Origin of the sequence: Acidisoma silvae (genome assembly GCF_020618775.1) — a bacterium.
In the GTDB taxonomy this organism is placed as follows: Bacteria; Pseudomonadota; Alphaproteobacteria; order Acetobacterales; family Acetobacteraceae; genus Acidisoma; species Acidisoma silvae.
The window spans coordinates 1-57,084 of record NZ_JAESVB010000006.1; the positions used below are offsets into that span (position 1 = coordinate 1).

General features: G+C 64.3%; 52 protein-coding genes (1 of these 52 only partly in view). 31 read left to right on the top strand and 21 right to left on the bottom strand.

The genetic code is table 11. From position 1 onward, the window contains the following. The 11 genes from ASILVAE211_RS14235 to thiD form a co-directional block, all read left to right on the top strand. On the top strand, positions 1-724 hold a 724-nt coding region (locus ASILVAE211_RS14235; protein WP_227322003.1), incomplete at its 5' end, for a hypothetical protein. A gap of 19 nt (positions 725-743) precedes the next feature. After that, positions 744-2,132, top strand: a complete 1,389-nt coding sequence (gene tolB, locus ASILVAE211_RS14240) for a Tol-Pal system beta propeller repeat protein TolB (RefSeq protein WP_406566066.1) — start codon at positions 744-746, stop codon at positions 2,130-2,132. A 291-nt stretch (positions 2,133-2,423) separates the two neighbouring features. After that, on the top strand, positions 2,424-2,933 hold the full coding sequence (gene pal, locus ASILVAE211_RS14245; RefSeq protein WP_227322004.1) for a peptidoglycan-associated lipoprotein Pal: 510 nt from the start codon (positions 2,424-2,426) through the stop codon (positions 2,931-2,933). Positions 2,934-3,152: 219 nt separating this feature from the next. Next, on the top strand, positions 3,153-4,034 hold the full coding sequence (locus ASILVAE211_RS14250; protein WP_227322005.1) for a tetratricopeptide repeat protein: 882 nt from the start codon (positions 3,153-3,155) through the stop codon (positions 4,032-4,034). Next, positions 4,028-5,344, top strand: a complete 1,317-nt coding sequence (gene tilS, locus ASILVAE211_RS14255; protein ID WP_227322006.1) for a tRNA lysidine(34) synthetase TilS — start codon at positions 4,028-4,030, stop codon at positions 5,342-5,344. Before ASILVAE211_RS14250 ends, tilS begins: the two co-directional genes overlap by 7 nt. A 232-nt stretch (positions 5,345-5,576) precedes the next feature. Next, positions 5,577-7,517: an ATP-dependent zinc metalloprotease FtsH gene (gene ftsH, locus ASILVAE211_RS14260; RefSeq protein WP_227322007.1), complete on the top strand. Its 1,941-nt coding sequence runs from the start codon at positions 5,577-5,579 to the stop codon at positions 7,515-7,517. Positions 7,518-7,585: 68 nt separating this feature from the next. Beyond that, complete coding sequence (gene folP / locus ASILVAE211_RS14265; protein ID WP_227322008.1) at positions 7,586-8,419, top strand: dihydropteroate synthase; 834 nt, start codon at positions 7,586-7,588, stop codon at positions 8,417-8,419. A 44-nt stretch (positions 8,420-8,463) separates the two neighbouring features. After that, entirely contained in the window at positions 8,464-8,715 is a 252-nt protein-coding gene (locus ASILVAE211_RS14270; protein ID WP_227322009.1) for a type II toxin-antitoxin system Phd/YefM family antitoxin, read from the top strand. Between the two features lie 5 nt (positions 8,716-8,720). Then, positions 8,721-9,134, top strand: coding sequence for a type II toxin-antitoxin system VapC family toxin (locus ASILVAE211_RS14275; RefSeq protein ID WP_227322010.1), 414 nt, complete (start codon positions 8,721-8,723; stop codon positions 9,132-9,134). Between the two features lie 82 nt (positions 9,135-9,216). Then, positions 9,217-10,614 carry a phosphoglucosamine mutase gene (gene glmM / locus ASILVAE211_RS14280; protein WP_227322011.1) on the top strand — a complete coding sequence of 466 codons (1,398 nt, stop codon included), beginning with the start codon at positions 9,217-9,219 and terminating at the stop codon, positions 10,612-10,614. Next, positions 10,614-11,456, top strand: a complete 843-nt coding sequence (gene thiD / locus ASILVAE211_RS14285) for a bifunctional hydroxymethylpyrimidine kinase/phosphomethylpyrimidine kinase (protein ID WP_227322012.1) — start codon at positions 10,614-10,616, stop codon at positions 11,454-11,456. Before glmM ends, thiD begins: the two co-directional genes overlap by 1 nt. Here thiD and ASILVAE211_RS14290 read toward each other — a convergent pair. The 4 genes from ASILVAE211_RS14290 to ASILVAE211_RS14305 are packed head-to-tail and all read right to left on the bottom strand — an operon-like array spanning position 11,443 to position 13,541. Further along, complete coding sequence (locus ASILVAE211_RS14290) at positions 11,443-11,862, bottom strand: DUF6314 family protein (protein WP_319799580.1); 420 nt, start codon at positions 11,860-11,862, stop codon at positions 11,443-11,445. The genes thiD and ASILVAE211_RS14290 overlap by 14 nt on opposite strands. Next, a complete protein-coding gene (locus tag ASILVAE211_RS14295) occupies positions 11,850-12,281 on the bottom strand; it encodes a DUF29 domain-containing protein (RefSeq protein ID WP_227322013.1) in 432 nt (143 codons plus the stop codon). Before ASILVAE211_RS14295 ends, ASILVAE211_RS14290 begins: the two co-directional genes overlap by 13 nt. Before the next feature lie 35 nt (positions 12,282-12,316). Further along, positions 12,317-12,961 carry an NrsF family protein gene (locus tag ASILVAE211_RS14300; RefSeq protein WP_227322014.1) on the bottom strand — a complete coding sequence of 215 codons (645 nt, stop codon included), beginning with the start codon at positions 12,959-12,961 and terminating at the stop codon, positions 12,317-12,319. Then, positions 12,954-13,541 carry a sigma-70 family RNA polymerase sigma factor gene (locus tag ASILVAE211_RS14305; protein ID WP_227322015.1) on the bottom strand — a complete coding sequence of 196 codons (588 nt, stop codon included), beginning with the start codon at positions 13,539-13,541 and terminating at the stop codon, positions 12,954-12,956. Before ASILVAE211_RS14305 ends, ASILVAE211_RS14300 begins: the two co-directional genes overlap by 8 nt. Positions 13,542-13,752: 211 nt before the next feature. Between ASILVAE211_RS14305 and ASILVAE211_RS14310 the strand changes: the two genes are divergently transcribed. From ASILVAE211_RS14310 to bcsD, 10 genes are all read left to right on the top strand, one after another. Then, the gene (locus ASILVAE211_RS14310; RefSeq protein ID WP_227322016.1) at positions 13,753-14,937 is read left to right on the top strand and encodes a phosphoserine transaminase; all 1,185 of its coding nucleotides are present in this window, start codon (positions 13,753-13,755) and stop codon (positions 14,935-14,937) included. A 5-nt stretch (positions 14,938-14,942) separates the two neighbouring features. Next, the gene (gene serA, locus ASILVAE211_RS14315; protein WP_227322017.1) at positions 14,943-16,529 is read left to right on the top strand and encodes a phosphoglycerate dehydrogenase; all 1,587 of its coding nucleotides are present in this window, start codon (positions 14,943-14,945) and stop codon (positions 16,527-16,529) included. Between the two features lie 39 nt (positions 16,530-16,568). Beyond that, positions 16,569-16,712 carry a hypothetical protein gene (locus tag ASILVAE211_RS14320; RefSeq protein ID WP_227322018.1) on the top strand — a complete coding sequence of 48 codons (144 nt, stop codon included), beginning with the start codon at positions 16,569-16,571 and terminating at the stop codon, positions 16,710-16,712. 149 nt (positions 16,713-16,861) lie between these two features. Next, positions 16,862-17,905 (top strand): NAD(P)-dependent alcohol dehydrogenase, encoded by a 1,044-nt coding sequence (locus ASILVAE211_RS14325; protein ID WP_227322019.1) that lies wholly within the window; start codon positions 16,862-16,864, stop codon positions 17,903-17,905. Between the two features lie 293 nt (positions 17,906-18,198). Further along, positions 18,199-19,266, top strand: a complete 1,068-nt coding sequence (locus ASILVAE211_RS14330) for a glycosyl hydrolase family 8 (RefSeq protein WP_227322020.1) — start codon at positions 18,199-18,201, stop codon at positions 19,264-19,266. 20 nt (positions 19,267-19,286) lie between these two features. Then, positions 19,287-20,342, top strand: a complete 1,056-nt coding sequence (locus ASILVAE211_RS14335; protein WP_227322021.1) for a hypothetical protein — start codon at positions 19,287-19,289, stop codon at positions 20,340-20,342. A 58-nt stretch (positions 20,343-20,400) separates the two neighbouring features. Further along, entirely contained in the window at positions 20,401-21,243 is an 843-nt protein-coding gene (locus ASILVAE211_RS14340) for a cellulose synthase operon protein YhjQ/BcsQ (RefSeq protein ID WP_227322022.1), read from the top strand. A 32-nt stretch (positions 21,244-21,275) separates the two neighbouring features. Continuing rightward, entirely contained in the window at positions 21,276-25,817 is a 4,542-nt protein-coding gene (bcsA, locus tag ASILVAE211_RS14345) for a UDP-forming cellulose synthase catalytic subunit (protein WP_227322023.1), read from the top strand. Then, a complete protein-coding gene (locus ASILVAE211_RS14350) occupies positions 25,814-29,704 on the top strand; it encodes a cellulose biosynthesis protein BcsC (protein WP_227322024.1) in 3,891 nt (1,296 codons plus the stop codon). Before bcsA ends, ASILVAE211_RS14350 begins: the two co-directional genes overlap by 4 nt. Positions 29,705-29,731: 27 nt before the next feature. Continuing rightward, the gene (gene bcsD, locus ASILVAE211_RS14355) at positions 29,732-30,241 is read left to right on the top strand and encodes a cellulose biosynthesis protein BcsD (RefSeq protein WP_227322025.1); all 510 of its coding nucleotides are present in this window, start codon (positions 29,732-29,734) and stop codon (positions 30,239-30,241) included. A gap of 13 nt (positions 30,242-30,254) precedes the next feature. Here bcsD and ASILVAE211_RS14360 read toward each other — a convergent pair whose 3' ends face one another. Further along, positions 30,255-31,187 carry a hypothetical protein gene (locus ASILVAE211_RS14360; protein WP_227322026.1) on the bottom strand — a complete coding sequence of 311 codons (933 nt, stop codon included), beginning with the start codon at positions 31,185-31,187 and terminating at the stop codon, positions 30,255-30,257. Positions 31,188-31,489: 302 nt separating this feature from the next. Here ASILVAE211_RS14360 and ASILVAE211_RS14365 point away from each other — a divergent pair, with 302 nt between their 5' ends. Then, the gene (locus tag ASILVAE211_RS14365; RefSeq protein WP_227322027.1) at positions 31,490-32,875 is read left to right on the top strand and encodes a hypothetical protein; all 1,386 of its coding nucleotides are present in this window, start codon (positions 31,490-31,492) and stop codon (positions 32,873-32,875) included. 168 nt (positions 32,876-33,043) lie between these two features. Here ASILVAE211_RS14365 and ASILVAE211_RS14370 read toward each other — a convergent pair whose 3' ends face one another. The 3 genes from ASILVAE211_RS14370 to ASILVAE211_RS14380 form a co-directional block, all read right to left on the bottom strand. After that, entirely contained in the window at positions 33,044-34,015 is a 972-nt protein-coding gene (locus ASILVAE211_RS14370) for a glycosyltransferase family 2 protein (RefSeq protein WP_227322028.1), read from the bottom strand. Between the two features lie 87 nt (positions 34,016-34,102). Next, on the bottom strand, positions 34,103-35,059 hold the full coding sequence (locus ASILVAE211_RS14375; RefSeq protein ID WP_227322029.1) for an acetyl-CoA carboxylase carboxyltransferase subunit alpha: 957 nt from the start codon (positions 35,057-35,059) through the stop codon (positions 34,103-34,105). Positions 35,060-35,184: 125 nt separating this feature from the next. Then, positions 35,185-35,634 carry a hypothetical protein gene (locus tag ASILVAE211_RS14380; protein ID WP_227322030.1) on the bottom strand — a complete coding sequence of 150 codons (450 nt, stop codon included), beginning with the start codon at positions 35,632-35,634 and terminating at the stop codon, positions 35,185-35,187. A gap of 337 nt (positions 35,635-35,971) precedes the next feature. On the opposite strand from ASILVAE211_RS14380, the gene ASILVAE211_RS26340 reads away from it, so the two are divergent. From ASILVAE211_RS26340 to bfr, 3 genes are all read left to right on the top strand, one after another. Then, the gene (locus ASILVAE211_RS26340) at positions 35,972-37,564 is read left to right on the top strand and encodes a transglycosylase SLT domain-containing protein (RefSeq protein WP_406566068.1); all 1,593 of its coding nucleotides are present in this window, start codon (positions 35,972-35,974) and stop codon (positions 37,562-37,564) included. Between the two features lie 182 nt (positions 37,565-37,746). Then, a complete protein-coding gene (locus tag ASILVAE211_RS14395; protein WP_227322031.1) occupies positions 37,747-37,935 on the top strand; it encodes a (2Fe-2S)-binding protein in 189 nt (62 codons plus the stop codon). Between the two features lie 140 nt (positions 37,936-38,075). Continuing rightward, a complete protein-coding gene (gene bfr, locus ASILVAE211_RS14400) occupies positions 38,076-38,561 on the top strand; it encodes a bacterioferritin (RefSeq protein WP_227322032.1) in 486 nt (161 codons plus the stop codon). A 77-nt stretch (positions 38,562-38,638) separates the two neighbouring features. Here the strand turns inward: bfr and ASILVAE211_RS14405 are convergent, their stop codons facing one another. Then, positions 38,639-39,478, bottom strand: a complete 840-nt coding sequence (locus ASILVAE211_RS14405) for an alpha/beta fold hydrolase (protein ID WP_227322230.1) — start codon at positions 39,476-39,478, stop codon at positions 38,639-38,641. Positions 39,479-39,815: 337 nt separating this feature from the next. Here ASILVAE211_RS14405 and ASILVAE211_RS14410 point away from each other — a divergent pair, with 337 nt between their 5' ends. Both ASILVAE211_RS14410 and ASILVAE211_RS14415 read left to right on the top strand, forming a co-directional pair. Continuing rightward, entirely contained in the window at positions 39,816-40,265 is a 450-nt protein-coding gene (locus tag ASILVAE211_RS14410; protein WP_227322033.1) for a MarR family winged helix-turn-helix transcriptional regulator, read from the top strand. Beyond that, complete coding sequence (locus ASILVAE211_RS14415; protein WP_227322034.1) at positions 40,266-40,484, top strand: type II toxin-antitoxin system CcdA family antitoxin; 219 nt, start codon at positions 40,266-40,268, stop codon at positions 40,482-40,484. It begins immediately after the preceding gene. Between the two features lie 84 nt (positions 40,485-40,568). On the opposite strand, the gene ASILVAE211_RS14420 is transcribed toward ASILVAE211_RS14415, so the two are convergent. From ASILVAE211_RS14420 to ASILVAE211_RS14460, 9 genes are all read right to left on the bottom strand, one after another. Further along, positions 40,569-41,672, bottom strand: coding sequence for a class II histone deacetylase (locus ASILVAE211_RS14420; protein ID WP_227322035.1), 1,104 nt, complete (start codon positions 41,670-41,672; stop codon positions 40,569-40,571). Further along, positions 41,672-43,279 carry a GMC family oxidoreductase gene (locus tag ASILVAE211_RS14425; RefSeq protein ID WP_227322036.1) on the bottom strand — a complete coding sequence of 536 codons (1,608 nt, stop codon included), beginning with the start codon at positions 43,277-43,279 and terminating at the stop codon, positions 41,672-41,674. Before ASILVAE211_RS14425 ends, ASILVAE211_RS14420 begins: the two co-directional genes overlap by 1 nt. Further along, on the bottom strand, positions 43,276-43,509 hold the full coding sequence (locus tag ASILVAE211_RS14430) for a hypothetical protein (protein WP_227322037.1): 234 nt from the start codon (positions 43,507-43,509) through the stop codon (positions 43,276-43,278). The genes ASILVAE211_RS14425 and ASILVAE211_RS14430 overlap by 4 nt, the downstream gene beginning before the upstream one ends. A 31-nt stretch (positions 43,510-43,540) precedes the next feature. Continuing rightward, positions 43,541-45,058 (bottom strand): sodium:solute symporter family protein, encoded by a 1,518-nt coding sequence (locus ASILVAE211_RS14435; RefSeq protein WP_227322038.1) that lies wholly within the window; start codon positions 45,056-45,058, stop codon positions 43,541-43,543. 242 nt (positions 45,059-45,300) lie between these two features. Next, on the bottom strand, positions 45,301-46,002 hold the full coding sequence (locus ASILVAE211_RS14440) for an ABC transporter ATP-binding protein (protein WP_227322039.1): 702 nt from the start codon (positions 46,000-46,002) through the stop codon (positions 45,301-45,303). Continuing rightward, positions 46,002-46,721 carry an ATP-binding cassette domain-containing protein gene (locus ASILVAE211_RS14445; protein WP_227322040.1) on the bottom strand — a complete coding sequence of 240 codons (720 nt, stop codon included), beginning with the start codon at positions 46,719-46,721 and terminating at the stop codon, positions 46,002-46,004. Before ASILVAE211_RS14445 ends, ASILVAE211_RS14440 begins: the two co-directional genes overlap by 1 nt. Continuing rightward, the gene (locus ASILVAE211_RS14450) at positions 46,718-47,782 is read right to left on the bottom strand and encodes a branched-chain amino acid ABC transporter permease (RefSeq protein ID WP_227322041.1); all 1,065 of its coding nucleotides are present in this window, start codon (positions 47,780-47,782) and stop codon (positions 46,718-46,720) included. Before ASILVAE211_RS14450 ends, ASILVAE211_RS14445 begins: the two co-directional genes overlap by 4 nt. 11 nt (positions 47,783-47,793) lie before the next feature. Then, the gene (locus ASILVAE211_RS14455; protein ID WP_227322042.1) at positions 47,794-48,660 is read right to left on the bottom strand and encodes a branched-chain amino acid ABC transporter permease; all 867 of its coding nucleotides are present in this window, start codon (positions 48,658-48,660) and stop codon (positions 47,794-47,796) included. 89 nt (positions 48,661-48,749) lie between these two features. Next, positions 48,750-49,997, bottom strand: coding sequence for an urea ABC transporter substrate-binding protein (locus ASILVAE211_RS14460; protein WP_227322043.1), 1,248 nt, complete (start codon positions 49,995-49,997; stop codon positions 48,750-48,752). Positions 49,998-50,439: 442 nt separating this feature from the next. Here ASILVAE211_RS14460 and ASILVAE211_RS14465 point away from each other — a divergent pair, with 442 nt between their 5' ends. Beyond that, positions 50,440-50,754 (top strand): cupin domain-containing protein, encoded by a 315-nt coding sequence (locus ASILVAE211_RS14465; protein ID WP_227322044.1) that lies wholly within the window; start codon positions 50,440-50,442, stop codon positions 50,752-50,754. 40 nt (positions 50,755-50,794) lie between these two features. After that, positions 50,795-52,309 (top strand): amidase, encoded by a 1,515-nt coding sequence (locus ASILVAE211_RS14470; RefSeq protein WP_227322045.1) that lies wholly within the window; start codon positions 50,795-50,797, stop codon positions 52,307-52,309. 51 nt (positions 52,310-52,360) lie between these two features. On the opposite strand, the gene ASILVAE211_RS14475 is transcribed toward ASILVAE211_RS14470, so the two are convergent. From ASILVAE211_RS14475 to ASILVAE211_RS14485, 3 genes are all read right to left on the bottom strand, one after another. Further along, positions 52,361-53,386 (bottom strand): asparaginase, encoded by a 1,026-nt coding sequence (locus ASILVAE211_RS14475; RefSeq protein WP_227322046.1) that lies wholly within the window; start codon positions 53,384-53,386, stop codon positions 52,361-52,363. 33 nt (positions 53,387-53,419) lie between these two features. Then, a complete protein-coding gene (locus tag ASILVAE211_RS14480) occupies positions 53,420-54,121 on the bottom strand; it encodes a M48 family metallopeptidase (RefSeq protein ID WP_227322047.1) in 702 nt (233 codons plus the stop codon). Between the two features lie 103 nt (positions 54,122-54,224). After that, positions 54,225-55,637, bottom strand: a complete 1,413-nt coding sequence (locus tag ASILVAE211_RS14485; RefSeq protein WP_227322048.1) for a nitronate monooxygenase — start codon at positions 55,635-55,637, stop codon at positions 54,225-54,227. 145 nt (positions 55,638-55,782) lie between these two features. Here ASILVAE211_RS14485 and ASILVAE211_RS14490 point away from each other — a divergent pair, with 145 nt between their 5' ends. Then, positions 55,783-56,766, top strand: coding sequence for a pseudouridine-5'-phosphate glycosidase (locus tag ASILVAE211_RS14490; protein WP_227322049.1), 984 nt, complete (start codon positions 55,783-55,785; stop codon positions 56,764-56,766). Positions 56,767-56,809: 43 nt separating this feature from the next. Continuing rightward, on the top strand, positions 56,810-57,084 hold the 5' portion of the coding sequence (locus ASILVAE211_RS14495) for an N-formylglutamate amidohydrolase (RefSeq protein WP_227322050.1). It continues 571 nt past the right edge of the window; the window shows 275 of its 846 coding nt (coding positions 1-275); its start codon is at positions 56,810-56,812; the stop codon falls past the right edge of the window.

Below are 57,084 nucleotides of genomic sequence, written 5' to 3' on the forward strand. Positions count from 1 at the left end.
GCCCCCGCCTGCGCCGACCCCGCCGCAACCGCAATCGACGCCCAAGGCTCAGCCGACGCCGAAGCCGCCCAAGCCGACGCCCGCGAAGCCGCAGCCGACGCCCAAGCCCGAGCAGACGCAGACGCCGCCGACCAAGACCGAAACGCCGGCCAAGCCCTCGCCGGAGCAGACGGCCGACGCGACGCCCGCTTTGCCCATGCCGCCGCCCCCGGCCCCGCCTGCGCCCCCCGCGCCGGTAAGCCCGACGACGCAGCCGCATCCGACGCAGAACCCGGCGGCGATGAGCCAGTCCGTGCTCAATACGCTGGACAAGCTGCGGTCGATGAACATGAACCAGAAGACGCCGACCTCTCGCTACAATCCGCAGCAGGGTGGCGCGCCGGATGCCGGCGGGGCGCGCAACAGCGATGCCACGTCATCGCTGACGGCGGCCCAGCGCGGCGCTATCGGCGACAAGGTCCGCGCCTGCTGGACCATCGATAGCGGCGCCGAAGGCGTGCAGAGCCTGAGCGTGATCCTCAAGGTCACGACGGACGGCACCGGCACGCCGCGCCTGGCCTCGGTCGCGCCGTCCGATCAGGGTCGTGTGAACGGCAATCCGGTGCTGCAGGCTTTCGCCGAGCGTGCGGTCCGCGCCGTGCTCGACTATCACTGCTCACCCTTGCCATTGCCGCCTTCGCTCTTAGGTTCGGCCCATACCTTCACCTTTCGGTTCAGTCCGTGACAGGGAAGCAGGAACAAGAATGACCTCGTCCAACCATCTCCTTGGTGAAACCGATGATGCCGCGCCGACGGTGCCCGGACTGATCCGGCGCATCACGCGCCGTGGCATGATCGGCACGACACTGGCGACCGCGCTGGCCGCCCCGGCTTTCGCACAGAGCGCCCCGGCGGCCGCCCCGGCCGGCGGCGACGCCGCCGGCACCGCCGTGATCGACGTCAACCGTGCCCGTACGGCACCGATTCCGATCGCCATTCCGCCCTTCGCCGGCGGCACCAGCCAGGGCGACCTGGTCAGCGTGATTTCCGCCGATCTCAATAATTGCGGCCTGTTCCGCGTCGTCGACGCCTCGGGCGTGGCGGCGACGGCTCCGGGCGGCGCGCCCGATTTCGGCGCCTGGAAAGGCACCGGCGCTCAGGCGCTGGTGACAGGCAGCGTGACGCAGAGCGGCGACCAGCTGCGCGTCGAATTCCGTCTCTGGGACATCCTGCCCGGCACGCAGCTACAGGGCACGGCCTATACGACCTCGGCCTCCAACTGGCGCCGCATCGCGCATATCATCGCGGACGTCATCTATCAGCGCCTGCTGGGCGAGAAGGGCTATTTCGACACCCGCATCGCCTATATCTCGACCACCGGCCCGAACAACAATCCGACCAAGCGCCTGGCGATCATGGATCAGGACGGGGCCAATAACCGTTTCCTGACGGATGGCAGCTGGACGGCGCTGGGGCCGCGCTTCAGCCCGACGCGCGATCAGCTCGCCTTCATCAGCTATGTGAACAAGATCGTGCGCGTCTATCTGTTCGATCTGGGCAGCGGCACGCGGTCCCTGATCGGCAATTTCCGCACCATGACCTTCTCGCCGCGCTTCGCGCCGGACGGCAACAGCATCATCATGTCGCTGTATCAGAATGGCGGCGCCAATATCATCACCTGCTCCCTCTCGGGCGGGAATGTGCGGACACTGACCAGTTCCGGCGCGATCGACGCCAATCCGTGCTACAGCCCGGACGGCAGCCAGATCGTTTTTGAATCGGATCGTGGTGGCGATCAGCAACTTTACGTGATGGGCGCTGACGGTTCCAACGTCCGCCGCATCAGTTTCGGTGCCGGCCGCTACGCCGACCCGGTCTGGTCGCCGCGCGGCGACCTTATCGCCTTCACCCGCCTGGGCAGCAATTTTGCCGTGGGCGTGATGGCGCCGGACGGCTCCGGCGAGCGTACCTTGTCGGAAAGTTTCGATGTGGAAAGCCCGACTTTCTGCCCGAATGGCCGTGTCATCATGTTCCAGCGCGGCGCGGGCGCCAGTTCGCGTCTGGTCTCGATCGACATTACCGGATTCAACGAACAGCCGGTGCAGACGCCGACCAGCGCGTCCGACCCGGCCTGGTCGCCGCTACTGTCATAGACCCGGCGGTATCAATCGCCTGCCGGATCGTTGATAAGAGTTTGATTATTCGCTCAGATCGCGTCGCCTCAGCGGCGCGATCGAAAGTTTTCGCTTCCAAACCTGTGGCATTTTATTCACGTAGGGCTGCATTTCCAAGAATGACGCCTACATTGCTTGACCGTAAGCCATTGGTCACTGTAAGCGCCGCTTAGCCTGATTATTCCTAGCTTTCAGGTTGATTCTTCCGGTTGATTTTTTCGCACCGCGTCGGTTTCTGTCAACACGAACCCCAGTAGGGACACGATCCAAATGAACATCAAGATGCTCGGCGCCTTCGCTGCCGTTGCTTTGCTTGCTGCTTGCGCCAAGCCGGCCGCCACGGCGATGTCGACCGGTGCGGGCCAGACCGTCACCTCCGGCCCGGCCCCGGGCAGCGAAGAAGACCTGGTCGCGAATGTCGGCGACCGCGTGTTCTACGGCTTCAACAAGACCAGCCTGTCCTCCGATGCGACCGCCACCCTGTCGCACCAGGCCGGCTGGCTGCAGAAGTTCCCGCAGGTTTCCGTGCTGGTTGCCGGTAACTGCGATCCCCGCGGCACCGAAGAATACAACCTGGCGCTCGGCCAGCGCCGCGCTGACGCCGCTCGCGACTTCCTGGTCGCCCAGGGCGTCGACGGTTCGCGCATCCAGACCATCTCCTACGGCAAGGATCGCCCGACGGCTCAGGGCGATGACGATGCGTCCTACCAGCAGAACCGTAATGCCATCACCTCCGTGCAGGGCCACAACCCGCAGGAAGGCACCGGCGCTTCCTCCTAAACTCGAAACGTCGGGTGGCGTTCTCGCCACCCTCATTCGAGCGGAAACGCAAAAATGGCGGACAGCGCAAGCTGCCCGCCATTTTTTATGCCGCCGTTTCGCGTTTTGCTGATGCACGCCTGCCCGGATGACAATCTTTTGGTAAGCCTGTCATCATGACGCGCGGAAACCCTGGTGGTAGAAGCGTTGCTGGCGTCGCCCTCGGAGATTTGTCACCCTATGAAGAAGTCCTTGCTGGCCGGGTTCTGTGCAAGTGCCCTATGCCTCCTCTTCCAGCCGCAGTTTGCCCATGCGCAAAGTGATTCCGTCAGCAGCCGCGAAGGCATCGCGCTGCAGAACCAGATTTCATCGGTCCAGAATCAGGTTCAGCAGATGCAGGCGACCCTGCAGCAGGTGCAGGCGAATGGCAGCGGCGGTGGCGGCGGTTCATCGGCCCCGGCCGATAATGGCGGCGGCGGTCCGCTGACCAGCCAGTTGCTGCAACGCGTCAGCACGCTTGAGGATGAAGTCCGCAGCCTGACGGGCCAGCTTCAGCAGTTGCAGAACCAGGTGAACACGCAGAACCAGCAGCTCAACAAGCAGATCGGCGACATCACATTCCAGATGCAGAATGGCGGTGCGGCACCGGCTGCGGGCGCTGGCGGCAATGGCGGCGGCAGCGCTGCCCCGGCCACCCCCCCGCCGCCCAGCGCGCCGGCCCCCGGCCCGGTTGCCGCGGCGACGCCCGAGGATCTGATCAGCCAGGGCAATATCGCGCTCCATGACGGCAAGTATCAGACCTCCGAAGGAATCGCGCGCGAAGTGCTGGCCAAGCATCGCACCAGCCCGCGCGCCTATGACGCGCAATATCTGCTGGCGCAGTCGCTTCAGGGCCAGGGGCGCTTCCAGGAAGCGGCGCTCGCTTTCGACGACGCCTATAATATGAACCATAAGGGCAAGAAGGCGCCGAACGCGCTGCTCGGCCTGTCCATGACGCTGGCTTCGATCAAGCAGAAAGCGGCAGCCTGCGACACGCTGTCGACGCTGCATGCGCAATTCCCGAAGCCCCCGGCCTATCTGGTGGGCCCGATTGCGGCCCAGCATAAAAGGCTCGGTTGCTGACGCAGGCCGCGCCTGATCGCCTGACCCCGCAGCCGGTTTCGGCTGCGGAATTTTCCTCTCTGCTCGGGCGGCTCGGTCCCTTCGGCCGCCGCCCTTGTCTGGGCCTTGCGGTCTCCGGCGGGGCCGACAGTCTGGCACTCGCGATGCTGGCCCAGGAATGGGCGCAAGCGGAGGGTGGCCAGACACAGGCCTTCATCGTCGACCACGGCCTTCGCAGCGAAGCGCGGACAGAAGCCGAAGGCGCCGCCACGACTCTGCAATCGCTGGGCATTTCGGCACGCATTCTCCCCTTGTGCGATCTGGCCCCCGGGCCGGGCATTTCCGACCGCGCCCGCGCCGCCCGCTATCACGCCCTGGCGGAAGCCTGCCGCGCGGCCGGGATCATTCATCTTCTGCTCGGCCACCATGCCGCCGACCAGGCCGAGACGCTGCTGATGCGCGCCCTGCGCGGCAGCGGCGATGCCGGGCTGGCGGGCATGGCCGCCGTCACAGAAACCGACGGCCTGCGGCTGGTGCGGCCATTGCTGACGATGCCCTCGGGCCGGTTGCGCGCGACCCTGCGCGCGGCAGGACTGCCCTGGGCTGAAGATCCGACCAATGCCGATCCGCATTACATGCGCGCCCGTCTGCGCGGATTGCGCGCCGATGCCGCCGGCACCGGCCCCGCAACGCGCGCCCTGACGGATGCGGCAACAGACTATGGCCACCGCCGTGCCTTGGCCGACCGGGTGGCGGCGACCTTCCTGGCCCGGCATGCCGCCATCCGGCCGGAAGGCTTTCTGCGCATCGCAAGCGACGGACCCTGGCCCGCTGAGGCGCTGTCCGGCGCGACCCGCATGGTAACGGGCGCGGCCTATCCACCGGACCTGGCGGTCATCAGCCGCATCGCGGCCGATCCGGCAGGGCAGATCGGCCGGGGGCTGGTTTTCGGTGGTGCCAGGCTTGTCCCCGCCGGCCGGCTGGGCGCGGGCTTTGTGCTGTGCCGCGAGGAAGTCGCCATGGCCGCGCCCGTCCCGGCATCGCCCGGCAACCTCTGGGACGGGCGATTTCGCCTGCCCCGGGACGAGTCCGGATGGCCGCAGACGCAGATCGCAGCCCTCGGCGACGACGCGACCCGCTTCCGCCGCGTGTCGGACCTGCCGGCAGCGGTGCTGCGCACGCTCGGTTGCTTTCGCGATGCCGCGACTGGCCGCCTGCTGTCCGTCCCGGCCTTGTCCTGGGCCGCCGAGGGCGAAACCAGCGGGCGGCGGCTGATATTCAGCCCGGCCGTTGCGGCTGCGGGCGCCCCTTTTGGCGTCGTGGATGGGTAAACTTGCCTCCCACCCCCCGAAAAGATGATCATATCCACCATGCCGCGTCAGATAGGGGCTGCGCTCAGGCGAAAGACTTCCTATCTTTAAGGTGACAAGGCGGAATATTATGGGTTGAGGTCTCGCCTTGGGTGGAAGGCCTTCCGATGCTAAAACCTGTTTTCGCTCCATGCTGAGGGAAACGGGCCGGCTCGGGCAATGCCGCTATGCCGGTTAGGAACTGGATGACGTAATGAGCAATTTCGGTCGCAACCTTGCTTTGTGGGTGATCATCGCACTGCTACTTGTGGTGCTCTTCAGCCTGTTCCAACCGGGTGGTCTGAGAGGTACGAACACGTCCTCCAACGTCACCCAGATGGCCTATTCCGAATTTTTGAGCCAGGTGAAGCAGGGTGACGTCAAAGACGTCGTCATTCAGGACCGCAATATCAGCGGCGACCTGAAGGACGGACGCGCTTTCGAAACCTACACGCCTGACGATCCCACCTTGGTTCAGACGCTGACCGACAAGAATGTCGAGATCGTCGCCAAGCCGGCTGACGGCGACAGCAACCCGCTGCTGCACTACCTGCTGTCCTGGTTCCCGATGCTGCTCTTCGTCGGCGTGTGGATCTTCTTCCTGCGCCAGATGCAGTCCGGCGGCGGCCGCGCCATGGGCTTTGGCAAGTCCCGCGCCCGGCTGCTGACCGAGAAGCAGGGCCGCGTCACCTTCGAAGACGTGGCCGGCATCGAGGAAGCCAAGACCGAACTCGGCGAGGTCGTGGAATTCCTGAAAGATCCGCAGAAGTTCCAGCGCCTGGGTGGCAAGATCCCCAAGGGCGTGCTGCTGGTCGGCCCGCCCGGCACGGGTAAGACGCTGCTGGCGCGCGCCATCGCCGGTGAGGCGAATGTGCCTTTCTTCACGATCTCGGGCTCCGACTTCGTGGAAATGTTCGTCGGCGTCGGCGCCAGCCGCGTGCGCGACATGTTCGAACAGGGCAAGAAGAACGCGCCCTGCATCATCTTCATCGACGAAATCGACGCCGTCGGCCGCCATCGCGGTGCCGGCCTCGGCGGCGGCAATGACGAGCGTGAGCAGACGCTGAACCAGCTTCTGGTCGAAATGGACGGTTTCGAAAGCAATGAGGGCGTGATCCTGATTGCCGCCACCAACCGTCCGGACGTGCTGGACGCCGCTCTGCTGCGCCCCGGCCGCTTCGACCGTCAGGTTGTGGTGCCGAACCCGGACGTGAATGGCCGCGAACGCATCCTGCGCGTGCATATGCGCAAAGTGCCGCTGGCCGCTGACGTCGATCCCAAGACCATCGCGCGCGGCACGCCGGGCTTCTCCGGTGCCGATCTGGCGAATCTCGTCAATGAAGGCGCCCTGCTCGCGGCCCGCCGCAGCAAGCGCGTCGTCTCCATGACCGAGTTCGAGGATGCAAAGGACAAGGTGATGATGGGCGCCGAGCGCCGGTCGCTGGTCATGAGCGAAGACGAAAAGAAGATGACCGCCTATCACGAGGCCGGTCATGCGCTCTGCGCCATGCTGGAGCCGGAATGTGACCCGGTCCACAAGGCCACCATCATTCCGCGCGGCCGTGCGCTGGGTCTGGTGATGAGCCTGCCGGAAGGCGACCGCTACTCCAAGAGCAAGTCCAAGCTGCTGGGCGAACTGACCATGGCCATGGGCGGCCGTGCGGCGGAGGAGATCATCTTCGGCGCGGACAAGGTGTCCAACGGCGCTTCGGGCGACATCAAGATGGCGACCGACCAGTCCCGCCGGATGATCACCGAATGGGGCATGAGCGATAAGCTGGGCATGATCGCCTATGGCGACAATGGCCAGGAGGTTTTCCTCGGCCATTCCGTGACGCAGCATAAGAACGTGTCCGAGGCGACGGCACGCGAGATCGACACCGAGATCAAGTCGATCATCGACGCCGCCTATGCCAAGGCAAAGTCGCTTCTGTCTGAGAATGTCGCGGCCCTGCATGCCATCGCCCGCGCCCTGCTCGAATTCGAAACGCTTTCGGGCGACGAAATTCGCGGCATGCTGCGTGGCGAGCCGATCGTGCGCAAGCCGGTGGATGACGTCGTGCCGCCGGAGAATCGCCGGGCTTCGGTGCCGGCCGCCGGACGTCCGGTGCCGCCGATCACCGGTGGTATCGGGCCGACCCCGAACCCGGCCTGAGCCAGCCTTCTCGCCTGATCTGCCAGAACCCCCGGTCCAAAAGGCCGGGGGTTTTGCTATTGGGGGGCATGGAACAGCATCCGATCCGGCACTGGGCCGGTCTCAGCCTCGACAGGCCCCTGGTCATGGGCATTCTCAACGTCACGCCCGATAGTTTCAGCGATGGCGGCCGGCATTTTCACGATGACGCGGCGATGGCCGCCGGTCTGGCCATGCTGGAGGCGGGCGCGGATATTCTGGATATCGGCGGGGAAAGCACCCGCCCCGGTGCGCTGGTCGTAGACCCTGCCGAAGAAGCACGCCGCATCGTGCCGGTCATCCGCGCCCTGGCCGAGCGTGGCGCCGTCATTTCGGTCGATACGCGCAATGCCGGCACCATGGCGGCGGCGCTCGATGCCGGGGCTCGCATCGTCAATGACGTAACCGCGTTGACCCACGATCCGGATTCGCTTTCGCTGGTGGTGGCGCGGCAGGCCCCGACGGTGCTGATGCATATGCGCGGCACGCCCGAGACGATGAACGGCCTCAATCGCTATGGCGATATCGGCCAGGATGTCGCGGCTGAACTCGGCGCGCAGATCGCGGCTGCCATCGAAGCCGGCCTGCCGGCGCAGGCGATCGTGACGGACCCCGGCTTCGGCTTCGCCAAGGTGGCCGAGCAGAATATCGACCTCATGCGCAATCTGGCACCGCTGCGCGGCCTCGGCTTCCCCATGCTGATCGGCCTGTCGCGCAAAGGCTTCATCGGCCAGCTCTCGGGTGAGCCGGTCGCGATCAAACGGCTGGGCGGGTCACTGGCAGCGGCCTTGTTTGCCCTGACGCAAGGGGCCGCGATCCTGCGCGTGCATGACGTGCCGGAAACGGTCCAGGCCGTGCGCGTGTGGCGGGGATTCGCGAATTAGCCCCAAAACGACCTGCGACATGCTATAATTGTCTGATCGAGGGCATGACGATGGACAGCTTCGCCGAAATTACGGGCAGCGAACAAATTCAGGACCTGCTGACCCGCGTCGAGCAGGGTGAAGCGGTTACCATAACGCGCGACGGCAAGCCGGTTGCACGCCTTGTCCCTCTGCCGCCTCCCTTTGATCGGGACAAGGCAAAGGCCGCCGCGGATGGACTGCGCGAGATGAGTAAAGGGGTGCGGCTGAATGGGCTCACCATTCGCGAGCTTATCGATGAAGGCCGCCGCTACTAGCGGTAATGACATTCGTTCTCGATAACTCTGTCGCTCTTGCCTGGTGTTTCGAGGACGAGCAGACCCCTGCTGTCATGAAACTTCTGGACAGGGTTCTTTTGTCCGGTTGCTACGCGCCAGCGCTCTGGCCAGTGGAAGCGGTCAATAGCTTGCTGATGGCTGAGCGCAGACAACGCATAACGCCTTCTTATCGTGCTCAATCTCTTCTCCGTCTCGCGGCACTTCCTGTCGTGATCGACTATGCGGAGAGGGGATCATTCACGACACTCGATACCTTGGCTCGTCAATATAAGCTCACGGCCTATGATGCCTCCTATCTGGCCCTCGCACTGGGGCTGAATGTCCCCCTTGCGACACGCGACAAAGCACTGATCGCCGCCGCAAGATCCGCAGGCGTTCCCCTCCTCGAAACCCTCTGATACCAGCCCTGAATTGCCTGTCCGCCAGCGCATCGCTACACCAAGCGCGCTTGAGACTGTTTGACACGAGGCGGATAAACCCATGAGCAACCGCACCGAGAGCCCGAAGGCGGCTCCCGCCCGCGCCCTGTTCGGCACGGATGGCATTCGCGGCCGCGCCAATTCCCACCCCATGACGGTGGAGACCGCCATGCGGCTGGGCCAGGCGGCCGGGCTGATGTTCACCCGCGGCAGCTATCGCCATCAGGTTCTGATCGGCAAGGACACGCGTCTGTCGGGCTATATGATCGAACAGGCGCTGACCGCCGGGTTCCTGTCCGCCGGCATGGATGTGGTGCTCGCCGGCCCTTTGCCGACGCCCGCCATCGCGCTGCTGACGCGCAGCCTGCGCGCCGATCTGGGCGTCATGATCTCAGCCTCCCACAATCCTTTCGAAGATAACGGCATCAAGCTCTTCGGTCCGGACGGCGTGAAACTGTCGGATGCGCATGAGGCCGAGATAGAGGCGGAGATGAAGGCCGACCTGGCCAGCCAGCTCGCCAAGCCGGATGAACTCGGCCGCGCCCGCCGCCTGAATGACGCCGCCGGCCGCTATATCGAGGGCGTGAAGGGCACCTTCCCCAAGGGCCTGCGCCTGGACGGGTTGAAGATCGTGCTGGATTGCGCCAATGGCGCCGCCTATCGCGTGGCCCCCACCGCGCTGTGGGAACTGGGCGCCCAGGTCATTCCGCTGGGCGTCTCTCCGGACGGGTTCAATATCAACAAGGGCTGCGGCTCGACCGCGCCGGATCATCTCTGTGCGGCCGTCGTTGAGCACGGCGCCGATATCGGCATCGCGCTGGACGGCGATGCCGACCGGCTCATCCTATCCGACGAGCATGGCGAAATCATCGATGGCGACCAGATCCTGGCGCTGATCGCCGGCTTTTGGGCCAAGACGGACCGGCTTCAGGGCAGCGGCATCGTCGCCACCGTCATGTCCAATCTCGGGCTACAGAAATATCTCCGGAATTTGGGATTGGACCTGCATCGCACGCAGGTAGGTGACCGCTACGTGGCGGAGCGCATGCGCGCGCTCGGCATCAATCTGGGTGGCGAGCAGTCCGGCCATGTCATCCTGTCCGATTTCTCGACGACGGGAGATGGGCTGGTCGCGGCCTTGCAGGTGCTGGCCGTGCTGGTGCGCCAGGGCAAGCCAGCCTCGGAAGTCTGCCGGGTCTTCCAGCCCTCGCCGCAATTGCTGCGCAATGTCCGCTTCGCCGGCCCCTCGCCCCTGCTCGACGCGCGCGTCAAAGCCGCGATCGTCGAGGCCGAGGCCGCCATCGGACCAGAAGGGCGGCTGCTGATCCGCCCCAGCGGCACCGAGCCGCTGATCCGCGTCATGGCCGAGGCCGATGACCGCGACCTGATCGGGCGGATTGTGGGCGAGTTGTGCGAGGTCATTGCCGCCGTCGCCCGCGCCCCGGAGACCACCGCCTGATGGCTTCGTCGAAAGGCCGCGTCCTCGTCATCGCCGGGTCCGACAGCGGCGGCGGCGCCGGCATTCAGGCCGATATCAAATCCGTCATGGCCTTGGGCGGCTTTGCGACCACGGCGCTGACGGCGCTGACGGCGCAGAACACGCTGGGTGTCATGGACGTATTGCCGGTGCCGCCCGCGTTTCTGACCGCCCAGATCGACGCCGTGATGAGCGATATCGGCGCGGATGCGATCAAGACCGGCATGCTGCCGGATAGTGCGACTATCCTGGCCGTCGCGGATTTCATCGGCAGGCTGTCACCGCGCCTGCCCTTCGTCATGGACCCGGTGATGGTCGCGACCAGCGGCGACCGGCTGCAATCGGAAGACGCGCTGACCGCCTTGAAATCCCGCCTGCTGCCGCTGGCGACCGTGATTACACCCAATATCCCCGAAGCCGAATTGCTGCTGGGCCGCAGGATTTCGGACGAGGGCGCCCAGCGCGAGGCGGCACAGGCACTGCTCGCGACCGGCGCGGCGGCTGTTCTGGTGAAGGGCGGCCATCTGACCGGTGCGACGGTCACGGACTTGCTGGCGACGCGTGACGGTACCATTGCCATTACCGGCGAACGGATCAATTCCACCAGCACCCACGGCACCGGCTGCACGCTGGCCAGCGCCATCGCGACCGGTCTTGCCCAGGGCATGGGATTGGAAGACGCCGTGCGCCGCGCCTGCGCCTATGTCGCCGCCGCCATCCGCAAAGCACCGGGCCTGGGCCGAGGCCACGGCCCGCTGGCCCATAATGTCACGATCGATCCGGCCCGCATCGCCGCCCTACAGGATCGCTTCATCGCCGCGTGAAGAGTGAGGCAATGACAAGATCCTTGCGTGGCCCCGTGATGCGCCAGGACAGGCGCCAGCGATCCGGCGCCTCTATCCGGTAGCGCCCGCGATAGAGATCCGGCGCGCAGTCATGAGACGTGCAGGCAATGCCGCCATCATCCAAACGCGCCTCATGAAAGAACCTGCCGTCATCGAAGAAGACGCGAAAACGATCGGACGCAACTATTTCGAAACGATAATCGCGTGCCGCGTCCATCGCGACATCGCCCAGCACCAACCTGCCGCTTTCGGAAAAGCCTATGCCGCCGCCGTCTGCGACGAAGCGTGCCGATCCAGCCAACCTGCCGATCGTGCGCGCCTTACGGTCCTGAATCCGGCGGCGAAGGATCCAGTCCCCCGCGAAGAGAGCGGTCAGGCTGGCCAGAAGTCAGGGTCCATGATCTGCGCGAAACTCCAGGGGCAAGCGGGTGGGAAGGTGCTCTCGTCGAGGTTGGCCTCGCCGACCGCTTCCAGAATCGCATCGCCATAGGCTTCCGTTAGCGCCTCTGGCAGCATGGACTTCAGGCTAGGATTGTCTTTCAGATGCCGGACCAGCTGCCTGCGGTTGTTCATGATCGTGACGCGCCAGCTTTTGCCACGCCGGTCGGGCTGATACTGCCACTTGAGCAGATGCTGAAGCAGAAGGATCAGGCGGTTGATCAGTTCGCGCTTTTCGCTCCGGCCCATGCTTTCGATTTCCTCGGCGATATTGGCGATATCGGCCTCGTTCAGCCGCCCGGCGCGCAGCAGCGCGGCCTGCTCATTCGCCCAGGCGTAGAAATCATGATCGTAGGTTTCGCTCATCGCGCCTCTCCTCCAGGCTTCCGACTGCACGCATCTTAACGGAACAACCAGCGCGCGCACAGGCGATTGAGACCGACGATGATGGCGACCGCCCCCAGATGCCCCACCAGATCGGGCAGCGAGCCGTCATAGGCATGGAAGAAATTGAGCAGGGTCACCGCGGCGCCCGCTGCCGCCAGGCCGGCCAAAGCCGCCGTCAAATTGGGTCGCACGGGAAAGGTCCGGCGCAGCAGCAGAGCCAGCAGCGCCGATAGCGGCAGCGACACCAAAAGGATGAACCCGAAACTATATTCGCCGCCCAGCATGCGGGCATCCTGCCATCCCGGCAGGCTCCAGATATGGGCGAAGCCCATGCCGCATTCGACGACCCACCAGGCGAGCGCAGGCATGGGCAGCAAGGCCCAGCGCGGGCTGCGCCCCGGCATGCCGGTCATGAAAGCGGCGATCACAGCCAGGACCGCCGTCACGGCCGAACTGAGCGCCGCCAACCACATGTACGGCGCCAGCATCAGATGCGCCATCATCGCATGCAGATCCGCCCGCACGGCGAAGACATCGGCAAAAACCGCAACCAGCACCAGCCAAAGCAGTACCAGGCGCGCCGGGCGCACGCGGCGCACGGGCTTCAGGTCGCGGCTGAGCTTATCGATTAATTGCTGATGCGAAAGGGGTTCAGACATCGTCACCCTCCTCCGCCGCATCCTTCACGCCCATGCGCTGCCTCAGGGATTTCAGCGCACGATGCAGATTGACCTTGAGCGCCGTTTTAGATCGGCCGGTCGCGGCCGATGCCTCTTCCAGCGATTCGCCGGCCAGCCCCAATCGCTCGGCGGCCTGGCGCTGACCGGCGGGCAGGTCTGCCACGGTGCGGCGCAGGGCCTGGGCGCGGTCATCGGCATCCAGCACGCTTTCCGCCTGCTGCTGATCTGACGCGAAATTTTCATAAGCGATCGGGTCATGCACCTCCCGCGCGGCATGCCGGCCCGAGCGTCGCAGCAGGTCGATCGCGCGGCGATCCGAAATGGCCCGCAACCAAGGCAAAAACGGCCTGGCCGGATCATAGGTCGCACGCGCCCGATGTAGGGTGATCAAAACCTCCTGTACCACGTCCTCGACCTGATCGGCGCTGACGCCACGCCGGCGGGCGACCGCCGTGATGACGGGCACTGCATCGCGCAAGACCTGCCGGTAGGCGGACGCGTCACCGCGCTGGGCCGCTGCCATCAGCAGGCCCAGATCATCTCCAATCGGTTCAACCATAAAGCGGTGTCACCTGCGGTGCTGCCATCCTCATATTCAACCGGCAACCTAAACGCTGGTGCTGTGCTCTCCTAGCCTCGCCTGTCACAGAATATTCGTGGCAACCCTGCCCCCGGTTACGGTGATTGCGAAATTGGCGGCAATCCTCTACACGCGTCGGCGGGTCACGCCCCCCCACCGGGGCGCTTCTCTTCTGAAAGGGAGAGCCAAAATGGCACTCGTCACGAAGCCGGACATCCGTCCGAACAATCCCAATTTCTCATCTGGCCCTTGCGCCAAGCGACCCGGCTTTACGCTGGACGCGCTGAGCGGCGCGATGCTCGGCCGCAGCCACCGCGCCAAAGAGCCGAAGGCGCGCCTGGCGGAGGTCATTACCCTCTCCCGCGATATCCTCGGCATGCCCGAAGGCTGGAAGCTCGGCATTGTGCCGGCATCCGACACCGGCGCCGTGGAAATGGCCCTCTGGTCCATGCTCGGCGCCCGCCCGGTCGACGTTCTCGCCCATGAAAGCTTCTCCGAAGGCTGGGCGACCGATGTCATTAAGCAGTTGAAGCTGGCGGACGCCCGCGTGCTGGGCGCCGAATATGGCAAGCTGCCGGACCTCGCGGCCGTCAACCCAGCGCATGACGTGGTTCTGGCCTGGAACGGCACCACCTCCGGCGTGCGCTATGCGAATGGCGATTTCATCGCGGCCGACCGCGAAGGCCTGGTCATCTGCGACGCGACCTCGGCCGCCTTCGCCATGGACCTGCCCTGGGACAAGCTCGATGTCGTGACCTGGTCCTGGCAGAAGGTTTTGGGTGGTGAAGCTGCCCATGGCATGCTGGCTCTGTCCCCGCGTGCCGTGGAGCGCCTGACCACCTTCAAGCCGGACCGGCCGCTGCCCAAGATCTTCCGCCTCACCAGCGGCGGCAAGCTGATCGAAGGCGTCTTCATCGGCGAGACCATCAATACGCCCTCCATGCTTTGCGTCGAAGATGCGCTGGACGGCCTGCGCTGGGCGCAGTCGGTCGGCGGCCTGCCGGGTCTGATCGCCCGTTCGGAAGCCAATCTCGCCGCCATGGCCGCCTGGGTCGCCCAAAGCGATTGGGCCAGCTTCCTGGCGGAAGATGCAGCCATCCGATCCTCGACCTCGATCTGCCTCTCCATCACTGCCCCCTGGTTCGCCGCATTGAGCGCCGAAACCCAGGCCAAGGCCGCGAAGAAGCTGGCCTCCCTGCTCGAAAAGGAAGGGGCCGCGCTCGACATCGCCTCCTACCGCGACGCGCCGCCGGGCCTGCGCATCTGGGGCGGTGCGACCGTGGAGACTGCCGATATCGAAGCCCTTCTTCCCTGGCTCGACTGGGCGCATGCCCAGGTTGAGGCCGAGTTCGCGACCATCACGGCGGCGGAGTAATCGCAATGCCCAAAGTTCTGATTTCCGATAAGCTTTCGCCCGCAGCCATCGAAATCTTCCGCACGCGCGGGGTCGAGACGGATGTGAAGACCGGCCTCAGCCCGGCCGAATTGCGCGCCATCATCGGCGCGTATGATGGTCTGGCGATCCGTTCCGCCAGCAAGGTGACGAAGGAACTGCTGGAAGCGGCGCCGAACCTGAAGGTCGTCGGCCGCGCCGGCATCGGCGTCGACAATGTCGACATCAAGGCCGCGACCGCGCATGGCGTCGTCGTCATGAACACGCCCTTCGGCAATGCCATCACCACCGCCGAACATGCTATCGCCATGATGTTCGCCCTCGCCCGCCAGCTGCCGGAGGCGTCCGCCTCCACCCGCGCCGGCAAGTGGGAAAAGAACCGCTTCATGGGCGTGGAGCTGACGGCCAAGACGCTCGGCATCATCGGCTGCGGCAATATCGGTTCCATCGTCGCCGACCGCGCCGTCGGGCTGAAGATGAAGGTCATCGCCTTCGATCCCTTCCTGTCCGACAAGCGCGCCGTCGAACTCGGTGTCGAGAAGGTGGAACTGCCCGAGCTTTTCGCCCGCGCCGATTTCATCACCCTGCATACGCCGCTGGTGGACGGCACGCGCTACATCATCAACGCGGCAGCCATTGCCACGATGAAACAGGGCGTGCGCATCATCAATTGCGCCCGTGGCGGGCTGGTCGAAGAAGCCGCCCTGCTGGAAGGCCTGCAATCCGGCAAGGTGGCCGGCGCCGCGCTCGATGTGTTCGAGGTTGAGCCCGCGAAGGAAAACCCGCTTTTCGCGCTCGAAAACGTGGTCTGCACGCCGCATCTGGGTGCCTCCACCGCCGAAGCGCAGGAAAATGTGGCGCTGCAGGTGGCCGAGCAGATGAGCGACTATCTGCTGACAGGCGCTGTCTCCAACGCCATCAACGTGCCGGCCATCTCGGCCGAGGATGCGCCGCGCGTGCGCCCCTATATGGAACTCGCCCGCCGCCTGGGTGAATTCGCCGGCCAGCTGACACAGGCCAAGGACGGCGTCATCACCCATGTGACGATCGAGTATGAGGGCGCGGTCGCTCAGCTCAACCACAAGCCGCTGACCGCCGCAGCGCTCGCCGGGCTGATGGCGCCGATGATCACGGGCGCCAATATGGTCAATGCCCCGGTGCTCGCGCGTGAGCGCGGCATCGAGGTGACCGAGACCGTGCACGACCGCGCCAGCGAGTATCAGACGCTCATCCGCCTGACCATTGCGACCAAGACCAATACCCGCTCGGTCGCCGGCACGCTCTTCGCCGGGTCCAAAGCCCGCCTGGTCGAGATCAAGGGCATTCCGGTGGAAGCGGATTTCAGCCGCCACATGCTGTACGTGACGAACCAGGACAAGCCGGGCTTTATCGGCCGCTTCGGCGCGACCCTGTCCGACGCCGGCATCAATATCGCGACCTTCCACCTCGGCCGTGCGGCGGCCGGTGGGGACGCGATCTGCCTCGTCTCGCTTGACGAGCCCTTGCCGGAAACGGTGCTGGACGCGGTGCGGGCGCTGCCTTTGGTGGTGCAGGCAACGCCGGTCACCTTCTAAAAGACGGGCTAGGAACGAAAAAAAACGGAGCCAGACCGCATGGGTGATAACGGCAATATCCTGGCCTTGATTGTCCTGGTCATTGTTGCCGTCATCATCCTGGGCGGCTGGCTCGCCTTTCCGACGATCAGCCATTTCATGCAGACTCAGGACTGCGTGGCCGCCGGCCACATGAACTGCTGACAATCGTCACGCGCGGGACGGGTGCCGCCCCTTCCCAAACGCGCTGCATTATGGTTGATTGAAAGCGGAGGAGCACTCTCGTTTATTTTGAGTGCTCCCTTTCCATGACATCCAGTCACCCATAATCAATTGATCGGTAAGGACGCATCATGCTGCAATGTGTCGGCTATGGTGCCACCGCGGCCTCCGCGCCCGTGGCCCCTATTTCCTTCAACCGCCGCGACCCAGGCGCGGAAGACGTTGTCATCAAGATCGCCTTTTGCGGCGTCTGCCATTCCGACCTGCATCAGGTCCGCAACGAATGGCGCAACACCGTCTATCCCTGCATTCCCGGCCATGAAATCGTCGGCCATGTCGAAAGCGTCGGCGCCGGCGTCACGCGCTTCAAGGTCGGTGACGCGGTCGGTGTGGGCTGTCTCGTCGGTTCCTGCCGCACCTGCTCGGCCTGCCAGAAGGGCTTCGAGAACTATTGCGAGAACGGCTTCAACGGCACCTATAACGGTGTCGATCCCATCATCGGCGGCCCCACCTTCGGCGGCTATTCCGACAAAATCGTCGTCGACCAGCATTTCGTGCTGACCATCCCCGAAGGCATGGATCTGGCCGCAGCAGCCCCGCTGCTATGCGCCGGCATCACCACCTATTCGCCGCTGCGGCATTGGAAAGTCGGGCCGGGCCATAAGGTCGGCATCGTCGGTCTTGGCGGTCTCGGCCATATGGGCCTCAAGATCGCCCATGCCATGGGTGCCCGCGTCGTGCTGTTCACGACCTCGGCCGGCAAGGCGGAAGACGCGAAGAAGCTCGGCGCGGACGAAGTCGTCATCTCCAAAAACGCGGATGAGATGGCGAAACACACCGACAGTTTCGATTTCATCCTCGATACCGTCGCGGCCGATCATCCGATCGACGCCTATCTCGGCCTGCTGAAGCTCGACGGCACATTGTGCCAGGTCGGCGCTCCGGAAAATCCGCTGTCGGTTTCGGCCTTTAGCGTTATCTGGCGTCGCCGCAGCTTTGCCGGCTCATTGATTGGTGGCATTCCCGAGACCCAGGAAATGCTGGATTTCTGTGCCGAGCATGGGCTGACGGCCGATATCGAGATGATCAAGATGGACGAAATCGAGGGCGCTTATGCCCGGATGCTGAAAAGCGACGTCAAATACCGCTTTGTCGTCGACATGGCATCCCTTTAACTTAAAGACTAATCTCTAAGGTTTAGGTCTCTACAAGGGCTTGCTCATCCCCAACCATTCCGGGTAGCGCCCTGCCCCGGGAACAGGCTCACCGCTCAGTGCATATAAGCTTTGCGGTAAGCCCTTATAATGGCCATACTTCCTAGTGAGTATGGCCGGGGATTGAATTGGGGATGACTGAGCTGAAACGGATCTCTGGCCGGCCAGGAATTGCATTCCGCAATCCCTGGCCGTCAGCTCTAATGCTCCCGGCGCCGGATTCTTACCGCCAGATTTTAGCGTCCTGGTGACTGATGCCTCTGTCACGCCGTCACATTCTGGGCTGCGGCGCAGCCGGTGCGGTCTTTGCCTTGGCCCCAAGCCATAGGGCCGCGGCAGCGCGCGCCAATTTCCCGATCAACGACCCTGACTGGATTTCGTTCAAAAGCCGCTTCGTGACGGCTGACGGACGCGTGGTCGATACCGGCAATAACGGCATCTCGCATTCCGAGGGGCAAAGCTACGGCATGCTCTTCGCGCTGACCTTCGGCGATCAGGCAAGCTTCGACCTCATCAAAGGCTGGACCGCGAAGAATCTGTCGCGGCCGACGGACGCGCTGCATATCTGGCGCTACCAGCCCAACCAGAAAAATCCGACGCCGGACGACAATAACGCGACCGACGGCGATCTGGTCATTGCCATGGCCCTGAGCCGCGCGGCGACCCTTTGGGGGCGCGCCGATGATGGCAATCAGGCGCGCGCCATTGCCCAGGCGATCCGGCAGAAGCTGATCGTCAATGCCGGCACCCGGCTGGTGCTGCTGCCCGGCGTAAATGGTTTTCAGCGCAAATCCGAAATCATCGTCAATCTCTCCTACAACAACTTCGTCGCCTTCCGGGAACTCGCGGTCATTGACCCCTCGCCGCTGTGGCAGGTGCTGGGCCTGGATGCCTTGTCCCTGATTGAGGCCGCACGCTTCGGTCGCTGGCAATTGCCGCCGGATTGGCTTGCCGTGCCACTGCACGGCGGCACCGCAACGATTGCGTCCGGCTGGCCGCCGCTCTGCTCCTATGATGCGATCCGCGTGCCGCTGAATCTGGTCTGGGGGCAGAATTTGCCATCTGCCGTCGCCGCGTCTTTCGAGGATTTCTGGGCGACCGGCGCCCACTATCAGCCGGCCTGGGCCAATCTCAAGACCAATGCGGTATCCACCTACGCCGCCGCCGGCGGACTCGTTGCGGTTCGCGATATAACCGGCGCTACTTCGCCCCAATTAGGGCTTCCCGTTCTGCCGCAAGTACAGCAATGCACCGACTATTATTCCTCGGCGCTGGCTTTGCTGTCCCGCATCGCATGGGCCGAGGGTTACGGCGGTGGCTAACATCAAAGGTGCTTTAGGCAATGACTAGGTCTCAAGCTGATGTGGACAAGGTGATGGCGGCTTTCGGCGCGGCGCCGATCCGCTACCGGGCCAGCCAGGAACGCGCCGTGACCGGAAATGAAAGCGCGTCGCGCGCTTTCGAGACGGCGATCCTGCGGCCGTCGAAAAGCGAACCCCAATTGAAGACCGAAAACCCAGCCCCGGGCGAAGGCGGCCATGTGCGCGAGATTTTTCCGCTGCTGTCGCGCGCAGTGCCTTCGGTGGGAGATGTCTCGGTCGACTCGGTAAAGCGCCCGGGCGACGAATTGCCCGCCCCGCCCGAGCCCGAGGTCGTCATGTCACCCTTCGACCAGGCGCTGGCGGAACAGGCCGCGCTGAGAGCGACTGCACAACCGGCCAGCCCCGAATTGCCATCCGCACCCGCCTATGCCGCACCGCAGCCGCCCGCACCGCAGCCGCCACCGCCTCAGCCGGCCGCGCCCCTGCCGCCATTGCGGAGCCACGCGGACCTGATCCAGCGCTTGTCCCCGCAACCGCCCGCGCCTCAGCCGGCCGCGCCTCAGCCGGGGGCGCCTCAGCCGGCCGCGCCCGTCTACACCCAGCAACCGCCTCCGCCGCAGCAAGCGGCACCCGTCTATGCGCAGCAGCCACCGGCGCCATTGCCACCGGCACCCGCCTATGCTCCGCCGCCGCCTCAACCGGCTGCCGTTCAGCAGAGCTATGCTCCCGGATATCCGCCGCCGCACGCCTATTACCCGGCACAGCAGCCGCCGATGGCCCCTGGCTATCCGCCCGGATATCCGCCGCCGGCCTATGCGCCCGGATATCCTTATCCGCCACCGGGCGCGGGCTATCCGCCGCCTTACGCGTCGCCTTATCCGCCCCAACCGGCGCCTTATGCGCCTCCGGGATATCCGCCGGCCTACCCGCCAGCGCCCTATCCCTATCCGCCGCCGGGCGCATTGCCCTATGGCGCAGCGCCGGCAGCGGCACCTGTCCAACCGCCGGCCGCCGCCGAACCGGTTAATCTCGCCGAGGTCTTCGCGGCCCTGCAACGTGCGCGCGGTGGCCAGTGATGACACATCCGCCTCGACCTGGCCTTGACCTCTCGTTTCATTCTGACGGTCTGCACGCATGCCGCTGATTGTTTTCGCATCTCCCAAAGGCGGCGTCGGCAAGACGACCCTGGCCGCCAATACCGCGCATGAATTCGCACGCGCGGGCTACCGCGTGGTCGCGCTCGACCTCGATACACAGAATGCGCTCGGCATGCATTTCGGCGCTGACCCCTATGAGCGCGCCGGCTTCATCACGTCTCTGACGACCGCGCCTGACCCAAGGCGGGCCTGGCAGATGCATTTGCAGATGACGCCGTCCGGCATCGCCCTGCTGCCCCACGGCCATTCGACCTTCCAGCAGAGTTTTGCGATCAACGCCGATCTGATCGCGCAGCCGGCTTTGCTGCTGGCACCGCTGCGCGACATCCTGGCTGACCCCGAGGTCGTCATCATCGTCGATACGCCGCCCGGTCCGGGTGTTGCATCCTCGGTCGTCGCGACGCTTGCCGATTTCATGGTCGTCGTTCTGCTGTCCGACGCCGCTTCCATCGTGCAGCTGCCCAAGATCGACGGACGCGGCATGTATCGCAGCGCCGCCGGAAAACCTTTTCCCATCGACCGCACCGGGTTCATCGTCAACCAGATCGATATGCGCAGCCGACTGTCCCGCGCCGCCGCCGAGGCCGCCGAGCGCCATCTGGGCAGCCGCCTGCTCGGCCGCGTCTATCGCGACGAGCATGTGCCCGAGGCGCTGGCCCGTCAGGCGTCGGTCAACGGCTATGCGCCGGGCAGCAAGGCGGCCCAGGATATCGCCGCTATCGCCAAGAAGATCGTGGACATGATGGCGCAAGGCCCCCGCAGCGATGTCCCATCCGAGGATGGCGAACCCGCGCCAGCCCCGACCTCGACCCAATCCTGATGAGCGCTTCAGAAGCCGGCGGAAGAACGCGGATGTCCGATCTCTTCAACAACAAGATCAGCGGTATCGTTTGCCTGGTGGTGGGCATCGCCATGCTGGCCTCCATCGCGACAGTGCCGCTGACGGTGGGCCAGCAGGCGGCCGTTGGCGTCGCCACGGCCGTTCTGTTCCTGGTCGCCAATCGCTTCAGCGACAAGCGCGTGACGCTGTTCCTGTCGATCCTGTCTCTCGCCATGTCGGCGCGCTATATCTACTGGCGCGCGACCGAGACGCTGACCTTTCAGACGACGACGCAATTGCTGCTCGGCTCGCTGCTCGTCATCGCGGAATTCTACGCGGTCGTCGTGCTCGTGCTGGGGTATATCCAGACCGCCTGGCCGCTGAGCCGCAAGCCCGTGCCCTTGCCGGACAACCCCGAGGAATGGCCGACGGTCGACGTCTATATTCCGACCTACAACGAATCCATGGACGTTGTCCGCGCAACAGTTTTGGCCTGCGCCGCGCTGGATTATCCGACGGACAAGTTCCGCGTCTATATCCTGGACGACGGCAAGCGTGATGAATTCCGCCGCTTCGCCGCCGAGGCCGGTGTCGGCTATCTCATCCGCCCGAACAACAAGCACGCCAAGGCCGGCAATCTTAACCACGCCATGACGGTCACGAAGGGTGAGTTCATCACCATCTTCGACTGCGACCATATTCCCGTGCGCGCCTTCCTACAGCTGACGGTCGGCTGGCTGGTGAGGGAAAAGAACCTGGCCATGGTGCAGACGCCGCACCATTTCTACTCGCCTGATCCTTTCCAGCGGAATCTGGCCGCCGGCCAGCGCGTGCCGCCCGAAGGCAACCTGTTCTACGGCCTGCTACAGGACGGCAACGACTATTGGGACGCGACCTTCTTCTGCGGCTCCTGCGCCGTCATCCGTCGCGCGGCGATTGAATCCATCGGCGGCTTCGCGACCGAGACAGTGACCGAAGACGCCCATACCATGCTGAAGCTGCATCGCCGCGGCTGGAGTTCCGGCTATCAGAAGATCCCCCTGGCGGCCGGTCTCGCGACCGAGCGTCTGATCCTGCATATCGGCCAGCGTATCCGCTGGGCGCGCGGCATGATGCAGATTTTCCGCCTCGATAATCCGCTGATGGGGCCGGGCCTGCAACTCGGCCAGCGGCTTTGCTACATGAATGCGATGGTGCATTTCTTCTTCGGCATTCCGCGCCTGATCTTCCTGGTCTCGCCGCTCGCCTATCTGCTGCTGTTCCAGAACATGATCGCGGCGTCGCCCTTCGCGATCGCCGCCTATGCGATCCCGCATATCTTCCACTCGGTGGCGACGGCCTCGCGCATCCAGCGCAACTGGCGCCATTCCTTCTGGAGCGAAATCTACGAGACGGTGCTGGCGCTGTTCCTGGTGCGCGTCACCATCGTCACCATGCTCAACCCCCGGGCCGGCAAGTTCAACGTGACCGACAAGGGCGGCACGCTGAACCAGGGGTTCTTCGACCTGCGCGCCGTCTATCCGAATATCATCTGCGCCTTCGTGGTCTTTCTGGGCATCCTGCGCGGCGTCTACAGCATGATCTTCTGGAAGACGACGACGCTGGAATTTCAGGCGCTTCTGCTCAACACCGTCTGGGCCACGATCAGCCTGCTGATCCTGCTTGCGGCCCTCGCCGTCGGGCGTGAGCGCCAGCAGCTGCGCGCCCGCGCCCGCGTGCGCGTCGACCTGCCGGCGATCGTGCATCTGTCCGACGGGCGCGTCTTCACCGGCCGCGTGCAGAACCTGTCGCAAAGCGGCGCGCGCACACTTGTGACGCGTCCCGAGGAAATGCCCGATGATCAGGAAATTCTCCTCGAAATTCCGCTACCCAGCGGGTCCGCCCTTATCCCGTCCCGCTATCTCCGCTGGAACGAAAAAGAAATGCTTCTGAATTTTGAGCCGAAGACTTTGGCTGACGAATCGGCCATCATTCAAAGCGTCTTCGGTCGTGCGGATGCCTGGGTGGAGTGGACCGACTTCCCCAAGGACCGGCCGCTGGTCAGCCTTTGGAACGTGCTGCATTCGATCGGCGGACTGTTCCGTCCGCCTGAGAAGGTGCAAGCCACGCCGCAGGAAAAGGCGCAGATCGAGGCTGCCATCCGCAGCGGCCTTGCTCGCGCCAATATGGGCATGACGGGCGATGCGCCCGCCCCGGCGGCAGCCGCCTCCAAGACCGCTGCCGCTGCCGGCGTCGTACTGCTGCTTCTGGCGCTGACGCCCTTCGCCGCCCATGCGCAGACGACCACCATCCGGCCCCTGCCCACGGCCGCCGCAACGGGGGACGGCGTGCCGCTGCCCAATATCAGCGTGCCCAATCCGGCTGCCACGCCCTCGCCCTCGCCCGCCGCCACGGCGCCGGCCGCCCAGCCGGCAGCGGCAGCCCCTGCCGCCGCCATTCCGACGGGCAGCGTCGACACCCAGACCTTCACGCTGAAACAGCTCGGGGCGAGCGGCCAGCTGGCCTTGCGCGGCACCAGTTCGCTGCAAGGCGTACAGTTCGGCGTGCGCAGCGACGAGGTCGTAACCGGCGCCACCCTGAACCTGTCGGGTGCCATGTCCCCGGCATTGATCCCGGCGCTGAGCAACATCACCGTCACGTTGAACGATCAATATGTCGGCACCATTCCGGTCGCGCAGCATCAAAGCAATTTCACCCTGTCGCTGCCGATCAACCCCGTGTTCTTCCAGGGCGCGAATTCGCTGAATTTCCGGCTGACCGGCGCCTATACGCAGCAGTGCAACGATCTGCTGAGCGGCCTCATCTGGGGTACGGTCTACAACAATTCGACGATCACGCTGACCGTGCAGCATCTGCCGCCGCAGCGCGACCTGGGCCAGCTGCCCTTGCCCTTCTTCGACCAGCATGACAACAGCATGTTGATGCTGCCCTTCGTCCTGCCGGGCCAGCCCGACGACGCCACCTTGCAGGCCGCCGGCATCGTCGCCTCCTGGTTCGGTCAGCAGGCGGATTTCCGCAGCGCCAGCTTCCCCGTCTCCACCACCCCGCCCAGCGGCAATGCCGTCATGGTCGTGGTCGGCAACAATAACAACCTGCCCGGCCTGCCGCCCATTACCGGGCCCAGCGTCTCGCTGATCCCTAACCCCACCGATCCGCTGGGTACGCTGCTGGTGATCGCCGGCCGTGACGGGTCTGAAGCCGTGCAGGCGGCGACGGCTCTGGCACTCGGCTACCGCACCATGGGCGGCACGACGGTGCAGGTGACGCCGCCGGACGTGCCGCCGCGCCAGCCCTATGATGCCCCAGCCTGGCTTTCCACCAACAAGCCGATACGGCTGGGCCAGATCACCGACAGCCATAACCTCAACGGCACCGGCTATGACACGCTGGTTCAGGTGAGCTTCCGCGTGCCGCCGGATCTCTACACCTGGCGCGATCGCGGCTTCCCGCTCAATGTCGCCTTCCGGGCGCCACCCGCGCCAATCGAAAACCTTGCGCTTTCACGCCTGGATATCGGCATCAACGGCATCTACCTGCACTCGATCCCGCTGGCGCAGGCGGAAACCGGCGCCTGGTGGCGCGACTGGCTGCCCGTGATCGGCGCCACCGGTCCGTTCCACACGGTCTATGTGCCGCCCTATGACGTCTTCGGCGCCAACGCGCTGCAATTCTTCTTCGACACGCGACCGCTGAACCGTGGCGCCTGCGTGGCTGCTCCGGCCGATCCGACGCTCGGCATCGATCCCAATTCCACCATCAGCCTCGGCCGCGCCTATCATTTCGCGGCTATGCCCAATCTTGCCTTTTTCGTCAGCGCCGGCTTCCCCTTCACCCAGATGGCCGATCTGTCGAACACCGCCGTGATGGTGCCGGATACGCCGTCCACCGGCGAACTGAGCGCCTATCTGCGCCTGATGGGCCGCTTCGGCTATTGGACGGGCTACCCGACGCTGCGCGCGACGGTGGTGCGGCCGGAGGAAGAGGCCTCGATGCATGACAAGGACATCGTCGCCATCGGCACGATCGCCCATCTCGGCAGCCTGACCGACGTCATGCAGAACATGCCGCTGTCGCTCGACAACGGACAGATGACGCTGAAGCTGAACGACAGCCCGCTCGGCACGATTTACCAGCTGTTCGGGGGTGGTCACCGCAACGATCAGCAGCGCGCGGCCGCGACTCTGTCCGCCGCGACCAACCAGGACACGGCCATCGTCGCCAGCGGGCGCTCGCCCTTCGGGTCCGGCCACCACACCGTCGTGGCCCTGCTGGCCGGCACGCCGCAGGGGCTGGACACGATCATGACCGGCTTCACCGACCCGACGCTGAACCCGCTCATTCAGGGCGATTTCAGCATCCTGTCGGGCGGCCAGGTGACATCCTACCGCCTCCAGCCGACCTATACCGTGGGCTCGATCCCCTTCTGGATGTGGCCGAGCTATATGCTGCGTAACCAGCCGCTGATGATCGTCATCGTCATGATCATCGGCTGCGTGCTGCTGACGCTGGCGTTGCACGCCACGCTGCGCCGCCGCGCCGCCGTCCGCCTCAAGGCGCTGGGGGAAGATCAATGATCCCTCGCCTGCACATGTCCTTGTCGCGTTTTCACGGGGTCTCGCTGATCGCCCTGGCGGCCGCCATGCTGCCAGCGGCGGCCTTCGCCCAGACACAGCCGGTGCCGTTGCAACCGCAAGCGCAAGCGCAGCCGGCTCCGGCTCCGGCACCGGAAACGGTTGCGCAGCAGCAAGCCCAGCAGCAGGCCCAGCAGGCCGCGGCCCAGGGGGCTGCCGCCCCGGCTTCGACCGGCAATCCGGCGCTGGACGTGCTGCTGAAGCAGGCAGCCTATTGGCGCGACCAAAACAACCCGACCCGCGCCATGGATGCCGCCCAGCGCGCCCTGCAACTCTCGCCCAATAACCCGCAGGCGCTGGCCATCGTCGCCGAGGTCCAGGCCAGCCAGGGCAATGACGCCCAGGCCAAGCAGACGCTTGAGACCCTTCAGCACAGCAGCCCCAATGCCTCGGAAATCTACAAGGTGCAGCAGGCGGTGCGCGTCGGCGCCATCAGTCCCGATGCGCTCAACAACGCGCGCCAGCTGGCCCAGCAGGGCAATGCGCAGCAGGCCGTGCAAGCCTATCAATCCGTCTTCGGCACGGGCGCGCCGCCGGATTCCCTTGCCGTCGAATATTACCAGACGCTGGGTGCCACGCAGAACGGCTATACCGGCTCGGTGCAGGGTCTAGCGGATGCCGCGCGGCGCAACCCGAACGACCTGCGTGCCCAGTTGGCCTATGCCCAGGCACTGACCTATCGCCAGGATACGCGCCAACAGGGCATCGACCGCCTGCAAGCGCTGACGGCCATTCCGTCTATCAGCGCCCAGGCGCAGAACAGCTGGCATCAGGCCCTGGCCTGGCTGCCGCAGGATCCCAGTTCGGCCCCCGCCATCAAGGCCTATCAGGCGCGCTACCCGAATGACGATTCGACCCAGACCCTGCTGGCCAATGCGCTGAAGCCGCCGGCCGAGGCGCCCGGCGCCCAGGCGTCGCGCGAAGGCTACGACGCCTATCATCGCGGCGATCTGGCCCAGGCGCAGACGCTGTTTCAGACCGCGCTGAACACCGACCCGAAGGATGCCGGCGCCACGGCGGGCCTCGGCCTGGTGCTGCTGCGCCAGGGCAAGACCGCCGACGCGACGACGATGATCAACCGCGCCATCGCGCTGGACCCGAAACAGGGTCCGGGATTGCGCGCGGCCCTGGCCGGGTCGCAGACGGGGGCGGCCTTCGCCAGCGCCCAGGCCGCCAGCCGCCGCGGCGACCTGCCGGCGGCGGAAGCGCAATATCGCCGTCTTCTGGCCCAGCAGCCGGACAATAACGGAATCAAGATGGCGCTGGCCGGCGTGCTGTCGCGCGAAGGCAATCAGTCGGACGCCAATGCCCTGCTGGCCGAGGTGGAGCAGAGCGGCGGCAACCTGTCTCAGCAGGCGCGCGCGCAATTGCTGGCCCAGCAGGCCGCCAATATGCCGGACGCCGCCGGCAAGATCGCGCTGTATCGCTCGGCCGTCGACGCGGCCCCCTCCGACCCTTGGCTGCGCCTCAATCTGGCCCGCGCCCTGGCGGCCAACGGCCAGGCCGGCGAGGCGCAGACGGTGATGGCGGCGGTGACCGACGTCTCCCGCCCGTCGAGCGCCGCCGTGCAGGCCGGCATCATCTTCGCCAATGAGCAGAACGACCCGGCCGAAGCCGCGCGGCTGGTGCAGATGGTGCCGCGCCGCCAGCGCACGCCCGAAATGCAGGCCGTGCTCGATCAGGCCCAGGTGCAGGGCCAGATCGCGGCTGCCGTCGCCATGGCCCCGGCCGACCCCATGAGCGCGCGGCAGCAATTGCTGCTTCTGGCCGCCAAGCCGGACCCGACGGGCGCGCGGGGGCTGGCCATCGCCAAGGCCTTCGTGTCTCTCTCCGATCCCAGCGACGCGCTGGCCGCCATCCAGACCGCTGCCGCCACCAATCCCAATGCCGGGGCCGCCGCGCGGCTGAACTGGGCGCAGGGGCTGCTGGCCGCCGGCAACCCGGGTGCCGCCGCCACCCTGCTCGCCGCCATCTCCCCCGATCAGCTGACGCCGGACCAGCAGCAGAGCCTGCAAGGTTTGCAGAACGGCATCGCCATCCGCAGTTCGGACAATCTCAATACTGCCGGCCGCACGGCGGATGCCTATGACCAACTGGCCCCGGCGCTGTCCCGCACCCCGAACGACCCGGCGCTCAACAGCGCGCTGGCCCGGCTGTATCAGACTGCCGACCAGCCGCAGAAGGCGCTGGCCATCAACCAGCGCATCCTGGCGATCGACCCCAACAACGCGGACGCCCGCCAGGGGGCGGTCGCCGCCGCCATCCAGACCGGCGATTACAGCCTTGCGTCCCGCATGGTCACCGACAATATGGCGCAGAACCCGAACGATCCGCAGAACTGGATCCTGGCCGCCGATATCGCGCAGGCGCGCGGATTGCAGGCCGATGCGCTGCATGACCTGCGGCAGGCGCGCGCGCTGCGCGAACAGCAGCTGGGCTATGCCAGCGTCCCCGGCGGCGCCAATCCCAGCTTCATGCTGGCGTCCAACGGCAATGCGGCGATGGCGCTGGGTGCGGTCTCCACCAATCCCTTCCGCAACGGGCCTGACAGCAGCAGCATGGACAGTGCTGCGACCGTGCCGACCGGCGTCCTGGCGGGCAGTGGCCTGGTGACAGGCGGCAGCACGCTGGCCAGTGCGCAGTCCAGCCTGGCGCCCTCGGCCAGTACCGCCTCGGGCAACGACCCGATGATCGCCGATCTCGATACCCGTATCGAGACGATCAAGACGAATATCGCGCCCTATATCGGTGCCAGCACAACCTTGCAGCTGCGCTCGGGCAGCGCCGGCACCAGCCAGCTCGCCAATTTCGGCGTGCCCATCGAGGCCAGCTTCTCGCCGGGTGGTGTCGGCCGGGTGACAATGACGGCGACGCCGACCTATCTTTCCGCCGGATCGGTCGGTTCAGCGATCTATGATCAGGACCAGTTCGGTGCCGCGCTTTTCAATTCCAGCGCCGGAATCCCCGCTATCGGCCAGCAGACCGCGACCGGTCTTGGCCTTGACCTGAGCTACAAATATGACTGGCTGTCCGCCGATATCGGCTCCACGCCGATCGGCTTCAAGATCAGCAATATTATCGGCGGCGTTGAACTGGCACCGCAGATCACCAACCAGCTTACCTTCCGCGCGACGGGTGAGCGCCGGGCGGTGGCGGATAGCCTGCTTTCCTATGCCGGCACCAGCGATCCGCTGACTGGCACGACCTGGGGCGGCGTCACCCGCACCCGCGTGCATGGCCAGTTGGAGTTCAATCCTGGTCTCGCCAGCTTCTATGCCGGCGGCGGTTATGACTGGCTGAACGGCCAGAACGTCATGAGCAATAGCGAGATCGAACTCGGCGCGGGCGGCAGCTACCCGGTCTATAAGACGCCGGCCGATGAAGTGCGCGTCGGGCTTGACCTCATCTATTTCGGCTATTCCAAGAACGAGGATCACTTCACCCTGGGCTATGGCGGCTATTTCAGCCCGCAGACCTATGTGGCGGCCATGTTCCCGGTGAGTTGGACGGCGACGCGCGGCAAGCTGACCTATAAGCTCGGTGCTTCCGTCGGTTTGCAGACCTTCAACGCCGATGGCGGCAATCTCTATCCCAACAATCCCACGCTACAGGCTGGCGCCGTCTCCATCGCTGCATCCAATGCCCAGGTTCAGGCGACCTATGACAGCGACAACCAGACCGGCATTGCTGGCGGCGTCAACGGCAGTTTCGAATATCATCTGACGCCGATGCTGACCGTCGGTGGCACCGCCGCCTACCAGAAGTCCGGCAATTGGAATGAAGCTGACATGATGGCCTTCGCCCGCTATACGTTTACGGATTCGGAATGACCATGCTTAACGGGACAATTTCCTGATATGCCCGACAGCCTGGAGACGAGCAGCGCACCTGGTGACGGACCGGCGCAGCGGAGCAATCCGCGCCGGGACGGCAGCAATCGCCCCATGCCGGACTGGCGTCCCTTCCTGCGCGCCATGGCCGAGGAACTGGATACGGTCGCCGGCGCGGCCGGGCGCGACGCGCTGCTGCATGGCGTGGGCCGGCAGATGGCCTTGCAGCACCCGCTGTCGCACCAAACCTCGACCGCGGCGCTGGCCCTTGAGATGAACGAGGTGCTGGAGAATTTCGGTTGGGGCCATGTGCGCATCACCTTCTCCCCAGCCGACGCCTGCCTGATTTTGAGCCATGCCGGGCTGCCGCGCATCGGCGGCCGGGGCGAGCCGCCGGGCACCTGGCTCGCTGCCGTGCTGGAAGGGCTTTACGAAGGCTGGCTGGCGCAGCAGCCGGGTGCCGACGGCAGCCTTGTCGCCCGCCGCTTGGGGATGCTGGATGCCGATACCATCGTGATGCGCTACGGCCAGCCCTGACACCGGGCGGGTTTCAGCCTGCCGCCTCCGTCTCCAGCCCCTTCAGCGTGCGGGTGACCAATCGCAGAGCAGTCAGGCGGTCGAAGACCTTCGGATAATGCGTTCTGAGATAGTCGCGGGCGCGCGCCTCCTGCACCTGATAGATGCCATGATCGCGCTGCGACGGATTGCCCGCCCCTGAATCGGAGAAGGGCGCATGGCGAAAGCCCCGCCCGTAATCCAGGAAGCGATAGCCCGCCAGACGGAGCGCGCGGAACCAGGATGTGCCGATATCCCCCGACATGGACCCGAAGGGCAGGATATCGCCGACCGGCGCGACTTCGCCGCGCAGGGCCTTGAGGCTGATGAGGCAGGCGAATTCATTCAGCCGGCATTCCGGGAAGGGCATCGGCCGGTCCTTCTGAATGGACCATTCCGGCGTGCGCGGCCCGGGATGGGCGCGCACGACCGCAATCGCTTCCTCATAACTGGGCTTAAAATCTTCATGGCTTGACCCGGAGCACAGTTCCGCGAAAGCGGCCGGGCAATTCCAGCATTGGCCGATCTGCCCGACGCCGACGAAGACATCGCTGGCCGCTGCCGCCATCTCGCTGATGATGTCGGAGGTGAAAAGACAATCATTATGCGTTACAAACAGAAAATCCTGGGCGCTGTCCTCCCAGGCTTTCTGGTATCGCAATGACAGGCGATAGGCATCATCCCGCAGAATTCTGGCTGTATCGACGAAGTCATGGCCGATGCGGACCGGCGGAATATACCGGTCAATCTCAACGCCCGGAAAACAGCGACTGAGATAGTCGACCGTTTCCCCAAAGGGTTGCGTGCCGTCTTCCTGCAACAGAATTCTGCCGATCCGGTGCCCGCTATGCCGCAACAGGGAAGCCAGCGTGACCGCCGTATTATAAGGCCGGCCGTAGACGCATAAGGCAACGTCAACTTTCGGCATTGCGTCATTTGATGTCGAATCAATCATTGCAGCTTCAGACATGCCTGCTTGTCCATGCAATTTTATGATCGCAATGATTAAATGCCCGATCGATGGCGTCGGCAATGGCAGAAAACGCCCAGCGAGGCCGGAAAGCCGCCCCTCGGCCGGGTCTGGACCCGCCCCCAGCCATGTCACGTGCATGACACTGCTGAAAATGAATTGACCATTTCTGTCGATGCCGTACCAATTTTCCGTTAACTCCTGCATGGCGGCGCTCGCGGGCTGTTTCCGCCGGGCATCCAGGGCGATAAGGTCTAGACATGAATTTCTATCTCCTGTCCTTCCACGGCACCCTGCTCAGCCGCGTTCCTGGCAGTTCCGAGGTGACGCAGGTGCCGCTCAGCCCTGGGCTTGACCGCGACGACCTTCTGCGCGTTCCGCTGGACCCGGACAGATTCCGCCAGCCTTATGCCGATTTCATCGAGCAGAAGCCGGTGGCGGCCGAGGCGGCCGATATTCGCCATCTGGGCGCCTGCGACATCCATCCTTTCCCAGACACGCGCACCGTCGCCCTATCCAGGGACGGGTTTTACGCTGGCCTTCCGCCCCAGGGGCTGTTGGAGATCAACCGCAGCGCGGTACAGGACTGGGAGCGCTTCCTGCCCTGTTCGGACGCGGACCTCGATTTTCTGCTGGCCTTGTCGAAAGACCGCTGGATCATCAAATCGACCCGCGCTTTGGTCGAGCCCGGCGCCATCGGCCTCGGCCAGGCATTCAGCCTCAACATCGGGCCGCTCGCCATCCCGCTGAACTACAATCTGCCCTTCGAGCAGAAACATGCGCCCTTCCGCTTCACGGTTCTGTCGGAGGGATGGAAGATCAATGAAATTCTTCTGTTCAGGCCTTTGATCTATTACCTCGCTTTCGGCGAGGACAATGTTTTCCAGCAACTGTCCTACAGCCTGATCTCACTCAGTCTCGCCGCGCAGTATCGCGGCAAGGTCTGGATCTATTCCGACAAGGATGCGGGGGAAATCCACCGCGCGATGCACTGGATGGCGCCCGACCAGCTAACAGCGAAGCCGCTGATCGCCAGTGACTGGGTCGGCTTTGTTGCCGGCAAATACTGCATCCTTGAGGATGAAGCGGCCGATGCCTATCAGCCCGTGGTCTATATGGACCCGGACATCATCTACAATGCCGATATTCAGCCGATGCTGATCGCCATGGCCGTGTCCGAGAAGATGACAGCGCCGCTCGAGAGCTTTTCCGGCCTGGAACATGCGCCCTCCGTCGGTGCCGCCCTGTTGCAGCATGACCATGAGCATCCCGGCTTCGCCAGCGGGTTCAATTGCGGCACCATCGGCATTCCCAACCTGCCGAGCCAGCGGCACCATCTGCGGCTGATCCGCCGCCTGATCTGCAATATCCTGGGCCAGCGCGGGCGCAGCGCGCTGCACTGGGTCGATCAGGAGGTCGCCAATTATGTGTCGTACAAAATGGCCCATTTCGAAACGCACGAGATTTCGACTTACGTGCGCTATGGGTTCGAAGGGCCGCCGCCTGTGCCGACCGAACCGCTGAGCGGACTGGTGCATTTCTGGGGCATCGCCCGCGCAGGCCGCCCGCAGGTGATGCGCGACTATCTGGACCGCGTCCTAAAGCGGCAGGAAGCCGCGCGGAACGACGGTACGGCCAAGTCCTGACCTCACGTCAGAGTCTGTGAGGTTTTGATTGAAACATCGTCATTCCCGCGAAAGCGGGAATCTTCTGGCTGAGGCTGCGTCATGAAAGAAGATGCCCGCCTGCGCGGGCATGACGGTTAAGGGCAATACTAACGAAGGCCGCCAGACTCCAGGAGCCTTGCCCCGGCGTCAGAGGCGGGTATCGCGCTCGGGCAGCGCCGGCGCGACCTGGACCGGAACCGGGGCCGCAACCGGGACGGGCGCCACTACAGGCGCGGCCGCCCGCGCCGCCGCGACGGTTGCCGCGATCATGCCCAGTTCCACCATCTTCGCCCGCACCTGAGGCGCCCAGCGCAAGGCCGTCGCGTCGAAGACCTCATTGCGGTCGTGATGGTCCCAATCCTGCTCCGAGCGCCAGAAGACGTCGCGCAGCCGCGACAGGCGCATCTTTTCATCCCAGCGGCCACGCCAGCGGCAGAAATAGTGGTTGACGCGCCAACCGTTCAGGCTAGGAAAATTCTCGGTATAGGCAAAGGGCTGCACCGCGCTGCCATGTTCGGACATGCGCCAGACGATCTCATCGCCATTCGCCGTGTAATAGGGATGATCGAGGACGAAACCATGCGCGTGCAGCACGTCTTTGACGGCATGCGGGCGCACGATGGATTTGATGTGACGGTTGACCGAGAAACCGTCCTCGGCCCGGCAGAGAAAGGCCTGCTGCATCAGGCTTGCCGGTTTCGTCATATGGCCGGAACTGCCGAAAATCGCCCAGTTCAGCCCGATGGCGGCATGGTCTTTGTGGCGCGCCAGAAAATCTGCCAGGCCTTCCTGGCCGGCAGGCGTCCGTGGGTCCGCCGCCGCATTGGCGATGAATTCATCGGCATCCAGAAAGGCGCACCATTCGGCGTTTTCGGCGCGCATCAGGTCCAGCCCCGCCGCGAAAGCGGCCTTTTGCGGCTCGCCGGACGCGGGCTGCCAGGACTGCACGGTCACCGCCGGGATTTGCCGGGTCACGGCCTCGATCTTGGCGCGGGTCTGATCTTCGCTGCCATTGTCGAAGATATGAATGCGGTCGAAACCGAGCGTGAGGTGGTGGGCGATCCACTCCTCGATACTATCGGCCTCGTCGCGCACGCATGTGACGGCAGCGATCGTCATCGGCACGCTCCTTCGCAGTCGAGCCTTCGCAGTCGGGCCGATCCTGCCTCGTGCCCCGGACCCGCTTTTGTGCGCGGCCGAACCGGGTCAGGCTAGGCCTTCACGACCCATGGCCAAGAATTTTTCGCGCCGCCGCGCCTTCAAGGCTTCCGGCGTCTGGCTCAGAAGCGGGGCGAGCGCGGTGTTGATGGCCTCGCCCACCGCCGCCATCGTCTCGGCCGGCGCGCGATGCGCGCCACCCAAGGGCTCGGGGATCACGCCATCGATCAGGTCGAAGCGGCGCAGATCGTCTGCCGTCAGCTTCAGCGCTTCGGCCGCCATGGGGGCCGCCGCCGCGTCGCGCCACAGGATGGAGGCGCAGCCTTCCGGCGAGATGACGGAATAGATGGAGTGTTCCAGCATCAGCACGCGGTCCGCCGCGCCCAGCGCGATGGCGCCGCCCGATCCGCCTTCGCCGATCACCGTCGCGATGAAAGGCACCGGCGCCGCCAGCCCGGCTTCGATGGCGCGGGCGATCGCCTCCGCCTGGCCGCGCGCCTCGGCATCGACGCCGGGATAGGCGCCGGAGGTATCGATGAAGCTCAGAATCGGCAGGCGAAAATGCCCGGCCATTTCGACCAGGCGGCGGACCTTGCGATAGCCTTCCGGCCGGGCGCTGCCGAAATTATGCTTGATGCGGCTTTCGGTATCCGTGCCTTTCTCGGTGCCCAGCACCATGACGGCATGACCATTGAAGCGGCCGAGACCGCCGACAATGGCCGCATCCTCCGCGAAAGCGCGGTCGCCGCCGAGCGGCGTATAATCGGTGATCAGCGCGCCGATATAGGACAGAGCGCGCGGCCGATCCGGATGGCGGGCGACCAAGGTCTTCTGCCAGGGCGTCAGCTTCGCATAAAGCGTACGCAGCTGGCGGTCTGCCTTTTCAGACAGGCGGGTAACCTCATCGGCAATGCTGAGCCCCTCGGGGCCGGGCATCCGCCGCAGCTCCTCGATCTTGTTCTCAAGTTCGGCGAGCGGCTTCTCGAAATCCAGGAAATGACGCATGGGCTGTGCTTAGCGGAATTTTCTCAGGGGGCAAGGGCTTGACGTGCAGGGAAGCCGCCAGGGCAACCCATACGGGGGCCCCGGCAGAGGCTTAGCGCGTGATGACCGTGGGGACCAGAGCCCGTTCAGCTTGTCGGCGTGGTATAGCCGGGCCGGGCGATCTGTAAGCGTGGGACGGTCAGCAACACGACATGGGCGCCGACCGTCACCCCGGTCATGTCGGACTGAACGACGGAGACGATGCCGCCCTGGGCGGTGCGAAGGATGACCTCCGCCTGATCGACGGGGGCGCTGCCAGTGCTGCCCATGGCGGCGAGGATGGCGCCTTCCCCTTGCGGAGCGGCAGGCGGCACCGGCCGGATGGCGAGAACCGTCGCCGGCAGGCGATCCGTGGCCGCCGAACCGGGCGAGACTGAAACCACACGCGGCGCGGGTGCCGCGCAGCCGGCGAGCCCCACCAGCGATGCCAAAGCAATTCCCAAAAAAGCAAATCCGGTGCCGACCAGACCTGCCCTGACATCGCGCGAAATTGTGATGATGCTATCCTCGCTGCCGCTTGGCTTAGCTTTTTGCATTAATCGCAATCTTTTCGCCATGACGGCCTCCGGTCGATGCTGGTTCATGTTGCACCAAACTTTGTATTCCATTAGTGCGTTAGGGCAGATTCCTGACCAGCAGGATTAAGCAATCTTTGAAGACGACGGCAACACGCCGTCGTGACTCAACGGCTCCCTGGGCCGCGCCACGACGGAGGCTGCTGTGACCGCGCCCGATGCTCCTAGAGAAGTGACCGATTCTGGTCTTGTCGGCCAGGGTTGTCTTTCCCGTGCATCCGCGACCGTGGCGATTTCCGCGTCCTCTCCCGTTGTGAGCCGTGGGGCAAGACATCTGCGTTTTGGCCTGGGCCTGGCCATGATGGGCCTGCTGGCCGCCTGCGCGGGGCATCACTCCCACTTGTCGTCCTCGCAGCAGGCCATCCAATATAAGGACAATGCGAGCGGCAATTACGCCCCGCCCGGTCCGCCCAGCGATCCCTGGGGGCCCTATATTCTGGCAGCCTCCAGCCGCTTCGATGTGCCGCCGAGCTGGATTCGCAGCGTCATCCACGTTGAATCCGGCGGCAACGAATATATCAACGGCCAGCTCGTCACCTCCGGCCCCGGTGCCATGGGATTGATGCAGCTGATGCCCGATACCTATCAGGAGCTGGAGGCCCAATACGGACTGGGCAACGATCCCTATAATCCCCGCGACAATATCATGGCCGGCACGGCCTATCTGCGCGAGATGTACGACCTCTTCGGCTCGCCCGGCTTCCTGGCGGCCTATAATGCCGGCCCGCAGCGCCTCAATCAGTATCTGACCGATGGACGCCCGCTGCCGGCGGAGACAACGCATTACCTGGCGATGATCGAGCCGCATATCGAGGGCGACATGCCGGGCGGCCGTTCGCCGGCCGACCAATTCGCCATGAACAGCATGACGGCGCCCAGCGCCGCGCCCTATAACGGCGGCGGCGCCAGCGACCCGAACAGCCTGGCCAATACGGGCGGCGGTCTGGTCGGCGGCGCCGGCTATCTAGGTGGCAGCACCGGCAGCCATGGCGGTGCCGGAGCGATGGTGGCCATGAACCAAGTGCCGACCGTCGCCCCCATCGCCTCGTCCGACGACAGCGGCGATTCCAGCACCGACGCGCTCAATGCCCAGCAGGTTGCCAATCACAGCGCCGGCTTGCTCGCCAATGGCGGCGGCGCCGTGCCGGCGGATTTGATGGTCGCCAGCAACGACCCGCGCCCCAGCCCGGCCCAGGTCGATCAGCAGGAAGCGGCGGCCGACGCCGCCGTCGCCGGCGGTCAGGTCAATGCGCCTATCCAGCAGGCTGCGAATTATCAGCCGGCGGTCAGCGGCGGCTATCAGCCGGCGGTCGTCGAGCAGTCTCCGGTCGCGGCCGCGCCGCTGCCGGCGACCCAGCCCACCTTCCAGGTCGCACCGAGCTATCAGAATGAGGCGGCCCCGGCGGCCGTGGTGCCCAGCGGCACCCATCTGGCCCAGAACGCGATGCCCCCGCCGCCGGCACCCAGCTATTACCAGCGCCCACGCGTGATCGCGTCCGGCGGCGTGCAAGACCTCTCGTCCGAGGTCAACCAGCCGATGACCAGCACGCCCTATCAGCCGCGCGCCGCGACTGGCCTGCATCTGATCGCACCGGCGGAAGCCGCCCCCATGGCGGGCTTCGGCGGTGGCCAGGGCGGCGGCTGGGGCATTCAGGTCGGTGCCTATGGGTCCGCCAATGACGCGCGTCATGCCGTGGAAGCCGCGCGTCATGCCGAGCGCTATCAGCTTGCCGCCGCCCATTCCATCGTGATGCCGGTGCAGGTCTCGCAGCACACGCTGTACCGGGCGCGCCTCGCCGGCCTGTCACAGAATGCGGCGGTCAATGCCTGCCAGGGCATTCGCGGACGTTCGCCCTGCATGGTGCTGTCGCCGGACGCGATCGGCGACTGATCCCCCGCCCTTTTAGCGTTTCAACGAAGGCCCCGTGTTCTGCACGGGGCCTTTTTTGTTTCGCCCGTGCGCGCGAGCGGTGCTGGATTGCGAAAATGATAATTATTCGCACTTCCACCCCAGGACGCGTTCCGCTATGTAAATGCAAGTCACTCGCAATTGCAGACGTGGAGACGCCGACCGTGTATGTCTGTCTATGCAATGCCCTGACCGATCGTCAGGTGAAGGCCGCCGCTGAGGCGAGCAATGCGACCCGCCCGAGCGAGGTCTATGCCGCCTGTGGCTGCCGTGCCCAATGTGGCAATTGCATCAAGAAGCTTCTGCAATTGATCCGCACCGACGAAGCCCCCGCTTCTCTCCAGGGCGCCTGATCCGCCTGGGCTCCAAAAAACCCTTTGAATCTGCCACTTGATCCGCTGCAACCACCTAAGCGATAAGCAGCGACAGCCCGGCATCGGGTCTGCCGCCGCACGGTGTTGCGGCGAATAATCATGAAACGGTGGAGAGACCGATGTTGCGCGATCCGAAAGTAGTCGAACATCTCAACACCCAGCTCACGAACGAGCTGACGGCGATCAACCAGTATTTCCTGCATGCCCGCACGCTACAGCATTGGGGCGTGACCAAGCTCGGCAAGCATGAATACGCCGAGTCCATCGAAGAGATGAAGCACGCGGATGAGCTGATCAAGCGCATCCTGTTCCTGAACGGTCTGCCGAACGTCCAGCGCCTCAACGCCATCCAGGTCGGTGAGACGGTGGAGCAGATCCTGCAGGCCGATCTCAATATCGAGCTGAAGGCGACGCAGGACCTGCGCGAAGGCATCGCCTATTGCGAGAGCGTGCGCGACTTCGTCTCCCGCGATCTTCTGGCCGAAATTCTGGAAAACGAGGAAGAGCATCTCGACTTCCTCGAACGCCAGTTCGACCTCATCAAGCTCATCGGCCTGGAAAACTACATCCAGCTCAATTCCGCGCCGGCGCCCGAACAGGAATAACCTGTTTCCATCCGACGCTGACCACATAAAGACGGGGCGGCACCGGCTGGTGCCGCCCCTTTTCGTTTCAGGCCAGTTTACGCTTTGATGAAGGCCAGCAGATCCTTGTTGATGACCTCGGCATGGGTCGTCGCCATACCATGCGGATAGCCGGGATAGGTCTTCAGCGTGCCGTGCTTCAGCAGCTTGATCGACAGCAGCGCGGAATCGGCGATCGGCACGATCTGGTCATCCTCGCCATGCATGACGAAGGTCGGCACCGCGATCGTCTTCAGGTCTTCGGTGAAATCGGTCTCCGAAAAGGCCTTGATGCAGTCATAATGGGCCTTGGTGCCGCCCATCATGCCCTGACGCCACCAATTGCGGATGACGCCTTCCGAGACCTGCGCGCCGGGGCGGTTGAAGCCGTAGAAAGGCCCGCTCGGGACATCGAGGAAGAACTGCGCGCGATTGGCCACCTGCGCAGCACGAAATCCGTCAAAAACCTCGATCGGCAGGCCGCCCGGATTGGCTGCCGTCTTCAGCATGATGGGCGGCACCGCGCCGATCAGCACCGCCTTGGCGACCTTGTTTTTGGTGCCGTAGAGGGCGACGTAATGCGCGACTTCGCCGCCGCCAGTGGAATGGCCGACATGGACGGCGTTTTCCAGGCCCAGATGCGTCGACAGCGTATCGACGTCAGCGGCATAGGTATCCATCTCATTGCCGGTATCGGTCTGGGTGGAGCGGCCATGGCCACGGCGGTCATGGGCGATGACGCGATAGCCTTCGGCCAGGAAAAACATCATCTGCGCGTCCCAGTCGTCCGCGCTCAGCGGCCAGCCGTGATGGAAGACGATCGGCTGCGCCGTCTTCGGTCCCCAATCCTTGTAGAAGATCTGCGAGCCGTCTTTGACGGTGACGAAACTGCTACCCATGGTGGAATGCCCTCCGGTGTGATGATGCGGCGTGACAGGCGTCTTTTCGGCGGCACCGGCAGAGCCGGTCGCTGCGACGAAAGGGAGTGCCGCTGCGGCGAGGCCCAAGCCTACCTGAACCAGCCCGCGGCGCGAGGTGTCATTGTTCGAAAGTTCCATGACGATCGATCCTATTAATGTCGCGATATTCATTATCGCGGTAAACACTTGTTAGATCGCCTCGAAACTGCCGTCAATCCATTAATTATCGCGATATGTATTTTTATGGTATAAGTCTGATATTGCATGCCATACGGCCATGCACCTGTCCTGATTCCAAGACTTAGAGGGCCTGCCCGTGCCTGCTCCGCTCAACGACCAGATTTGCTACACGCTTTATGCCACCAGCATGGCCGTCACCCGGCTGTACAAGCCGATGCTGGACGCTATGGGCATCACCTATCCGCAGTATCTGGTGCTGAACGCTTTGAACGAGACGGACGGGCAGAGCATCGGCAGCATTGCCGAAGTGCTGTCCCTGGAATCGAGCACCGTCACGCCTCTGGTGAAGCGGCTGGAACAGGCCGGGCTGGTGACACGGCAGCGCAGTCGCGAGGATGAGCGGCTTGTCCAGGTTTCGCTGACGGAGGCCGGCCGCGCGCGGCTGACGGACAGCAATTGCCTGAACGTCGCGCTGCTACAGAGATCAGGCATGACCTTCCCGGAGATCAATGCCCTGAACCGCGAGTTGCAAGCCCTGCGGGACATTCTGGTCGAAGGTCAGGCTGCCACTAAGGAGGGGGAGTAGTTGTCCAAGGTAACTAACCTAGCCCTGCCTGACGCTCTGCTGGTGGAAGCGCGCGCATTGGGTCTCGATGCCGCGCAAATCTGCGAACGCGTATTGCGCAATGAGATTGCCTTAGTCCGCACCGCCCAGTGGCGTGAAGACCATCGGCAAGCGCTTATGTCGTCAAACGATTATGTCGAACACAATGGTCTGCCTTTGGAGGAGTTTCGGCAGTTTTAACGCGTTCCAGTTTTCATTGAAGCAGCGTCATCTCCGCGCAAGCGGGGATAACGCTGATGCGATTTCGATCCAGTACGAACGACGCTAACCCGGAATTTCCGGGATCAGCGCCGCGACCTCGTCCAGAATGGCCGACTGCCAGGGCTGCAATTCCTGCCCGCCCATGCTGGCGAAATGCACGAACGGATCGGGCGTCGCCGGTAGTTCGGCCAGCGTCTCCATCACCGCCAGACCGCACCAGGGCGCATAGGCCGGCGAATAGCCGCCCTCATGGCTGAACATCAGACGGCCGCCGCAAAGCGCGTTCGCTGCCTGCACCATGCGGGCCGTCATTTCCCGATAGGTTTCCGTCACCAGCATCTGCCGGCCCAGCGGGTCCATGGCACAGCCATCGAAGCCCGAGGGCACGATGATCATCTCGGGCTTGTACTGCGCCAGCGCCGGCAGTACCACGCGGTCGAAAGCGGCCAGATAGGCGCCATGGCCGGAGCCAGGCGGCAGCGGAATATTGATATTGGCGCCGAAGCCGGCCCCTGCCCCGCGCTCGCCGATCGCGCCGGAGTCGCGCGGGTAGTTACGATCCTGATGCAGCGAAATCGTCAGCACGCCGGGGTCATCGTAATAGATGGCCTGCGCGCCATTGCCGTGATGCACGTCCCAATCGACCGTCGCGATGCGCGTGACGCCATAGGTCTTGCGAAGATGCTCGATGGCGATCGGCACATTGGCCAGCAGGCAGAAACCGCGTCCGCGATCACGCTCGGCATGATGGCCGGGCGGGCGCACCAGCGCATAGGCCTGATCAAGCTCGCGGGTCCAAACCTTGTCGGCCGCCTCGATGCAGCCGCCGGCCGAGAGCAGCGCGATTTCCCAGGAATCCTTGCCGATGGGGGCGAGCTCGCCGCCGTCGCCGAATCCCAGCGCGCTCATCGCCTTCACCCGCTCGATATAGTCGGGCGTATGAATGCGCAGGACTTCTTCCTCCGTCGCGGCGCGCGGCTTGATGGTGGTGAGGTGATCCAGCACGCCGGTCACGTCCAGCAGGTTGCGCATACGGCGCTTGGCGGCCGGATTCTCGATATGGATATCGGGTTCCAGAAAACCGCCGGCCGGCATGGAGCCCGCCGCCATGCCGGTATTGTGCCACATATAGCGTTCGTGCCAGACGAAACCGATCTTCTTGGCCATTACGCGGCTGCCTTCTCTAACCCTGGTGCAGCACCCATGAAGATCGCGGCGCGCTCGGCCACCATGATCGTGGGTGCATTGGTATTCCCGGAAATCATATTCGGGAAGACGCTTGCGTCTGCAACCCTCAACCCCTCAATGCCGTGAACGCGAAGCTTTGGGTCCACCACCGCACCGGCATCCACGCCCATGCGGCAGGTACTGGTTGGATGGTACAGCGTCGTGCATTGCCCACGGATAAACTCGCCGATCGCCTCATCCGTCACCGCTTCCGCGCTCGGCGTCATCTCATGCGCGATCAGCTCCGCCAGAGGCGACTGTGCGGCAATGCGGCGGTTGAGCTTCACGCCGGCGATCATCGTTGCCAGATCATAGCCGGAAGGATCGGAGGAGAAGTATTTCGGATCGAGGCTTGGGTATTCCAGCGGATCGGCCGAGCGCAGGCGCAATTCGCCGTTGCTCTTCGGGCGCTGCAAGGTTGCATGAAGCGTGATGCCGGGACCGGAGGCCATATAGCGCGCATGATCGCGATGGCCGGAGATGACGCCATACAGCTGAATATCGGGTTCCGCGACATCCGGCGCCGTTTTCACGAAACCGCCGGCCGCGACCCAGATGGAGGACAAGGGCCCCTGTTTCGTTGCCAGCCACTCTTCCGTTGCGGCATCAAGTTCGGCGCCCGTCATGCCGCCGATTCCGATCTTGTCGCGCGCGGCGAAGCTGATCGGGATATTGATGTGGTCACGCAAGGTCTTGCCGACACCCGGCAGATTATGGACGGAAGCGACACCGACTTCGGCCAGTTCATCGGCCGGGCCGATGCCCGACAGCAGCAGCAATTGCGCCGAGCCGATGGCGCCGGCAGAAAGCACGACCTCATCGGCATAGATCGTTTCCGGCACGCCACGATCCAGAATGGTGACACCCTTGGCGCGGCCGTTTTCGATCAGGATGCGCGTGGTGGTGACACCGGTGCGCAGCGTGAGATTGGGCCGGTCCAGCGCCGGGCGCAGATAGGCCTTGCCGGTGCCGAAACGCTCGCCGTCCTTCACGGTCTGCTGGAACCAGCCGACCCCTTCCTGAACCGCGCTGTTGAAATCGGTATTGTTCGGGAAACCGGCCGCCTGCGCCGCCTGGTGCCATAGCACTTCATGCGGATCGACATAGGCAGGATCGGAAATCGTCAGTTCCCCGCCCGCGCTATGCAAAGGCGCATTGCCGAGGCGGAGATTGCTTTCCGATTTGAGAAAGACCGGCAGCACGTCCTGCCAGCCCCAGCCGGCGCAGCCTTCGGCCGCCCAGCCGTCATAGTCGGACGGCAGGCCACGGATATAGATCATGGCGTTCAGCGCGCCCGATCCGCCGACCATCTTGCCGCGCGGCCAATAGATGCGACGTCCCCGGCAGCCGGCTTGCGGCTCGGTATGATAGCCCCAATCGACATTGGTATTGAACATGGCCGGCCAGTTGGCCGGAATATCGGAATTGAGCGGCGCGGCACGCCCTGCTTCCAACAGCAGGACGCGCCGGACGGGATCGGCCGAAAGGCGGTTCGCGAGCACGCAACCGGCAGAACCGGCGCCCACGATAATGGTGTCAAAGCTCATGGCGTGGAGACCCGGAAGGCTCCCCGCTTTTCGTCATCGATATAAGCGGCGATGAGGCTGCCGCAGATGAAGGCCGTCAGCACAACAAAATAGACGATGGAACAGGGAATGCCGGCAATCAGTGGCGTCGGCCCGCCCGCTATCCAATAGACGGGCGGAAAGAGAGCCAGCACGGCATCAAGCACGAACCAGATACTCACGAAGCTGGAGCGCGGTGTCACGGAAACCATGGCTTTGCCTTTCTGCTTCTGTCCGTGCCGATCAAGCGCGGCGGGGTTTGAGGGCCAGCGCGCTGACAGCGCCGGCCGAGGGTGTGCGGGTCGATGTGAGGTCGAACAAGCCATCGACGCGCGTCGCCTCGGCGGCCGAGACCGGCAGAAGATAGGCGCAGGCCGCATAGACCAGGAAGTTGATGACGAGCGCGATGACGCCCGATGTCAGACCCCAGGCCCAGCCGATGCTGGTCGGGTAGAGGCTTTGCAGAATGATCGCCGCCGCGAAGCCGATGACCACGCCACCGATGGCGCCCGCCTTATTGCCGCGCTTCCAGAAGACGCCGAGATATTGCGGCACCGCCAACTGGATGATGCCCTGATAGGAGAGAATCGCCAGCATGAAGAGATGCGGAATCTGAATGGTGGAGAGCCAGGCGGCGATGATGGTGACGACGCCCATGCCGACCTTGGCGACGATGACCGACTGCTTGTGGTTCAAAGGCTTGTAGACGCCGACGATATCATTGGCGATCTGCGCGCCGGAGGCCTGAATGCCGCCGTCGACATTGCCCATGGTCGCCGCCAGCACGACGACACCGCCGAGGCCCAGCAGGAAAGGTCCGCCCGCCATCTGGCAGACAGTGAACCACATCGCTTCCGGCGCCTTGGCGACTTCCGGCAGGAAGCTCGCCAGCAGGCCGAGAATGACGAGACCGCCGGCAAAGAGGAAAGACAGCGGCGCGCCGAAGGCACCCGCGCGCTGCACGCTCCGCACGCTATTGGCCGTGTAGAGACGGATGAAGATGGAGGGCCAACACCAGCCGCCGAGTGCGCCGGAGAAGATGATGGCGAAGACGTAAAGCGGGCCGACGCCCGACCCCAGGCCCGGCAGCGTCACCTGCGCCGCCGGCAGCTTCGCGAGGCTGAAGCCATGGCCGAAGGCGAGCCAGATGATCAGGCCGATGATGATGATGGTGCCGCCGATATAGGCGGCCACGCCTTGCAGCATGTCGGACAGAATGACGCCGCGCATGCCCATGCGGATGGTCCAGAACTGGCGGACAACCATCAGCAGCACGCCGGCGATGACGGCTTCCGTCGCGCCCAGCTTGCCGAAAGACAGGGCCTGGAAGAGATCGCCCAATCCCTTAAAGCCCAGGATCAGCCAGGGGATTCCGGAAATGATGCCGACGATGGCGCCGATCACCGACATGCCGTGCGAGTTATACCGCAGTGCAAAAAGATCCGGCTGCGTCTTGAGGTCAAACAGCTTGCCCCAGACCCAGACACGTTCGGCCATGACATACATCAGCACGACGGTGAGAAGGCTGTAGACGAGGAAATAGAAGGAAATCACGCCGCCGCTGGCGGCGAGCCCCGTAATGGCCAGAAAGATGCCGCCCGGCCACCAGGTATTGAGGAATGACATCGCCTGGTAGAACGGCCCGAAAGAGCGGTTCGCGACCGCATAATCGGTGAAGGATTTGTCAGAGACATGGGCCATCTGAAGAACGATGATGACCGCGACGCAAAACAACGCAACCAAGCCAAATGTGATGATCATGGTGCCGCCATTGCTGGAAGTGATGACGCAATGATTTCAGCCTAACACATCACCGAACCGTTACAAGATGGAGACGCTCCCTTATCGTCACCCGCGGACTTGTTCCGCGGGTCTACCCATTGCGGCGCCCAAACGCCGTCCGGGTGCCGCAATGGGTAGATGCCCGGCATAAGGCGCGGCTGGCTAAGCCGGGCATGACGCAACCAATAGCGTTTCCGCCTCTTCCCGACAGCGTCTTGCCGTCACACCATGCCGACGAATTCCTCCATCATGGCACGGTCTTTGGCCACATGCGGCGGCACTTCCCGGATGATGAGGCCTTTTTGCAGAATCAGCACGCGTTCCGAGAGAGACGTAATAAAGTTCAGATTCTGCTCCACCAGCAGAATCGTCAGCCCCTTTTCGCGTCCGATCTTTTGCAGGGTGTCGATCATCTCCTCGATGATGGAGGGCTGAATGCCTTCCGTCGGTTCATCGAGCAGAATGAATTTCGGGCCGCCGCAAAGGCAGCGGGCGAGCGCCAGCAATTGCTGCTCGCCGCCCGACAGCGCGCCGCCCGGACGCTCCAGCAGGCGTTCCAGGCGCGGGAAATCCGCGAGGATCGAGTCGATGGTCGGCTTTTCCGCCTGCTTCGCCAGCAGGCAGCCCATGCGCAGGTTTTCATAGACGCTGAGGCTGGAAAAGATTTCGCGGCCCTGCGGCACATAGCCTATCCCCATGCGCGCGCGCGCCGTGGGCGACAGGCCCTTGAGGCTTTTGCCGTCGAACGCAATATCGCCACCGGTCATGGGCAGATAGCCCATCAGCGTGCGCAGCAGCGTCGACTTGCCCATGCCGTTATGGCCGAGGATGCCGACGAATTCGCCATCCTTCACCGACAGGTTGATGCCGGCCAGGATGGGAATGCGGCCGTAGCCGGAGCGGAGATCCGTGACGTTCAACATCAGTGGGCCTGCTTTCCGAGATAGACGTCGCGCACGCCGGGATCGGCCAGAACCGCTTCGACCTGATTCTCGATCAGGATCTTGCCGCGATTGAAGACCGTCACCGTCTTGGCGATCATGCGGATGAACTGCATGTCGTGTTCCACCACGACCAGCGCCTGCTTCTTGTTGATTTCGCGAATCAGCTCGGCGGTGCGCAGCACTTCCTCATGCGTCATGCCGGCGGCGGGCTCATCGAGCAGGATGAGGTCCGGCTCCTGCGCCAGCACGGTCGCGATTTCCACCCATTGCCGCTGCCCATGAGCGAGCTGGCCCACCATGCGGTCGGCGATCGGCGACAATTGCAGCAGCTCCATCGTCTCATCGACGATCTGCCGCGCATGACGCAGCGACTTCTTGCGGCCTGCCGCGATGCCGATACCTTCGCGCACCGTCAGCCCGTTGAAGACATTCGGCACCTGCGTCTTGATGCCGACACCCAGCCGCGCGATCACATGCGGATGCGCGCCCGTGATGTCCTGGCCGCGAAAGCGCACCACGCCTTCCGTCGGACGCAACTGGCCGGTGAGGATTTTGAAGAAGGTGCTTTTGCCGGCGCCATTGGGGCCGATCAGGCAGCGCAGTTCCACCTCTTCCAGCTTCAGATTGACGTCCTGCACGGCGGCGACGCCGCCGAAGCGCATGGTGACGTTTTCGGCTTCCAGCAAAGGAACGCTCATCGGCTGGCCTCCTGCGACACGGGTTGCGCCAGGGTGGTACTCGGCTGTTTGGCGGGTATCAGGCGGCGGAAGCCGGCGCGGATCACCGGCACCACGCCCTGCGGCACCAGCAGCACGAAGGCCACCAGCACGATGCCGAGCAGCAGGTTCGGGTCGATGACATGCTGGCCGCCGGCGACATTGATCAGATACTGAATGCCGACCGCGCCCAAAATCGGCCCGATCAGCGTACCGAGCCCGCCGACGAGGACATAGATGATGACCTGGGCCGACATCGTCAGACTGAAGACGGTCGGGCTGATGAAGGCGCCCCAATTGGTATAGAGGCAGCCCGCCAGGCCGGAGATGCCGGCGCCGATGATGAAGGTCAGCAGCTTGAACAAGCGCGGGTCATAGCCCAGAAGCTGGGCGCGCGTTTCATTCTCGCGGATCGCCACTACGACGCGGCCGAAGCGTGAGGCCAAAATCCATTTCAGCAGAATATAGCACAGGATCAGCGCACCCATGGCCGCGTACCAAAGGCCGTTGGTGTCGAGCTGCGCATCCGGATTGCCCGGAATGTTCAGCGGCGGCACCGAGGGAATGCCGTTGAAGCCGCCCAGCGGCGCCTGGCCGATATGGTAGATATCGCCCGAAGTTGAATTGAAGAGATCGAACAGGATGATGCTGACGGTCAGCGTGATGACGCCGATATAGGCGTCTGAAATGCGGCCGTAGAACATGAAATAGCCGAGCAGCGCGGCAAACAGCATCGGCACGATGATAGCCAGCGCTACGGCCCCGGTCGTGTCGGTCATATTCAGCGCGCCGACGGCATAGGCATAGCCGCCGAGGCCCAGGAAGGCGGACTGGCCGAAGCACAGGATGCCGCCGAAGCCCCAGATGAAACCTTGCGCCAGCGCGAAGATGGCGAGCGCCGCCAGCACCGTCAGCTGCAACAGGCCGAAGGTGCCGGTCACCATGGGTGCGCCCACCAGCAGCACCAGACCTGCCACCACGACCGCAACCGGGCCCCAGATGCCGCCCGCGGAATCCGCGCGCTTCAATTTACGGAAGATCATCGCATTCCTCCTTACAGGCTGCGCCGCAAAAAGCGGCCGGTGATGCCTTGCGGCAGGATGCGGATCATGACGACGGCGGCGAGCAGCAACGCCACCTCGCCGATGACGGGCGTCGATTTGAAGGAAACGAAGGTGTCGATGAAGCCGAAGAGGCCCGAGGCCAGCGACGTGCCGGTGACGATGGCGGCACCGCCGCCCAGCACCGTGATAAAGGCCTTGGCGATGAAGGCAGCCCCCATGACCGGGGAGACGCCCGAAATGGGGGCCAGCACACCGCCCGCGAGGCCTGCCAGTGCGGCGCCCAGCGCGAAGGTCGCCATATAGATGGTGGGCGGGGCCACGCCGAGGGCAGCCGCCATATTGGGATTCTGCATGGTCGCGCGCACGATCAGGCCGTAGCGCGTCAGGCTGAGCATGGCATAGAAGCCGGCCAGCGCCAGGATGGCGACGACGACGATGACGAAGCCGTAAAGGCTGGCCGCGTAATGGCCGATGGAGAAGCTGCCGACCGGGGTGGGTACGCCGCGCGGGTCATTGCCGAAAATGCTGGTCATGAGGCCGATAAGGCCGAGGCTCAGCCCCCAGGTGGCAAGCATGGTGTCGATCATGCGGCCATACAGGAAGCGGATCAGGCAGCGTTCCACGACAAGCCCGACCAGGCCTACGAAGATCGGCGCGATGATCAGCATGGCGATCCAGATATTGATGCCATGGGTATTCGCAACATAGGTCGCATAGGCGCCCAGCATCATGAACTCGCCATGCGCCAGGTTGATGATTTTCATCATGCCGTAAATCACGCCGAGGCCCACGGTGATCAGGGCAATCGTGCCGATGCCGACCAGGATGTTGAAGCCCACAAGGCCATAAAGGTCCACGCCTCGTCTCCTAAAGCCAAATATGCCGGTTCACGGCCGTCCAGGAATGGCAGCGCGGGCGATGAGGCCCACGCTGCCACCGGTCGAAATCAATCCACGTTGACGATGAACTGCTTGTCCATGCGCGGATTCTTGATCAGGTCGCAGACGGCGGCCGTATCGGCCGGCGGCGACGCCGGGTAGGTGTCCTGGATCGCCCATTCGCCGGCCACGGCCTTGGCGAGATAGGCGTTGTGGATGACGTGATGGGTGGCGGGGTCCATCGTCGCCTTGCCCGAGGGGCCGTCGATGGTGATGCCGCTTTCCAGCGCCTTGATCACGGCCAGACGCTCGACGGTTCCGGCTTTCTTGACGCCTTCGGCCCAGAACATCATGCCCTCGTAGGAGGCGGAATCCAGTTCGCTGAGCATCGGCAGGTTGGGGCCGAACATCTTGGCCATGCCGTCCGAGAAAGACGTGGAACCGGCGCCCGGCACGGTCGGGTACCAGCCGAAGGCCGAGATGATGCCGTCGGTCACGGAGGGCGCCATCGACTTCAGCTCGTTCGACAGGCCGAAGACCGAGGACGCGACCGGGATCTTGCTCTTCATGCCGGCGGCGGCCCACTGGCGGTAGAAGCCGAGATGGTTGGCGCCGACCAGCGGAGACAGCACGAAATCCGGGCTGGCCTGCTGGATCTTGCTGATCGTGGCGGAGAAGTCCGTGACGTCGAGCGGGAAGAAGTCGGTTTCCAGAACCTGGCCGCCGCCCTCGCGGGTGTATTTGGTCATCCACTTGGCAGTGATATGGCCGTAATTGTAGTCGGCCGCGATGATATAGGTCTTCTTGCCCCAGTTCTTCAGCGCATAAGGCACGATATGGCTGACGGTCTGCGCGGGCGTGGTGCCGGTGCAGAAGATGTCACGGTCGCAGACGCCGCCTTCATATTGGGTATTGTAGAAATAGAGGGTCTTGAACCGATCGAAAATCGGGCGAATGGCCTCGCGCGAGGCCGAGGTGATGCCACCCTGCACGACCGCGACCTTGTCCTTCAGCGCCAACTGCTGAGCATATTGCGTATAAAGCTGCATGCTGGACTGGGTGTCGTAGGTCACCAGCTGCACCGGACGCCCGAGCAGGCCGCCCTGGTCATTGATGACCTTCGCCGCATATTGCGTGGCCTGCAGCATGGGCTGGCCGCTGAGGCCCAACGGGCCGGACTGGTCAAGCAGCACGCCGACCTTGATGGGCTCGGCCGCGAGCGCGTGGCGGGCAATGAACGGCGTGGACAGCGCGGTGCCGCCGAGAGCGGCTCCCAGCTTCAAAAAGCCACGGCGCGTGCCGGGTGACTGGCTCATGCGTATTTCCCTGCGATGAATGAAGCGCGAATAACAAAACAGCCGATCGACCTCGCGGTCGCTCAAACCGTTTTTCGCAAGCGCCATGCCAAAGCCGGTAAGGCGTCATCGGGTGTGTCTGAATTGCCTGGACGACCCTTGAATTCGTCATGCCCGGCCTCGTGCCGGGCATCCATCGGCATGGGCGCCCGCAGGACAGAATCCGCGGCACAATGCCGGGGATGACGAGCCTCGTATCGCGTGCAGTGCACAAAAGCATGTCGGACATGTGCGGGCTGCACATTTTATGCTCACCCGGACATCCTGTGACAATTGCCTGGGCCAATGCGACATCGGTGCGCATTTGCTCGGGTCTGGGGCGTGACAGCGGCAAAGCCCGTGCTAGCATCCCGGAGCCTGCTTTTTCCTCCATCCATCATCGCCCAGCGGAGCCCATCGTCTCATGACTTTTGCCTGCGAAATTCCCGCCGTGCCGACCGTGCAACGCGATGACGAGGATCTGCGCATCACGCGCTGGGATTTTCCGGTCGGCGCCGCCACCGGCTGGCATGAACACGGCTGGCCCTATTTCGTCATCATGATCACGGACGGCACGCTGCGCGTTCATAACGGTGAGACAATCATCGAAAACCCGCTCACCCTCGGCCAGAGCTACGCCCGCCCGTCCGGCATCAAGCATGACGTGATGAACGGCTCGCCGCACCCGATCGCCTTCGTCGAGATCGAAATCAAGCGCAGCGAAGCTATTCCCTTCTGACGCCTTTCCGTTTCGATTTCATAAATAAGGATGACGTCGCATGGCCGTTGAGAAGCCGACCCTCGATCAACTGGAAGACATCGCTTTCGATCTGGGCATGGAACTCTCCCCCGAAAAGCTGGAGACCTTCCACGCGCTCGTGGATGGCGCGGTCGCGTCCTACCGTATCATCGCGGAACTGCCGGATGAGAAGCCCATCGTCACCTATCCGCGCACACCGGGCTACCAGCCGGACGCCGCCGAAAACCCGCTCAACGCCTGGTATGTGAAGGCGACCGTCAAAGGTGCGGCCGAAGGCAAGCTTGCCGGCAAGACGGTGGCGTTGAAGGACAATGTCTGTCTGGCCGGCGTGCCGATGATGAATGGCGCAGCCACGCTGGAAGGCTATGTGCCGGATCAGGACGCGACGATCGTGACGCGCATGCTCGATGCCGGGGCGACGATCCTGGGCAAGGCCCATTGCGAAAGCTTCTGCCTCTCGGGCGGCAGCCATACGGGTGCGCTGGGTGCCGTGCATAATCCCCATCGCCCGGGCTATTCGGCAGGTGGCTCCTCCTCGGGCTCGGCCGCGCTGGTGGCGGCCGGCGAGGTCGATCTTGCAATCGGCGGCGACCAAGGCGGGTCGATCCGCATTCCCGCAGCCTTTTGCGGCATCTACGGCATGAAGCCGACCTGGGGGCTGGTTCCCTATACCGGCGTGATGCCGATCGAAAGCACGATCGACCATACCGGGCCGATGACCGCGACCGTCGCCGACAATGCGCTGCTGCTGGAAGTTCTGGCCGGGCCGGACGGGCTCGATCCGCGTCAGACGGGCTGCACGACGGCGCGCTATACCGAAGCGCTCGGTCGCGGCGTGAAGGGTCTGCGCATCGGCATCGTGACGGAGGGTTTCGGCTGGGACAATTCGCAGGACGGTGTCGACGCCAAAGTGCGTGCGGCCGGCGCGCGTTTCGCGGAACTCGGCGCGGAGGTGTCCGAGGTCAGCATTCCGTTCCACCGCATCGGCAAGGATATCTGGACGCCGATCGGGAACGAAGGTTTGCAGGCCCAGATGATGCACGGCAACGGGATGGGCTTTAACTGGAAGGGCCAGTACAACGTCGGTCTGATGGATGCCCATGCCTCATGGCGCGAGCGCGCCAACGACCTGTCCGACACGCTCAAGATTTCCATGCTGATCGGCGAGTATTTCACGACGAAATATCGCGGCCGCTATTACGCCAAGGCGCAGAACATCGCGCGCCGCCTGGCCGCCGCCTATGACAAGGCATTGGGCGACTACGATCTGCTGCTGATGCCGACCCTGCCGATCGTGGCCAGCAAACTGCCGGAACGCGAGGAAGGAACGGAAGCCTATATCATGCGGGCTTTCGAAATGATCGCAAATACCGCGCCTTTCGACGTCACCGGCCATCCCGCCATGTCGCTCCCCTGCGGCCTCAGCGACGGGCTGCCGGTCGGCGCGATGCTGATCGGCAAGCATTGGGACGAGAGCACGATCTATGCGGCGGCTGCCGCCTTCGAAGCGGCCGGTGACTGGAAGACCTTCTGACAACGACGCTGTCCCCGCGCAAAGCTTGCGCGGGGACAGCAGACTGACATCTCAATCCGCAGCCCGCATCACGGCGGCCGTAAAAGCTGCCCAGGCCGTTTCGCTGTCGAGACCGGCCGCGCCGACATCGCCCAGCAGGACAGAGAGCAGAATGCGCGCCTTCTGCCCTGTCAGATCCCCCGCGAAAATCGCTCCCGCCTTTGCCAGGTCAACCCCGCCGCCATTGCCATAGACGGGCTTCACCCGCCCTTCTCCGCAGCGGGAGGTGACAAGGACGGGAATGCCCTGCGCCACGGCCGCGCGCGTTGCGTCCACGAAAACCGGCGGACAATTGCCGAGGCCGAAAGCCTCCAGCACGAAGCCGCGCGTGCCGTTCGCCATCGCCCATCGCATGAAGCGGTCATCCATGCCCATGGCCATCTTGATCAGCTCAACCTGCGGCTCCACCCGCTGCACCGGGAACAGGCACAGGTCCACCGGACGACGGTAGAGACGCACGGCCCCGTCATCGACCAGACCGAGCTTGCCGTGATCGGCGGAATGGAACGTGCCCGGCCGCGAGGTATGGGTTTTCCGCACATCCCGCGCGGCGTGAAAAACCCCATCGAAGAGAATGACGGTGCCGATGCCGCGTGCGGCCGGCGACGCCGCCAGTTGCACCGCCTCGCTCAGATTGCGCGGCCCATCCGTATCGGCTTCCTCGGCATTGCGCTGCGCGCCGGTGAAGACCACGGGCTTGCCGGACGGCACCGTGAGACCGCTGAGGAAGGCGCTCTCCTCCATCGTGTCGGTGCCATGGGTCACGACCACGCCCAGCACATCGGGCTCGGCCAGCAGGGATGCGATGCGCTGCGCGAGGCTGAAGGCCGTCGGCAGGTCCATGCGGAAGCTGTTGACGTTGCAAAAATCTTCCGTGCGCAGCGTGACGCCGGACGGCACGCCCTGCACCAGCGCCGCCATGTCATCCGCGCCGATGGCCGCGACGAAACTGCCTGACGCGGCGTCGTGACGGGATGCGATGGTGCCCCCCGTGGTCAGCAGGACGACGCTGCCCGCCGGCTCTGAGATAGCAGTCAAAGACAAAACTCCTGTGGATCAAAAAGCGGGCGGTCAGCCGATGCGCATCAGGCTGAGCCCTTCGGCACGCAGCCAGTCCGACGCAGGCTCCCAGCCCGGGCAAAGCTCGGCCACTAGTCCCCAGAAGGCCGGGCTGTGATTGAGATGGCGCAGATGCGCCACTTCATGCGCCGCGACATAATCCTGCACGAAGGGCGGCGCCATCACCAGCCGCCAGCTGAAAGCCAGCGACCCGTCCGGCGCGCAACTGCCCCAGCGCGTGCGGGTATCCTTGATAAGAACGCGACGGGGCTTCAGCCCGATCCGCGCCGCATGGGTACAGGCCAGGGCTGAGAGGCGCTTCCGCGCCTCGGCCCGCAGAAAATCGCCCACGCGGCGGGGCAGAAAATCGGCGTCGCCCGTCACATGCAGCACGCCCTCCGCTGCCCAGGCAGCGCCGCGTGCCGCCGATTCGTGATGGATGACATGGGGAATGCCGTCGAGCGGAACGCGCTCGCCCGCGGCCAGGGTAACGCCGCTGGGCAAGGCCGCCAGCCGGCTGGAGACCCAGGTGCCGTTTTCCAGCAGCAGCGCCATGCCGGCTCGTTTGGAGGAACGCGGCGGCAGGGTGACGACAACGGCGGCGTGGCGCGCGTCGATACGCAGGCTGATGCGCCGCGCCCGCTCGCTGCGCCGCCATATCACCTGCGCCGAGCCGCCCGGCAGGGCCAGCGTCTCACGGCTCAGCTCAGCCATGGGAAGATTTTTGCATGATGGGCGCAGTCTGCCCCAGGCCTCGCCGAAGGCTCAAGCGCATTCGGCGGTCAGGAGGCACGTCTGCGACGCGCCTCCTTCCGTCTCAGCGACCGGTCTTGATCCGGTCGATCAGCTGCCGCACGGTCGGGATGAAGCCGTTCGAATAGAACGGGTCCGTGCTGAAACGGTAGCCGTTATGGCCGCTGAACATCAGGTTGTTCTCGGCCGTGAACTCATCCGTCGCGTCATGGCCGATATTTTGCAGCGTCTTCTGGATGCAAAAGCTGCGCGGATCGGCCTTCTTGCCGTTGGTATATTCCGGCCCTTCCTGACCCCAGTTCGAGAAGCGGCACTGGCTGAGGCAGCCCATGCAATCGACCTGATCCTGATAGATCTGGCCGGCGCGCTCGGGCGTCACGAAGATCAGCGTCGTATCCGGGGTGCGCAGCGCCTCGGTGAAGCCCTGGGCCACCCATTGCCGCACGCGCGTCAGGTCAGGCTTCGTCAGATAGACGATACGCTTGCGCGGGCCGACGCCGAATTCGGCCGTATGCTCGCCCACAACCTCGGTCGTATAGGCGACCTGGCGTTCGCTGCGGCCGCGCAACTCCTGCATGAAGTCGTTATTGACGGCACTAGAATAGAAGCCCGTCGGGCTGAAGCGGTTGAGGAAAATATCCCCCTTCTTCAGCGACAGCAGCTTCTGCTTCCAGCTATTGCCGATGGGGCTTTCCTGGGTCAGCAGCGGGCGGGTGCCGAACTGGAAGGCGATGGGGCCGAGTTCGGGATTGTCGATCCAGTCCTCCCACTCCTCCAGCCACCACACACCGCCGGCCATGATGATGGGCGTATCGCCCAGGCCGAATTCGCGCATCTGGCGGCGCAGCGCCAGCACGCGGGGGAACGGGTCTTCCGGACGGGACGGGTCTTCGCTGTTCGACAGGCCGTTATGCCCGCCGGCCAGCCAGGGGTCTTCATAGACCACGCCGCCCAGCAGGTCGGACGCCTTGTGATAGGCGCGCTTCCACAGCGCGCTGAAGGCGCGGGCCGAGGAAACGATGGGGTAGTAATGGACCCCGAACTTCATCGCTATGTCCGACAAGCGGTAGGGCATGCCGGCGCCACAGGTGAGGCCGTTGATGAGCCCCTTGGCGCCTTCCAGCACACCGGTGATCACGCGCTCGGCGCCGCCCATCTCCCACAGGATATTGGCGTTGATCCGGCCGCGCCCGCCATTGATGTCATGCGCGCGCTGCGCCTGGGCGATGCCGCCCTTGATGGCGTAGTCGATCATTTCCTCATGTCGGTCGCGCCGCGTGCGGCCTTCATAGGTCTGGCGGATGATCGTGCCATCGGCGGCATAGCTATCGGCATTGACGGCGCTGAAGGTGCCGACGCCGCCTCCGGCTGCCCAGTGGCCACAGCTATTGCCGTCGCTGACAGCGACGCCCTTACCACCTTCGACGAGGGGAAGAACCTCTGCCCCTCCCATCCGGATCGCATTCAGCGCCTTCATAATCCCAATTCCGATGCGCGCGGAGCAAACACTGCCACGCTGGTCCCTATATTCTTTGCCCTACGGGCGAACTGCCCTACAGATGCGGGGCAAGGGCCTGCGCCCCCAAGTCTCACCACTCTATCGCGAAATGGTGCTGTAACCCATGAACGGCTCTTCGCCCAGCCTTGCCGACAAAGCGGCGACCTTGACCCCACCCATTACAGTGTCTCGGGATGTGGCGGAAGCGTTACAGTCGCAAAGGCCGGTCGTCGCCCTGGAATCGACCATTATCACCCACGGCATGCCATTTCCCCAGAATCTGGAGATGGCCCGACAGGTGGAGGCAGACTGCCGCGCCGGCAATGCCGTGCCCGCGACCATCGCCTTGCTGGATGGTGAAATCTTGGTTGGAATGTCGGCCGAGCAGCTGGAGCGGCTGGCCAATGCGCCTTCTCCCATGAAGCTGAGCCGGGCCGACCTCGGATTCGCCCTCGCCATGGGCCGCTCCGGCGGCACCACCGTCTCCGCCACCATGATCTGCGCGGCACTGGCCGGAATCGCGGTTTTCGCCACCGGCGGCATCGGCGGCGTGCATCGGGACGGCCAGGACAGTCTGGATATTTCCGCCGACCTGGACGAACTGGCGCGCACGGCCGTCACCGTCGTCTGCGCCGGCGCCAAGGCCATTCTCGATCTGCCGCGCACGCTGGAATATCTGGAAACGCGCGGCGTGCCCGTGCTGGGCTATCAGACGGACCACCTGCCCGCCTTCTGGAGCCGGGAAAGCCCCTGGCGCGTGTCGATGCGGGTCGATACGCCGGGCCAGATCGCCGCCACCATGCAGGCGCGGCAGCGCCTGGGCCTGGGCGGCGGCGTGCTCGTCACCAACCCGATCCCGGCTGCCGATGACATTCCCTATGACCTGATGGCGGTCGTGGTGGAGGAAGCCTTGCAGGAGGCCAAGCTACAGCGGGTGGAGGGCAAAGCGGTCACGCCGTTTCTTCTCTCCCGCATCCTGACGCTGACCGAAGGGCGCAGCTTGACCGCCAATATCGCCCTCGTCCGCAACAATGTGCGCCTCGCCGCCGCTATCGCCAATTCTGTTACAGAACGGGCGCTCGCGGAAAAGAAGGGCAGCGCCGCCTGATTGCCTGATGACAGGGGCGCGGCAGGGCGCTTGAATTGCGGGCATGAATTATTCAGCCGTCACCGCGCCGCTCAGCGTGACCCAACCGGACGTGCAGACGGTGCCGCTCGTCTTCTCCTCCGCCCATTCCGGCGCCGATTATGACGCGCGCTTTCTGGCGGAAAGCCGGCTGGAACCGCGCACCTTGCGGCGGAGCGAGGATTATTGCGTCGACCGGCTTTTCGCCGCCGCCCCGGATTACGGCGCCCCGATGCTGTCCGCCCATTTTCCGCGCGCCTATTGCGATGCGAATCGCGAACCCTGGGAACTCGATCCGCA

What these genes read in the sequence shown, in the direction of transcription:
- tolB (WP_406566066.1), top strand. Translation starts at nt 744, where the DNA reads ATGACCTCGTCCAACCATCTCCTTGGTGAAACCGATGATGCCGCGCCG.
- pal (WP_227322004.1), top strand. Translation starts at nt 2,424, where the DNA reads ATGAACATCAAGATGCTCGGCGCCTTCGCTGCCGTTGCTTTGCTTGCT.
- ASILVAE211_RS14250 (WP_227322005.1), top strand. Translation starts at nt 3,153, where the DNA reads ATGAAGAAGTCCTTGCTGGCCGGGTTCTGTGCAAGTGCCCTATGCCTC.
- ftsH (WP_227322007.1), top strand. Translation starts at nt 5,577, where the DNA reads ATGAGCAATTTCGGTCGCAACCTTGCTTTGTGGGTGATCATCGCACTG.
- folP (WP_227322008.1), top strand. Translation starts at nt 7,586, where the DNA reads ATGGAACAGCATCCGATCCGGCACTGGGCCGGTCTCAGCCTCGACAGG.
- ASILVAE211_RS14270 (WP_227322009.1), top strand. Translation starts at nt 8,464, where the DNA reads ATGACGATGGACAGCTTCGCCGAAATTACGGGCAGCGAACAAATTCAG.
- ASILVAE211_RS14275 (WP_227322010.1), top strand. Translation starts at nt 8,721, where the DNA reads ATGACATTCGTTCTCGATAACTCTGTCGCTCTTGCCTGGTGTTTCGAG.
- glmM (WP_227322011.1), top strand. Translation starts at nt 9,217, where the DNA reads ATGAGCAACCGCACCGAGAGCCCGAAGGCGGCTCCCGCCCGCGCCCTG.
- thiD (WP_227322012.1), top strand. Translation starts at nt 10,614, where the DNA reads ATGGCTTCGTCGAAAGGCCGCGTCCTCGTCATCGCCGGGTCCGACAGC.
- ASILVAE211_RS14295 (WP_227322013.1), bottom strand. Translation starts at nt 12,281, where the DNA reads ATGAGCGAAACCTACGATCATGATTTCTACGCCTGGGCGAATGAGCAG.
- ASILVAE211_RS14300 (WP_227322014.1), bottom strand. Translation starts at nt 12,961, where the DNA reads ATGTCTGAACCCCTTTCGCATCAGCAATTAATCGATAAGCTCAGCCGC.
- ASILVAE211_RS14305 (WP_227322015.1), bottom strand. Translation starts at nt 13,541, where the DNA reads ATGGTTGAACCGATTGGAGATGATCTGGGCCTGCTGATGGCAGCGGCC.
- ASILVAE211_RS14310 (WP_227322016.1), top strand. Translation starts at nt 13,753, where the DNA reads ATGGCACTCGTCACGAAGCCGGACATCCGTCCGAACAATCCCAATTTC.
- serA (WP_227322017.1), top strand. Translation starts at nt 14,943, where the DNA reads ATGCCCAAAGTTCTGATTTCCGATAAGCTTTCGCCCGCAGCCATCGAA.
- ASILVAE211_RS14320 (WP_227322018.1), top strand. Translation starts at nt 16,569, where the DNA reads ATGGGTGATAACGGCAATATCCTGGCCTTGATTGTCCTGGTCATTGTT.
- ASILVAE211_RS14325 (WP_227322019.1), top strand. Translation starts at nt 16,862, where the DNA reads ATGCTGCAATGTGTCGGCTATGGTGCCACCGCGGCCTCCGCGCCCGTG.
- ASILVAE211_RS14330 (WP_227322020.1), top strand. Translation starts at nt 18,199, where the DNA reads ATGCCTCTGTCACGCCGTCACATTCTGGGCTGCGGCGCAGCCGGTGCG.
- ASILVAE211_RS14335 (WP_227322021.1), top strand. Translation starts at nt 19,287, where the DNA reads ATGACTAGGTCTCAAGCTGATGTGGACAAGGTGATGGCGGCTTTCGGC.
- ASILVAE211_RS14340 (WP_227322022.1), top strand. Translation starts at nt 20,401, where the DNA reads ATGCCGCTGATTGTTTTCGCATCTCCCAAAGGCGGCGTCGGCAAGACG.
- bcsA (WP_227322023.1), top strand. Translation starts at nt 21,276, where the DNA reads ATGTCCGATCTCTTCAACAACAAGATCAGCGGTATCGTTTGCCTGGTG.
- ASILVAE211_RS14350 (WP_227322024.1), top strand. Translation starts at nt 25,814, where the DNA reads ATGATCCCTCGCCTGCACATGTCCTTGTCGCGTTTTCACGGGGTCTCG.
- bcsD (WP_227322025.1), top strand. Translation starts at nt 29,732, where the DNA reads ATGCCCGACAGCCTGGAGACGAGCAGCGCACCTGGTGACGGACCGGCG.
- ASILVAE211_RS14360 (WP_227322026.1), bottom strand. Translation starts at nt 31,187, where the DNA reads ATGCCGAAAGTTGACGTTGCCTTATGCGTCTACGGCCGGCCTTATAAT.
- ASILVAE211_RS14365 (WP_227322027.1), top strand. Translation starts at nt 31,490, where the DNA reads ATGAATTTCTATCTCCTGTCCTTCCACGGCACCCTGCTCAGCCGCGTT.
- ASILVAE211_RS14370 (WP_227322028.1), bottom strand. Translation starts at nt 34,015, where the DNA reads ATGACGATCGCTGCCGTCACATGCGTGCGCGACGAGGCCGATAGTATC.
- ASILVAE211_RS14375 (WP_227322029.1), bottom strand. Translation starts at nt 35,059, where the DNA reads ATGCGTCATTTCCTGGATTTCGAGAAGCCGCTCGCCGAACTTGAGAAC.
- ASILVAE211_RS14380 (WP_227322030.1), bottom strand. Translation starts at nt 35,634, where the DNA reads ATGCAAAAAGCTAAGCCAAGCGGCAGCGAGGATAGCATCATCACAATT.
- ASILVAE211_RS26340 (WP_406566068.1), top strand. Translation starts at nt 35,972, where the DNA reads ATGATGGGCCTGCTGGCCGCCTGCGCGGGGCATCACTCCCACTTGTCG.
- bfr (WP_227322032.1), top strand. Translation starts at nt 38,076, where the DNA reads ATGTTGCGCGATCCGAAAGTAGTCGAACATCTCAACACCCAGCTCACG.
- ASILVAE211_RS14405 (WP_227322230.1), bottom strand. Translation starts at nt 39,478, where the DNA reads ATGGGTAGCAGTTTCGTCACCGTCAAAGACGGCTCGCAGATCTTCTAC.
- ASILVAE211_RS14420 (WP_227322035.1), bottom strand. Translation starts at nt 41,672, where the DNA reads ATGGCCAAGAAGATCGGTTTCGTCTGGCACGAACGCTATATGTGGCAC.
- ASILVAE211_RS14425 (WP_227322036.1), bottom strand. Translation starts at nt 43,279, where the DNA reads ATGAGCTTTGACACCATTATCGTGGGCGCCGGTTCTGCCGGTTGCGTG.
- ASILVAE211_RS14430 (WP_227322037.1), bottom strand. Translation starts at nt 43,509, where the DNA reads ATGGTTTCCGTGACACCGCGCTCCAGCTTCGTGAGTATCTGGTTCGTG.
- ASILVAE211_RS14435 (WP_227322038.1), bottom strand. Translation starts at nt 45,058, where the DNA reads ATGATCATCACATTTGGCTTGGTTGCGTTGTTTTGCGTCGCGGTCATC.
- ASILVAE211_RS14440 (WP_227322039.1), bottom strand. Translation starts at nt 46,002, where the DNA reads ATGTTGAACGTCACGGATCTCCGCTCCGGCTACGGCCGCATTCCCATC.
- ASILVAE211_RS14445 (WP_227322040.1), bottom strand. Translation starts at nt 46,721, where the DNA reads ATGAGCGTTCCTTTGCTGGAAGCCGAAAACGTCACCATGCGCTTCGGC.
- ASILVAE211_RS14450 (WP_227322041.1), bottom strand. Translation starts at nt 47,782, where the DNA reads ATGATCTTCCGTAAATTGAAGCGCGCGGATTCCGCGGGCGGCATCTGG.
- ASILVAE211_RS14460 (WP_227322043.1), bottom strand. Translation starts at nt 49,997, where the DNA reads ATGAGCCAGTCACCCGGCACGCGCCGTGGCTTTTTGAAGCTGGGAGCC.
- ASILVAE211_RS14465 (WP_227322044.1), top strand. Translation starts at nt 50,440, where the DNA reads ATGACTTTTGCCTGCGAAATTCCCGCCGTGCCGACCGTGCAACGCGAT.
- ASILVAE211_RS14470 (WP_227322045.1), top strand. Translation starts at nt 50,795, where the DNA reads ATGGCCGTTGAGAAGCCGACCCTCGATCAACTGGAAGACATCGCTTTC.
- ASILVAE211_RS14480 (WP_227322047.1), bottom strand. Translation starts at nt 54,121, where the DNA reads ATGGCTGAGCTGAGCCGTGAGACGCTGGCCCTGCCGGGCGGCTCGGCG.
- ASILVAE211_RS14485 (WP_227322048.1), bottom strand. Translation starts at nt 55,637, where the DNA reads ATGAAGGCGCTGAATGCGATCCGGATGGGAGGGGCAGAGGTTCTTCCC.
- ASILVAE211_RS14490 (WP_227322049.1), top strand. Translation starts at nt 55,783, where the DNA reads ATGAACGGCTCTTCGCCCAGCCTTGCCGACAAAGCGGCGACCTTGACC.